General features: G+C 64.1%; 51 protein-coding genes, 2 tRNA genes and 3 pseudogenes (2 of these 56 cut by a window edge). 32 read left to right on the forward strand and 24 right to left on the reverse strand.

Annotated elements, in window-relative coordinates:
* From SPYCW_RS09460 to SPYCW_RS09470, 3 genes are all read left to right on the forward strand, one after another.
* On the forward strand, positions 1–101 hold the 3' end of the coding sequence (locus SPYCW_RS09460; protein ID WP_120216582.1) for a pilus assembly protein CpaE. Its footprint begins 1,174 nt before the window's first position; 101 of the gene's 1,275 nt are visible here — the last part of the coding sequence; its start codon lies off the left edge, out of view; it ends in the stop codon at positions 99–101.
* Between the two features lie 56 nt (positions 102–157).
* Positions 158–1,126: a type II secretion system F family protein gene (locus SPYCW_RS09465; RefSeq protein ID WP_120216583.1), complete on the forward strand. Its 969-nt coding sequence runs from the start codon at positions 158–160 to the stop codon at positions 1,124–1,126.
* Between the two features lie 70 nt (positions 1,127–1,196).
* Entirely contained in the window at positions 1,197–2,174 is a 978-nt protein-coding gene (locus tag SPYCW_RS09470) for a type II secretion system F family protein (RefSeq protein ID WP_120218220.1), read from the forward strand.
* Positions 2,175–2,233: 59 nt separating this feature from the next.
* On the opposite strand, the gene SPYCW_RS09475 is transcribed toward SPYCW_RS09470, so the two are convergent.
* Positions 2,234–3,235, reverse strand: a complete 1,002-nt coding sequence (locus tag SPYCW_RS09475; RefSeq protein WP_120216584.1) for a fumarylacetoacetate hydrolase family protein — start codon at positions 3,233–3,235, stop codon at positions 2,234–2,236.
* Between the two features lie 58 nt (positions 3,236–3,293).
* Complete coding sequence (locus tag SPYCW_RS09480; protein WP_120218221.1) at positions 3,294–3,707, reverse strand: hypothetical protein; 414 nt, start codon at positions 3,705–3,707, stop codon at positions 3,294–3,296.
* A gap of 148 nt (positions 3,708–3,855) precedes the next feature.
* Here SPYCW_RS09480 and SPYCW_RS09485 point away from each other — a divergent pair, with 148 nt between their 5' ends.
* Positions 3,856–5,088, forward strand: a complete 1,233-nt coding sequence (locus SPYCW_RS09485; protein WP_120216585.1) for an ATP-binding protein — start codon at positions 3,856–3,858, stop codon at positions 5,086–5,088.
* A 283-nt stretch (positions 5,089–5,371) separates the two neighbouring features.
* Here SPYCW_RS09485 and SPYCW_RS09490 read toward each other — a convergent pair whose 3' ends face one another.
* Positions 5,372–6,688, reverse strand: a complete 1,317-nt coding sequence (locus SPYCW_RS09490) for an aspartate aminotransferase family protein (RefSeq protein ID WP_120218222.1) — start codon at positions 6,686–6,688, stop codon at positions 5,372–5,374.
* Between the two features lie 246 nt (positions 6,689–6,934).
* Here SPYCW_RS09490 and SPYCW_RS09495 point away from each other — a divergent pair, with 246 nt between their 5' ends.
* The 8 genes from SPYCW_RS09495 to SPYCW_RS09535 all read left to right on the forward strand — a co-directional run bounded on the left by SPYCW_RS09495 (position 6,935) and on the right by SPYCW_RS09535 (position 16,625).
* Positions 6,935–8,281, forward strand: coding sequence for a glutamine synthetase family protein (locus tag SPYCW_RS09495; protein ID WP_120216586.1), 1,347 nt, complete (start codon positions 6,935–6,937; stop codon positions 8,279–8,281).
* A gap of 120 nt (positions 8,282–8,401) precedes the next feature.
* A complete protein-coding gene (locus SPYCW_RS09500) occupies positions 8,402–9,670 on the forward strand; it encodes an NAD(P)/FAD-dependent oxidoreductase (protein WP_120216587.1) in 1,269 nt (422 codons plus the stop codon).
* Positions 9,667–11,010, forward strand: coding sequence for an aspartate aminotransferase family protein (locus SPYCW_RS09505; protein ID WP_120216588.1), 1,344 nt, complete (start codon positions 9,667–9,669; stop codon positions 11,008–11,010). The genes SPYCW_RS09500 and SPYCW_RS09505 overlap by 4 nt, the downstream gene beginning before the upstream one ends.
* A gap of 7 nt (positions 11,011–11,017) precedes the next feature.
* Complete coding sequence (locus SPYCW_RS09510) at positions 11,018–12,409, forward strand: glutamine synthetase family protein (protein ID WP_120216589.1); 1,392 nt, start codon at positions 11,018–11,020, stop codon at positions 12,407–12,409.
* A 91-nt stretch (positions 12,410–12,500) separates the two neighbouring features.
* The gene (locus tag SPYCW_RS09515; RefSeq protein ID WP_120216590.1) at positions 12,501–13,607 is read left to right on the forward strand and encodes an ABC transporter substrate-binding protein; all 1,107 of its coding nucleotides are present in this window, start codon (positions 12,501–12,503) and stop codon (positions 13,605–13,607) included.
* An 18-nt stretch (positions 13,608–13,625) separates the two neighbouring features.
* Positions 13,626–14,531, forward strand: coding sequence for an ABC transporter permease (locus SPYCW_RS09520; protein ID WP_120216591.1), 906 nt, complete (start codon positions 13,626–13,628; stop codon positions 14,529–14,531).
* Complete coding sequence (locus SPYCW_RS09525; RefSeq protein WP_120216592.1) at positions 14,531–15,373, forward strand: ABC transporter permease; 843 nt, start codon at positions 14,531–14,533, stop codon at positions 15,371–15,373. The genes SPYCW_RS09520 and SPYCW_RS09525 overlap by 1 nt, the downstream gene beginning before the upstream one ends.
* 121 nt (positions 15,374–15,494) lie before the next feature.
* The gene (locus tag SPYCW_RS09535; protein WP_120216593.1) at positions 15,495–16,625 is read left to right on the forward strand and encodes an ABC transporter ATP-binding protein; all 1,131 of its coding nucleotides are present in this window, start codon (positions 15,495–15,497) and stop codon (positions 16,623–16,625) included.
* Between the two features lie 99 nt (positions 16,626–16,724).
* Here SPYCW_RS09535 and SPYCW_RS09540 read toward each other — a convergent pair whose 3' ends face one another.
* From SPYCW_RS09540 to SPYCW_RS09580, 9 genes are all read right to left on the reverse strand, one after another.
* Positions 16,725–17,663 carry a DUF808 domain-containing protein gene (locus tag SPYCW_RS09540; RefSeq protein ID WP_120216594.1) on the reverse strand — a complete coding sequence of 313 codons (939 nt, stop codon included), beginning with the start codon at positions 17,661–17,663 and terminating at the stop codon, positions 16,725–16,727.
* A gap of 128 nt (positions 17,664–17,791) precedes the next feature.
* Positions 17,792–19,165, reverse strand: a complete 1,374-nt coding sequence (locus tag SPYCW_RS09545) for an aspartate aminotransferase family protein (RefSeq protein WP_120216595.1) — start codon at positions 19,163–19,165, stop codon at positions 17,792–17,794.
* Between the two features lie 203 nt (positions 19,166–19,368).
* Entirely contained in the window at positions 19,369–20,109 is a 741-nt protein-coding gene (locus tag SPYCW_RS09550; RefSeq protein ID WP_120216596.1) for a gamma-glutamyl-gamma-aminobutyrate hydrolase family protein, read from the reverse strand.
* A gap of 83 nt (positions 20,110–20,192) precedes the next feature.
* A tRNA-Arg gene (locus SPYCW_RS09555) sits at positions 20,193–20,269 on the reverse strand.
* Positions 20,270–20,313: 44 nt separating this feature from the next.
* Complete coding sequence (locus SPYCW_RS09560; RefSeq protein WP_120216597.1) at positions 20,314–20,841, reverse strand: DUF1254 domain-containing protein; 528 nt, start codon at positions 20,839–20,841, stop codon at positions 20,314–20,316.
* A 1-nt stretch (position 20,842) separates the two neighbouring features.
* Positions 20,843–21,418, reverse strand: a complete 576-nt coding sequence (locus SPYCW_RS09565; protein WP_120216598.1) for a DUF1214 domain-containing protein — start codon at positions 21,416–21,418, stop codon at positions 20,843–20,845.
* A gap of 98 nt (positions 21,419–21,516) precedes the next feature.
* Positions 21,517–24,177 carry a pyruvate, phosphate dikinase gene (ppdK, locus tag SPYCW_RS09570; protein ID WP_120216599.1) on the reverse strand — a complete coding sequence of 887 codons (2,661 nt, stop codon included), beginning with the start codon at positions 24,175–24,177 and terminating at the stop codon, positions 21,517–21,519.
* 112 nt (positions 24,178–24,289) lie between these two features.
* Positions 24,290–26,371 (reverse strand): glycine--tRNA ligase subunit beta, encoded by a 2,082-nt coding sequence (gene glyS, locus SPYCW_RS09575; protein ID WP_120218224.1) that lies wholly within the window; start codon positions 26,369–26,371, stop codon positions 24,290–24,292.
* Positions 26,368–27,249 carry a glycine--tRNA ligase subunit alpha gene (locus tag SPYCW_RS09580; RefSeq protein ID WP_120216600.1) on the reverse strand — a complete coding sequence of 294 codons (882 nt, stop codon included), beginning with the start codon at positions 27,247–27,249 and terminating at the stop codon, positions 26,368–26,370. Before SPYCW_RS09580 ends, glyS begins: the two co-directional genes overlap by 4 nt.
* A gap of 252 nt (positions 27,250–27,501) precedes the next feature.
* Between SPYCW_RS09580 and SPYCW_RS09585 the strand changes: the two genes are divergently transcribed.
* From SPYCW_RS09585 to SPYCW_RS09620, 8 genes are all read left to right on the forward strand, one after another.
* On the forward strand, positions 27,502–27,717 hold the full coding sequence (locus SPYCW_RS09585) for a helix-turn-helix transcriptional regulator (protein ID WP_120216601.1): 216 nt from the start codon (positions 27,502–27,504) through the stop codon (positions 27,715–27,717).
* Positions 27,704–28,324, forward strand: coding sequence for a hypothetical protein (locus SPYCW_RS09590; RefSeq protein WP_232014657.1), 621 nt, complete (start codon positions 27,704–27,706; stop codon positions 28,322–28,324). The genes SPYCW_RS09585 and SPYCW_RS09590 overlap by 14 nt, the downstream gene beginning before the upstream one ends.
* A 67-nt stretch (positions 28,325–28,391) precedes the next feature.
* Complete coding sequence (locus tag SPYCW_RS09595) at positions 28,392–29,336, forward strand: TraB/GumN family protein (protein WP_120216602.1); 945 nt, start codon at positions 28,392–28,394, stop codon at positions 29,334–29,336.
* Positions 29,337–29,449: 113 nt separating this feature from the next.
* On the forward strand, positions 29,450–30,232 hold the full coding sequence (locus tag SPYCW_RS09600; protein ID WP_120218226.1) for a TraB/GumN family protein: 783 nt from the start codon (positions 29,450–29,452) through the stop codon (positions 30,230–30,232).
* Positions 30,233–30,516: 284 nt separating this feature from the next.
* Positions 30,517–31,149, forward strand: coding sequence for a 50S ribosomal protein L25/general stress protein Ctc (locus tag SPYCW_RS09605; RefSeq protein WP_120218227.1), 633 nt, complete (start codon positions 30,517–30,519; stop codon positions 31,147–31,149).
* A gap of 67 nt (positions 31,150–31,216) precedes the next feature.
* Complete coding sequence (gene pth, locus SPYCW_RS09610) at positions 31,217–31,786, forward strand: aminoacyl-tRNA hydrolase (RefSeq protein ID WP_120218228.1); 570 nt, start codon at positions 31,217–31,219, stop codon at positions 31,784–31,786.
* 311 nt (positions 31,787–32,097) lie between these two features.
* Positions 32,098–33,093, forward strand: a complete 996-nt coding sequence (locus SPYCW_RS09615; RefSeq protein WP_120216603.1) for an SDR family NAD(P)-dependent oxidoreductase — start codon at positions 32,098–32,100, stop codon at positions 33,091–33,093.
* 144 nt (positions 33,094–33,237) lie between these two features.
* Complete coding sequence (locus tag SPYCW_RS09620) at positions 33,238–35,115, forward strand: PhoX family protein (RefSeq protein ID WP_120216604.1); 1,878 nt, start codon at positions 33,238–33,240, stop codon at positions 35,113–35,115.
* A gap of 43 nt (positions 35,116–35,158) precedes the next feature.
* Here SPYCW_RS09620 and SPYCW_RS09625 read toward each other — a convergent pair whose 3' ends face one another.
* Positions 35,159–35,812, reverse strand: a complete 654-nt coding sequence (locus SPYCW_RS09625; protein ID WP_120216605.1) for a CAP domain-containing protein — start codon at positions 35,810–35,812, stop codon at positions 35,159–35,161.
* Between the two features lie 144 nt (positions 35,813–35,956).
* On the opposite strand from SPYCW_RS09625, the gene ychF reads away from it, so the two are divergent.
* Positions 35,957–37,054 (forward strand): redox-regulated ATPase YchF, encoded by a 1,098-nt coding sequence (gene ychF / locus SPYCW_RS09630; RefSeq protein WP_120216606.1) that lies wholly within the window; start codon positions 35,957–35,959, stop codon positions 37,052–37,054.
* A gap of 31 nt (positions 37,055–37,085) precedes the next feature.
* On the opposite strand, the gene SPYCW_RS09635 is transcribed toward ychF, so the two are convergent.
* Both SPYCW_RS09635 and SPYCW_RS09640 read right to left on the reverse strand, forming a co-directional pair.
* Positions 37,086–37,325, reverse strand: coding sequence for a hypothetical protein (locus SPYCW_RS09635; protein WP_137871116.1), 240 nt, complete (start codon positions 37,323–37,325; stop codon positions 37,086–37,088).
* 326 nt (positions 37,326–37,651) lie between these two features.
* Positions 37,652–38,053, reverse strand: a complete 402-nt coding sequence (locus SPYCW_RS09640) for a MerR family DNA-binding protein (protein ID WP_120216608.1) — start codon at positions 38,051–38,053, stop codon at positions 37,652–37,654.
* A gap of 41 nt (positions 38,054–38,094) precedes the next feature.
* Between SPYCW_RS09640 and SPYCW_RS09645 the strand changes: the two genes are divergently transcribed.
* From SPYCW_RS09645 to SPYCW_RS09665, 5 genes are read left to right on the forward strand one after another with little or no spacing between them, the layout of a single operon-like run.
* Positions 38,095–38,832 carry a glutaredoxin family protein gene (locus tag SPYCW_RS09645; RefSeq protein WP_443029431.1) on the forward strand — a complete coding sequence of 246 codons (738 nt, stop codon included), beginning with the start codon at positions 38,095–38,097 and terminating at the stop codon, positions 38,830–38,832.
* Positions 38,829–39,143 (forward strand): hypothetical protein, encoded by a 315-nt coding sequence (locus SPYCW_RS09650; protein WP_145985970.1) that lies wholly within the window; start codon positions 38,829–38,831, stop codon positions 39,141–39,143. Before SPYCW_RS09645 ends, SPYCW_RS09650 begins: the two co-directional genes overlap by 4 nt.
* 49 nt (positions 39,144–39,192) lie before the next feature.
* A complete protein-coding gene (locus SPYCW_RS09655) occupies positions 39,193–40,515 on the forward strand; it encodes a hypothetical protein (protein ID WP_197715630.1) in 1,323 nt (440 codons plus the stop codon).
* Between the two features lie 58 nt (positions 40,516–40,573).
* Positions 40,574–42,139 (forward strand): alkaline phosphatase D family protein, encoded by a 1,566-nt coding sequence (locus tag SPYCW_RS09660; RefSeq protein WP_120216611.1) that lies wholly within the window; start codon positions 40,574–40,576, stop codon positions 42,137–42,139.
* Between the two features lie 42 nt (positions 42,140–42,181).
* The gene (locus SPYCW_RS09665) at positions 42,182–43,375 is read left to right on the forward strand and encodes an alkaline phosphatase family protein (RefSeq protein ID WP_120216612.1); all 1,194 of its coding nucleotides are present in this window, start codon (positions 42,182–42,184) and stop codon (positions 43,373–43,375) included.
* 3 nt (positions 43,376–43,378) lie between these two features.
* Here SPYCW_RS09665 and mutL read toward each other — a convergent pair whose 3' ends face one another.
* Entirely contained in the window at positions 43,379–45,202 is a 1,824-nt protein-coding gene (gene mutL / locus SPYCW_RS09670) for a DNA mismatch repair endonuclease MutL (protein ID WP_120216613.1), read from the reverse strand.
* Positions 45,203–45,399: 197 nt separating this feature from the next.
* Between mutL and SPYCW_RS09675 the strand changes: the two genes are divergently transcribed.
* From SPYCW_RS09675 to SPYCW_RS09700, 6 genes are all read left to right on the forward strand, one after another.
* The gene (locus tag SPYCW_RS09675) at positions 45,400–46,446 is read left to right on the forward strand and encodes a rod shape-determining protein (RefSeq protein WP_120216614.1); all 1,047 of its coding nucleotides are present in this window, start codon (positions 45,400–45,402) and stop codon (positions 46,444–46,446) included.
* Between the two features lie 17 nt (positions 46,447–46,463).
* On the forward strand, positions 46,464–47,369 hold the full coding sequence (mreC, locus tag SPYCW_RS09680) for a rod shape-determining protein MreC (RefSeq protein WP_120216615.1): 906 nt from the start codon (positions 46,464–46,466) through the stop codon (positions 47,367–47,369).
* Complete coding sequence (locus SPYCW_RS09685; RefSeq protein WP_120216616.1) at positions 47,366–47,890, forward strand: rod shape-determining protein MreD; 525 nt, start codon at positions 47,366–47,368, stop codon at positions 47,888–47,890. The genes mreC and SPYCW_RS09685 overlap by 4 nt, the downstream gene beginning before the upstream one ends.
* A gap of 18 nt (positions 47,891–47,908) precedes the next feature.
* A complete protein-coding gene (gene mrdA / locus SPYCW_RS09690) occupies positions 47,909–49,816 on the forward strand; it encodes a penicillin-binding protein 2 (RefSeq protein WP_120216617.1) in 1,908 nt (635 codons plus the stop codon).
* Positions 49,813–50,919, forward strand: coding sequence for a rod shape-determining protein RodA (gene rodA / locus SPYCW_RS09695; RefSeq protein ID WP_120216618.1), 1,107 nt, complete (start codon positions 49,813–49,815; stop codon positions 50,917–50,919). The genes mrdA and rodA overlap by 4 nt, the downstream gene beginning before the upstream one ends.
* A gap of 112 nt (positions 50,920–51,031) precedes the next feature.
* Positions 51,032–51,107, forward strand: a tRNA-Lys gene (locus SPYCW_RS09700).
* Positions 51,108–51,345: 238 nt separating this feature from the next.
* Here SPYCW_RS09700 and SPYCW_RS09705 read toward each other — a convergent pair.
* The 8 genes and pseudogenes from SPYCW_RS09705 to SPYCW_RS09740 form a co-directional block, all read right to left on the reverse strand.
* Positions 51,346–52,089 carry a PGN_0703 family putative restriction endonuclease gene (locus SPYCW_RS09705; protein WP_015459212.1) on the reverse strand — a complete coding sequence of 248 codons (744 nt, stop codon included), beginning with the start codon at positions 52,087–52,089 and terminating at the stop codon, positions 51,346–51,348.
* A 99-nt stretch (positions 52,090–52,188) separates the two neighbouring features.
* Positions 52,189–53,268, reverse strand: coding sequence for a competence protein CoiA (locus tag SPYCW_RS09710; protein WP_232014658.1), 1,080 nt, complete (start codon positions 53,266–53,268; stop codon positions 52,189–52,191).
* 24 nt (positions 53,269–53,292) lie between these two features.
* A complete protein-coding gene (locus tag SPYCW_RS09715; protein ID WP_015459210.1) occupies positions 53,293–54,054 on the reverse strand; it encodes a GIY-YIG nuclease family protein in 762 nt (253 codons plus the stop codon).
* Positions 54,051–54,716, reverse strand: a pseudogene (locus SPYCW_RS09720) (NYN domain-containing protein); the annotation flags it as partial. The pseudogene SPYCW_RS09720 and the gene SPYCW_RS09715, both read right to left, overlap by 4 nt.
* Positions 54,715–55,496, reverse strand: a pseudogene (locus SPYCW_RS09725) (IS5 family transposase). The pseudogenes SPYCW_RS09720 and SPYCW_RS09725, both read right to left, overlap by 2 nt.
* A gap of 71 nt (positions 55,497–55,567) precedes the next feature.
* Positions 55,568–55,678 (reverse strand): annotated as a pseudogene (locus tag SPYCW_RS19285) (NYN domain-containing protein); the annotation flags it as partial.
* A 24-nt stretch (positions 55,679–55,702) separates the two neighbouring features.
* Complete coding sequence (locus tag SPYCW_RS19150; RefSeq protein ID WP_197715631.1) at positions 55,703–56,392, reverse strand: hypothetical protein; 690 nt, start codon at positions 56,390–56,392, stop codon at positions 55,703–55,705.
* Positions 56,393–56,405: 13 nt separating this feature from the next.
* A protein-coding gene (locus SPYCW_RS09740) for a hypothetical protein (protein ID WP_015459207.1) crosses the window boundary here: on the reverse strand, positions 56,406–56,530 show its 3' end. It continues 523 nt past the right edge of the window; the window shows 125 of its 648 coding nt (coding positions 524–648); the start codon falls outside the window, past its right edge — the gene reads right to left on this strand; the stop codon is at positions 56,406–56,408.

A 56,530-nucleotide genomic window follows, 5' to 3' on the forward strand; every position in this document is an offset into this window, starting at 1 on the left:
CCGAAGAGGCGCAGGCCGCAACGGCCAAGGGCAAGTCGGGCGGTTCGTTGCTCGGCAAGCTCGGGTTGATGACGAAAAAGGGCGCGAAGCAGGCGGCATGACGGTCCGCCAGAGGGACCTTCACCACCAAAAGCGATAGAAGCGGACATCTGCTGACATGAATCTGCCAGTCATCCTTATCATCGCCGGGGCCGTGCTGGCCTTTGCCCTACTCGTCGTCCTGCTCGGCGGGCCTTCGGCCGGCAAAGCCAAGACGCGCCGACTGGCGATGGTCAAGGACCGTCATGCCGCCTCGACCGAGGCGGTCGTGGCGGCTCAGATGCGCAAGACGATCCAGTCGGGTGTCCAGGGCAACGCAACGCTGGCCAGCCTGATGCCGCGCCGCGAAGAGATGGAAAAGCGCCTTCGCCGCACCGGCAAGGGATGGACGCTCACCCAATATATGTTCGCCTCGATGGGCCTTTTTGTCGTCGTTACCGGCGGCATGCTGGCCATGCGCGCGCCGATCACCATGGCCGGTCTCATCGGCTTGCTGTTGAGCCTTGGCCTCCCGTATCTGATCGTCGGGCGCGCGATCAAGAAGCGTGTCGCCCAGTTCAACGCCCGCTTTCCCGATGCGATCGACTTGCTCGTCCGCGGCCTGCGGTCCGGCTTGCCGGTCACCGAAACCTTTCAGGTGGTGAGTCAGGAGCTCCCCGGTCCGGTGGGTGAGGAATTCAAGGGCATTGTCGAACGCATCCGTATCGGCAACACGATGGAAGCCGCATTGCAGGAATCGGCTGTGATGCTGGGGACACCCGAGTTTCAGTTCTTCTGCATCACCATCCAGATTCAGCGCGAGACGGGCGGCAACCTCGCCGAAACGCTGTCCAACCTGTCGGATGTGCTGCGCAAGCGCGCCCAGATGAAGCTCAAGATCCGGGCCATGTCATCGGAAGCCAAGGCATCGGCCTACATCGTCGGCGCTTTGCCCTTCTTCGTCTTTGGCGTCGTGTGGTCGATGAATCCCACCTATCTCGCAGGCTTTTTCTATGAGCAGCGGCTGATCATCACCGGCATCGGTGGTCTGATCTGGATGAGCATCGGTGCCGGGATCATGGCCAAAATGATCAGTTTCGAAATCTGAAGGGGCGGAACCAGTGAACAGCAGCCTCCTTCTCACCACCTTCACTGGCGCCCAGACCGGGCCGACGCTGATGGGCGTCGACGTGATCTGGGCCGGTACCATGCTTGCCGCGGTCGGCGTCTTTGCCGTCCTGTTCGCCATTTATGGCGCGCTGACGGTGCGCAATCCGATGACCAAGCGCGTCAAGGCACTCAACGACCGCCGCGAACAGCTGAAGGCGGGGATCACGGCATCGACCGCGAAACGACGTGCCAAGCTGGTTCGCAAGAACCAGCATGCAGACAAAATGCGAACCTTCCTGGGCAAGCTTCAGGTGCTGCAGGAAGGCCAGGTCAAAGAGGTTCAGCAAAAGCTGGCGCAAGCCGGGATCCGGTCAAAGGATTTGGCGGTGGCGGTGATTTTCGGCCGCCTGGTGCTGCCGATCGTGTTTGGCGGCCTTGCCGCGTTTCTGATCTACGGCCTCGACATGTGGCCCGATCTGACGCCGATCAAACGCTCGGGCGCGACGATGGCGGCGCTGATCCTCGGCTACAAGGCACCCGACCTGTTCGTCCAGAACAAGCGGACCAAGCGAACCGACGCCATCCGCAAGGGGCTTCCCGACGCGCTCGACCTCCTGGTGATCTGCGCCGAAGCCGGTTTGACCGTCGACTCTGCCTTCTCGCGGGTATCAAAGGAATTGGGCCGGGCCTATCCCGAACTCGGCGAGGAGTTTGCGCTGACCTCGATCGAGTTGGGCTTTCTGACCGAGCGCCGCCAAGCGTTCGAAAATCTGGCCTATCGCGTCAATCTGGAGTCGGTGAAGGGCGTGGTCACGACCATGATCCAGACCGAAAAATATGGTACGCCGCTCGCCAGTGCGCTGCGCGTGCTGTCGGCAGAGTTTCGTAATGAACGCATGATGCGCGCCGAGGAAAAGGCCGCACGCCTGCCGGCGATCATGACGGTGCCGCTGATCCTGTTCATTCTGCCGGTTTTGTTCATCGTCATTCTGGGCCCGGCGGCCTGTTCGCTCAGCGATGCCATGTCGGGCGGCAGCTTCGGCTGATCCAGCGGCGGTTCACCCATAGGAAACAAGGGGCGGGATCAATCCCGCCCCTTTTTCATTCAGGCAACCTGCTGTTCGATTGCGCCAAAGATGCTGTGGTGGCGTTCGTCGTCCATCCAGATCCGGACCGTGTCGCCCTTTTGCATGAACGGCGTCTTGGGTTCGCCTTGCTGGATCGTCTCCACCGTCCGCACCTCGGCCAGACAGCTATAACCCAGACCGCCCTCGGCGATCGGCTTGCCGGGGCCGCCATCGGCGTCGCGATTGGATACCGTCCCCGACCCGATGATCGTCCCCGCGCCCAGATCGCGCGTCTTGGCCGCATGGGCGATCAACGCCCCGAAATCAAAGGTCATGTCGACGCCGGCGTCGGCGCGGCCCAGCGGTTGTCCGTTGAGGTCAACGCACAGCGTGCCATGCAACTTGCCGTCCTGCCAGCGCGCGCCCAGCGCCTCGGGCGTCACGAACACCGGCGACATCGCGCTCGACGGCTTCGACTGGAAAAAGCCGAACCCCTTGGCGAGTTCGCCCGGGATCAACCCGCGCAGCGACACGTCGTTGGTCAGCCCGACCAGCAAAATCTTGTCGCGCGCCGCAACCGCGTCGATGCCCGCCGGGACGTCGCCCGTCACAACGACGACTTCGGCCTCCATATCGCAGCCCCAGGCCGGGTCGGCGAGCGGGATCGGATCGCGCGGCGCCAGAAACGCATCGCTGCCCCCCTGATACATCAGCGGATCGTGCCAGAAGCTGTCGGGCATTTCGGCGCCGCGCGCCTGCCGGACCAGCGCGACATGGTTCACATAGGCGCTACCGTCGGCCCATTGATAAGCGCGCGGCAATGGCGATGCCGCATCGCGCTCGTGAAATCGCTCCTTGGGAATCGCGTCGTGATTCAGGTCTTCTGCCAGCGCCGCCAGCCGCGGCGCCGCATAGGCCCAATTATCGAGCGCCGCCTGCATTGTCGCCGCGATCTGACCAGCGTCGGCATACCAGGCCAGATCGTCCGAAACGACAACGAGACGGCCGTCACGGCCGTGCTTGAGCGAAGCTAATTTCACGAAAACTCCTTTGGCTGGCGACGCGGCTGAACCGACGTCGCCCGCGAAAGAGCGAAAATCAGCGCGACGTCGTGATCGACGCGAAACAGGTAAAGCCGCTCTGCCCCGCCTGCAAGCGCCGGATGTACTGCAGATACGCTTGCGACTGATTATAGGTCGTACCGGGGAGCGTCTGGCCCCGGAATGCGCGTTTCACTTCTTCGCCCGTGAAGGGCCGCAGGGCGCCCGGAAACGCTCCCTTGGTGCCCGGCGGCACCAGCTTGCCCTGCGCATCGATCAATTGACCCGCGCCGCCCGGACCCGGCACAGGTATCTGGCAATTCATCACCGATACCGCTGTCTGTGCAAAGGCGGGACGGATCGTCAGCGCCGCCGACACGCCCACTGCGCCAAGCGCCAACATACGCCGCCGTGAGGGAATGGCGTCGTCGGGGCTGGCGGCGTTCTCGGTTGGAATTTCGCGATTATCCATGCGCCGCGCATAACCCAATGACGACGCAAGGAAAAGCAAAACACCGCGCACGACCGCCTGCATCCCGGTTTGGGACATCCGCCGCCGAAGCGTTAACACCCGCAAACGGCCTTGCGCCTGCCCCTTGCTTCGTGCGAGGCGGCAGACGATGTTCGATCGCCTGTCCAGCCTCGTCATTGCGCTCACCATGATCGTCATCGCGGCGATCTTTGCCGCATTGACCGGTGGCGACCTGTTGGCGATCGCAATCATGGCGATCGTCGGCTGCATCGCCGCTTGGACCGTTTACAGCGCGCTTCCCGCCAGCATCGCCGAACCTTCGACCGTTTCCCCTTCTCCTACCACCATTGCCCCGGCGTCACTCCTCCGCCATCCCGATTTCGCGCATTGGGTCGATCAGGAAAAGGAGCCCCTGCTCGGTACTGCCGACAATATCGTGACCATCGCCAACGACGCGGCCGTCCGACTGCTTGGGCGGCATATCGTCGGCGCCGACGTGCGGACCGCGATCCGGCATCCGGCAGCGACCGATTGGCTGTCGCATATTCAGGGCGGCACGCCGCTGGAGCCGGTCAACCTGGTCGATTTTCCGCGGCCGGGCCAGCGCTGGACCATGCGGATTGCCGCCTTGTCGGGCAGCGAGAATATCATCTTCCTGTCCGATCGCTCGGCGATCGACGCCGCCGACCGGATGCGGTCGGACTTTGTCGCCAACGCCAGCCACGAGCTGCGCACACCGCTCGCCGCGATCCTTGGATATGTCGAGACGCTACAGGAAATGAACGGCGACACCGACGCGTCAACCCGCGACCGTTTCCTGTCGATCATCGAGCGCGAGGCGCGGCGGATGCAGCAACTTGTCATCGACCTGCTGTCGATCTCGCGCGTCGAGGCCGACCGCTTTCGGCGCCCGACGACGACAGTCGATCTGGGCGCAATCCTGCGCACCACCGTCGCGCAGCTTGGCGACAGCGAACCCGCGCGCGCCAAGGACGTCGTGACCCGGTTCGGCGATGAACCCGCGCTGATTCTGGGCGACGAAGCGCAACTGAAACAGCTTGCCCACAACATCGTGTCGAACGCGATGAAATATGGCCATGCCGATACCCCCGTCACCGTCGAACTCGCCCGCGAAGGGCGCCGCATACGCCTGTCGGTGGGCGACGAAGGCGACGGCATCGCACCCGACCACCTGCCGCGCCTGACCGAGCGCTTTTATCGGGTCGACGAGGCGCGCAGCCGATCGGTTGGTGGCACCGGCCTTGGCCTTGCTATCGTCAAGCACATCAGCGAGCGCCACCAGGGGCAACTCGACATCGAAAGCGAGGTCGGCAAGGGAACGCGGGTTTCGGTCACCTTCCCGCTGGTGAGCGACGACTGACAGCGGGCGCGTCCTGACACCGGCATCCTGAAATTTGTCGGCCCCGTCACCATTTCCCGATCGGCGGGTTGCCCCGCGAGGCGTATCGCCGACCTGTCTTCAATCAGAAAACATAAGAAAACCAAAGGATAATATGTACTTCAAACTAAATGCGTTTCCTTGCCTTCTCCGCCCCTATAGCGCCATCGAAGCGCGGGCCGAAAAACCAGCGCGGCGGTCGCCGACGCTTTCGCGACGCGAACTGCGGCGCGTGATTGCAGCTATGCTGGACTGACCGAATTCGTCAGTCGATACGATCGACAAGATCGCCGATCTTTCCGAACATTTCCTCGATCTGATTTTTCTCGACAATCAGCGGCGGCGACAGCGCAATGATGTCGCCGGTCGCGCGCACCAACAGGCCATTGTCGAAACAGGCGTGGAACAGCTCCATCGCGCGCGCGGTCGGCGCGCCGGGGCGCGGCTCCAGTTCGATCCCGGCCACCAGACCGATGGTCCGGATGTCGATGACATGGCGTCGCCCTTTCAAGCTGTGCGCCGCTTCCTCCCAATAGCTCGCGAGTTCATTCGCCCGGTCGAACAAACCGTCGCGCGCGTAAAGATCGAGCGTCGCGATCCCGGCGGCGCTCGCCAACGGGTGGCCTGAATAGGTGTAGCCGTGAAACAGCTCGATGCCCGCATCGACGCTGTCGAGCACCGCATCGTGCAGTTCGCGCTTCACCGCGACGGCGCCCATCGGCACCGCGGCGTTGGTCAATCCCTTGGCCATGGTGATGATGTCGGGCGTCACGCCCCATTGCCCGGCCGCCGTTGCGCCGCCGACGCGTCCGAAAGCGGTGATGACCTCGTCGAAGATCAGGATGATGCCGTGGCGGTCGCAAATCTCGCGCAGCCGCTGCAAATAGCCGACCGGGGGGATCAACACCCCGGTCGAGCCCGCCATCGGTTCGACGATCACCGCGGCGATCGTTTCGGCGCCGTGCAGGTCGACCAGGCGCTGGAGATCGTCGGCCAGCTCGGCGCCATGCTGCGGAAAGCCGCGCGTGAAGGCATTTCGCGCGATGTCGTGCGTGTGACGCAGATGATCGACGCCGGGCAGCCCGCCGCCGAAGGCGCGGCGGTTGTTGACGAGCCCGCCGACGCTGATCCCGCCAAAGCCGGTGCCATGATAGCCGCGCTCGCGCCCGATCAGGCGGGTGCGCGTCCCCTGCCCCTTCGCGCGCTGGATCGCCAGCGCGATTTTCAGCGCCGTATCAACCGATTCGGACCCGCTGTTGGTGAAGAATATCCGGTCGAGTCCATCGGGCATCAGCGCCGCAAGCCGCTGCGCCAGTTCGAACGGCAGCGGATGGCCAAGTTGAAAGGTCGGCGCAAAATCGAGCGTTGCGGCGGCTTTCGCGATCGCTTCGGTGATCTCGGGGCGGCAATGCCCGGCATTGCTGCACCAGAGGCCCGATGTGCCGTCGAGAATGTCGCGCCCATCGCCCGACTGGTAGTACATGCCGCTCGCCGAAACGAGCTGGCGCGGGTGCGCCTTGTAGGCCTTATTCGCGGTAAACGGCATCCAGAAGGCTGCCAGTGGATCATTTTCGCCCTTCATCGCGTACCGCCTTCCGCTGCCATTGACCGTCATTGCGAGGAGCGAAGCGATGCCGCAATCCAGAGCAGGCGTAAGCCGCCCTGGATTGCTTCGCTTTGCTCGCGATGACGATCTGCAATGTGGCTAGCAAACGCGGGGCTGGCAACGCCGAAAATGGCCGATAACGGCCCCTCTGGCGCTTCGTCCAAGCTTGCGATACGCTGGCCTTCCACAAACGGGCCAGCTCCTTGGCCCAATCGGGGGCGCATGTCAGTCAATCTGGAACAATGGATCAGCGACCATAAAATCGACGAAGTCGAATGTATCGTCCCCGACATCAACGGGGTCCAGCGCGGCAAGGTGCTGCCAGCCAAGAAGTTCCTTTCCTCGGTCAAGGACAAGTCGCTGCGCATCCCGGGCAGCGTGTTCATCTGCACGATCGACGGCCATTATCCCGAGGACATCGACGACATCTGGGACAAGGATCCCGACAAGATCCTGATCGCCGATCCCAGCACGATCTGTGTCGCGCCGGGCTTTACCTCGCCCACCGCCTTCGTCATCGCCGACGCATTTAACGGCGACGGGACCGAGGTCGACATTGCACCGCGCACCATCCTCAAGAAAGTGCTCGCGCTTTATGCTGAAAAGGGGTGGAAGCCGATCATCGCGCCCGAGGTCGAATTCTACCTCGTCTCACCGAACGCCGACCCTGATTTCCCGTTGACCCCGCCGGTCGGCCAGTCGGGCCGCAGCGAGAGCGCCAGCCAGCCCTACGGGCTGGAGGCGATGAACGAATATGAGGATATCATCGATCATATCTATGACGATTGCGAGCTGATGGGGCTCGATATCGACACGATGATCCACGAAATGGGGGCCGCGCAGCTCGAGGTGAATTTCGAGCATGGCGACCCGCTGCGGCTTGCCGACGAGGTCTTTCTTTTCAAGCGCGTCGTGCGCGGCGTCGCCAAGCAGCATAATGTCTACGCGACCTTCATGGCGAACCCGATGGCGGGCCAACCGGGCAGCGCGATGCACATCCACCAGTCGGTGGTCGATGCGGCCACCGGCAAGAACCTGTTTTCGACCGCCAACGGACGCGACAGCGCGGCGTTCCGGTCCTATGTCGCCGGACTGATCCGCTTCATGCCGCAGATCGCGCCGCTGTGGGCGCCGAACGTCAACAGCTTCCGCCGCATGCGCCCCGACAGCGCCGCGCCGATCAACGTCCAGTGGGGCGTCGACAATCGCTCGTGCGGATTCCGCGTTCCCGTGTCGGACAAACACAATCGCCGCGTCGAAAACCGCCTGCCCGGCGCCGACAGCAATCCTTATCTGGCGATCGCCGCGTCGCTGGTGTGCGGTTATATCGGCATGGTCGACCGCATGGTGCCGCCCAAGCCGATCGCGGGCAGCGCGTACAACCGCGCCCGCACCCTGCCCCGCACGCTGGAGGCGGCGCTCGACCGGTTCAGCTCGTGCAAGAAGGTCCGCAACCTGCTCGGCGACGATTTCTTCGAGATTTTCTTTGCGGTGAAGGATTATGAGCTGTTCAACTATCAGTCGGTGGTGTCGAGCTGGGAGCGCGAACATCTGCTGATGCGGGTCTGACCCGCCGATGACATTCAGCCCGCCCTTTCCGTTCGTGTCGAGCGAAGTCGAGACGCCGCGCAGGCATGAGCGGTGTCTCGACTTCGCGCGACATGAACGGGCTTAGAGGGTGGTGTCTGAATGACCGATCCGCTGAACCACAGCTATTATGCCGCAACCGCGCGCGCGTGGCGGCCGCGCCCCTTCGACGGGGACAATTGCAGCTGCGACGTCGCGGTGATCGGCGGTGGGTTTACGGGATTGTCCGCCGCGCTGGCTTGCGCCGAGCGCGGCTTTTCGGTCATCCTGATCGAACGCGAGCATATCGGCTTTGGCGCATCGGGTCGCAACGGCGGCCAGCTGATCCCGGGACTTCGCTGGACGGCGTCAGAACTGGAATCCGAATTCGGCCGCGATCGCGCCGATGCGCTGTTTGACCTGTGCTGGCGCAACAACCGCGTTAAGGCCCGGATCGAAAAGCACGGCGTCGACTGTGACCTGAAAACCGGACATCTGGAAGCCGCTTGGACGCCCAAGGATTTCGGCGCGATGCGGCGCGAGGCCGATTATCTTGCAAACCGTTTCGGCTACCGGACCGATGTCGTCGCCAAAGCGGACATGGCGCAGCATATCGCCAGCCCGCTGTACCATGGCGGCATCCATGACCCGCAGGGCGGTCATTTCCACCCGCTAAACTATGCGATCGGCCTCGCGCAGGCCGCCGAAGCCGCTGGCGTCCGCATTTGGGAGCGTGAGCGCGTCCATCGCATCACCGATTATCCTGAAGGACCCGGGGTGATGTCCGATCGCGCGCATATCGCTGCGCGCTTCGTGATCGATGCGACCGACAGTTGGATTGGCCATATCGAGCCTGACCTTGGCCGCTACACCGTGCCGATCATGAACTATAATATCGCGACCGCGCCGCTCGTGAACGCCGATGACCTGTTGCCAAGCGACGCCGCGGTCGCCGACAGCCGCTTCGTGCTCAACTATTTCCGCCTGTCCGCCGACAAGCGGCTGATTTTCGGCGGTGGTGAGCGTTATTCGCAGACGCCACCGCGCGACATCGCGGCGTTCGTGCGGCCGTTCATGACGGAAGTCTTTCCGCAGATCGCCAAAGCGCCGATCGACTATGGCTGGGGCGGCGCGGTGGCGGTGACGATGAACCGGCTGCCACATATCGGGCGGCGCGGGAGTGTCTTTTTCGCGCACGGCTTTTCGGGGCATGGCGCGCTGGTGACGACGCTGGCGGGTGAACTGATTGCCGAGGCGATGGCGGGGACCGCCGAGCGGTTCGATGTGCTCGCCAGCCTGCCCAGCCGCCCCTTCCCCGGCGGCAAATGGCTGCGCCAGCCGCTCGCGACGCTGGGGCTGCTCTATTATGCGATGAAGGACAGGCTCGGATGATCGCCAATGCCGCCATCGCGCGCGTTGCCGACCGCGAAGCCGAACGCTTCCGCGCCGCCAACCCGCGCGCCTTCGCGCATCAGGCCGCGGCAAGTGGATGGTTTCAGTCGGTGCCGTTCCACTGGATGAAGGATTGGCCGAGCCCGGTGCCCATCGTCGCCGCCTCGGCGCGAAACGCGACGCTCAGCAGCATCGACGGCCAGACGTACGACGATTTCTGCCTCGGCGACACGGCGAGCCTGTTCGGTCACTCGCCGCCGGCTCTCGTCAGCGCGCTGGCGCAGCAGGCGAGCGAGGGGCTGAGCTATATGCTGCCCACCGAACGCGGCGCAGCGCTGTCGGCCAAGCTCGCCGCGATGTTCGGACTACCGCAGTGGCAGGTCACGACCACGGCGAGCGAGGCCAATCGCGCGGTCATCCGCTGGTGCCGCAGCGTCACCGGGCGGCGCAAGGTGCTGATCTTCAACGGCGCCTATCATGGCGCGGTCGACGACGCCTTCGTCGATCTGAAAGGCGGCGCGCCCGTTATGCGTGCCAGTCTGGTGGGGCAGGTTCACGACCTGCGCGATACGACGACAGTGATCGAGTTCAACGACGAGGATGCGCTCGCTGCCGCCCTCCGCACCGGCGACATCGCCTGCATCCTCGCCGAGCCGGTGATGACCAATGTCGGAATGGTCCGCGACGCGCCCGGTTTTTTGGAAACGCTGCGCAAGCTCTGCAACGCAACCGGCACGCTGCTGGTGTTCGACGAAACACACACTATCTCGTCGGGTTATGGCGGCCATGGGGTCGCGCATGGTCCAACGCCCGACCTGATGGTCGTCGGCAAGTCGATTGGCGGCGGCGTCCCCTGCGCGGTCTATGGCTTCAGCGCCGAGGTCGCCGAGCACATGGCCGCCCTCAACCGGTCGCGCCCGCCCGGCCACAGCGGCATCGGAACAACGCTCTCCGCCAACGCGCTCGCGATCACCGCGATGGACGCGATGCTGGCCGACGTCATCACCCCCGCCGCCTACGATCATATGCTGCGCGGCGCCGCGCGGCTGGTCGCGGGACTGGAGCATGAAATCGCCGCCGCCGGACTCGACTGGCACGTTACGCAGGTCGGTGCGCGCGTTGAATTCCTGACCTGCCCCACTCCACCGCGGAACGGCGGCGAGGCCAAGGCAGCGATGCACCCCGAACTCGAGGCCGCGATCCACCTGTTCCTCGCCAATCGCGGGATTTTGCTGGCGCCGTTCCACAATATGATGTTGGTGAGCCCGGTTACCGGCGACGACCAGATCGACCGGCTCGTCGGCGCCTTTGCCGACTGCGTGCGGGCATTGAAGGAGTAGAGGGGCGATGTCGAAATCATCGGGCGTAGTGGCGCCGCGGTCGGAGGCCGAGGAATTTTTCCGCGCCAATCCCGACGTCGATTCGATCGAGATGATCTACACCGACATGGGCGGCGTGCCGCGCGGCAAGCGGCTGCGCCAGCATGAGGTGCTGGCGGTGTACGAAAGCGGGCGGATGTTCCCCGGATCGATCACCGTCGTCGATATCACCGGGCAGGACACGGTCGAAACCGGGCTGGTGTGGGAAGATGGCGACGCCGATCGATCGATGAAGCCGATCCCCGGTACCCTCGTCCGCACCCCGTGGGGTGGCGACCATGCCGCGCAGTTCCTCGTCGATTTTTACGAGCTCGACGGGACGCCGCACGATCTTGATCCGCGCCATGTCCTCGGCCGCGTGATCGACCGCTTTACCGCCGACGGGCTGACTCCGGTGCTTGCGGTCGAGCTGGAATTCTACCTCGTCGATCCGCGCCGCGCCCGCGACGGCACGGTGCGCCCTGCCCGCCCCGGGTACAGCCGCGACACGCCGCGCAATGTCGAGGTGTACGGTCTGCGCGAGCTCGACGATTTCCGTCCCTTCTTCGACGCGCTCTATGCTGCGACCGACGCGCAGGACATCCCGCTCGAAAGCGCGATATCCGAATTCGCCCCCGGTCAGTTCGAGCTGACCTTGCGGCATAAGCCCGACGCGCTGCGCGCCTGCGACGATGCGATCATGTACAAGCGGCTGGTCAAGGCCGTGGCACAGCAACACGGCCTGGAAGCCACCTTCATGGCCAAGCCCTTCGCCGATCAGGCGGGCAGCGGCATGCACATCCATGTCTCGGTCAACGACGGCGCTGGCACCAACATTTTCGCCAGCGACGACCCCGAAGGCACCCCGGCGCTTCGCCACGCGATCGGCGGGATGATCGGCAGCGTCGGCGATGGCTTCGCGCTCTTCGCCCCGCACGCCAACAGCTATCGCCGTTTCAAGGCGAACAGCTATGCCCCGGTTGCTCCGACCTGGGGCGTCAACAACCGCACCGTATCGTTCCGCATCCCCGCCGGGCCGCCGCCCAGTCGCCATGTCGAGCATCGCGCGTGCGGCGCCGACGCCAATCCCTATCTCGCCGTGGCCGCGGTCCTCGCTGGCATGCACCACGGCATGACGACACAGGCCGATCCGGGCGCCGCGGTCGTCGGCAACGGCTACGACCGCGACAATAGTGGCGACGACAAGCCGCCGTCGAACTGGTTTGCCGCGGTCGACCGATTCCACGCCTCGAAACTGATGCGCGATTATCTCGGCAACCGCTTCGTCGACATGTTCAGCATCGTCAAACGCGTCGAGCAGGATAATTATTTCAGCGTTGTCCCGACGCTCGATTACGATTGGTACCTGCGCAACGCATGAAAGTTTCAAAGATTCTTGGTGCAGCGCAAAAAACCACTTCCCAAGCGCGCTCGATTGAGTCAGCTTGACGTCACAGACAGGGAGGCTCGCGATGGATTTCAACGAACTGATCAAACAGACCCGCGGGCGCCGCTCGCTGCTTCAGGCGATGGGCGTCGCTGCCATCGGGATCAGCTTCGGCGGCCTCGCCGCGTGCAGCAAGGGCGAAGGCAAGAAGCTCGCGAATGGCGAGGAAGCCAAGCTCAACTTTTACAACTGGGACACCTACATCGGCGAGACGACGCTCGACGATTTCAAGGAAGCGTCGGGCGTTGAGGTCAAGATGGACCTGTTCGACAGCAACGACGTGCTGTTCGCGAAATTCAAGGCCGGCAACCCCGGCTACGACGTCATCGTCCCCTCGAACGACTTTGTCGAACGCATGGCGCAGGCGGGCATGTTGCAGGCGCTAGACCATGCCGCGATCCCCAATATGAAGAATATCGACCCGACCTTCATCGACGTCGATTATGATCAGGGCCGCAAATTCTCGATGCCCTACACTTGGCTCGCACTCGGGATCGGCTATCGCAAGTCAAAGGTGAAGGCGAAGCCCGACAGCTGGAAAGTCCTGTTCGACAGCCCCGAATATGCCGGCCGCATCGCCTGGTTGTCCGAAGCTGGCGACATGTTCCGCCTCTATGGCAAATATCTCGGCAAATCGGTCAATGCGCTGACCCCCGCCGACATCGCGACGATCGAAGAGATGATGATCAAGCAAAAGCCCAATGTTAAGAATTTCCACGTCGACGACGGTCAGGATCTGCTGCTGAAGGGCGATATCGACCTGGTGCTTGAATATAATGGCGACATCGCGCAGGCGATGACGGAGGATGACGACATCGATTTCGTCGTGCCCAAGGAAGGCAGCCAGCTCAATTCGGATAATCTGTGCATCCCGAAGGGCGCGCCGCATCCCAAGAACGCGCACGCCTTCATCAACTATATCCTCGACGGCGAAGTCGACAAGAAGATCACCAAAACGATCCTCTACCCGACCCCCAACGCCGCAGCGAAGGCGCTGATGCCCGACAGCTACAAGAACAACCCGGTCATCTATCCGCCCGCCGACGTGCTGGCGAAATGCGAATATGCCAAGTTCAACCCGACGTTGCAGCCGTTGTTCGAGGAAGCCTTTACGCGAGTGCGCGCGGCTTAAACACGAAAGGCTTGGGGGGTGGCCGAACAGGACTGGAAGACGAGCAAACGGACCTTCGCGGCGGTATCGCTGCCGACCCTGTTCTGGGTGGTCGTCTTCTTCCTGGTCCCGATGGCCATCGTCTGGCTGTACAGCTTCGGCGAGAACCGCGGCCTCACCGAAATCGAATTTTCAGGCACGCTCGACAATTACAAGCGCGCCACCGAATGGCTGTATTTGACCATTTTCGGCAAAAGCTTCGCGGTCGCGGCGCTGGTCACCCTAATCTGCTTGATCGTCGGTTTCCCGGTCGCGATGGCGATCACCTTTGCCAGCGAAAAATGGCGGCCGTGGCTGCTGCTCGGCATCATGCTACCCTTCTGGACCAACCTCCTCATCCGCACCTATGCGCTGATGATGCTGCTCGGCACGCAGGGGTTTGCCAACAAGGGGCTTGGTGCGCTGTGGGAGGGAACAAGCTGGCTCAAGACCCTCGTCGGGCTGCAACCGCTGCCAACGTGGGAGCCGGTGCAGCTGCTGTTCAACAATTTCGCGGTCGTGTTCGGCCTCGTCTATGTCCATCTGCCCTTCATGGTACTGCCGCTCTACGCCGCGCTTGACCGGCTCGACCGCAGCCTGATCGAGGCGAGCCTCGACCTCGGCGCCGGGCATTTCCGTACGATCATGCGGATCGTTGTCCCGCTGGCCGCGCCCGGAATCATCGCCGGGGTGATGATCACGCTGATCCCCGCGCTCGGCGCGTATCTGACGCCTGACCTGATGGGCGGCACCGACAGCCAGATGATCGCCAATGTGATCGAACGCCAGTTCAAAAAAGCGAACGACTGGCCCTTCGGCGCCGCGCTGTCCTTCCTGCTCATCTACGCGATGTTCATCCTGATCGCGATCCAGTCGATGCGCAAAAAAGTGCCGGAGGTTCGCTGATGGCCCTGCTCGCGCGCGCACCGATTGCCCCGCTCGAATATAGCCGCACGCTGTGGATGCGGCTTTGGGTCGGCGCGGTGATGGTCTTTCTCTACGCGCCGCTGGTCGTGCTGATGATCTTCAGCTTCAACGACAGCAAGCGCAACGTCGTGTGGCGCGGCTTTACCACCAAATATTATGAAAAGGCGCTGGGTAATGACCAGCTGGTCGAAGCGCTGATCAACTCGCTGACCATCGCGGCGCTGGCGACGCTGGCCAGCCTCGTGCTCGGCACGCTCGCCGCGGTGATGCTCTGGCGCTTTCGTTTCCCGTGGAAGGGCGCGATCGACGGCACGATTTCGTTGCCGATCATCGTTCCCGAGATCTGCCTCGGTGTCGCGTTCCTGATGTTCTTTGCCGCGGTCGGCTGGCCAACCGACCTTGTCTGGCCGTTCAACCTCGGCGCGATCACGATCGCGCACATCACTTTCTGCTTTCCCTTCGTGACAATGGTCGTCCGCTCGCGGCTCGCAACCTTCAATCGCGAGCAGGAGGAGGCGGCCAAGGACCTCGGCGCCAGCGAGGCGCAGGTTTTCCGCGACGTGCTGATCCCGCATATCAAGCCCGCGCTTGTCGCGGGCGCGCTTCTCGCCTTCACATTAAGCCTCGACGATTTCGTCATCACCTATTTCACCAGCGGCCCCGACACGATCACCTTCCCGGTGAAGGTCTATTCGATGGTCCGCTTCTCGGTGACGCCCGAGGTCAATGCGGCGTCGACCCTGCTGATCATCCTGACCGTCGTCCTGACCTTTATCGCATTGAAGGCCCAGGGCGTGAAAGCCATTGCGGAGACGCATTGATGGACCACCCCCTGTTTCCGTTCGTGTCGAGCGAAGTCGAGACACCCCAAAGGCGCGCACTGCCGATTGGCATCTCGACTTCGCTCGATGCGAACGGTGTTGTTAGGCTGAACCCTTGACCATGACCGAACCCGCCAAACCGATCATCCAGATCCAGAATGTCTCGAAACGCTTTGGCAAGGTCACCGCGGTCGACAATGTCAGCCTCGACATCAACGCCGGGGAGTTTTTCGTCCTGCTTGGCCCGTCGGGCTGCGGCAAGACGACGCTGCTGCGGATGATCGCCGGTTTCGAGCTGCCGACGGAAGGGCGCATCCTGATCGACGGACAGGACATGGCGGGCATCCCGCCGAACAAGCGCCCGGTGAACATGGTGTTCCAAAGCTATGCGGTGTTCCCGCACATGAGCGTCGCCGACAATGTCGCTTACGGGCTGAAGATCGCCGGGGTAAAAGGCGGCGAGATCAAGGACCGCGTCGCCGAGGCGCTCGAACTGGTCAAGCTTGGCGGATTTGGCGAGCGGATGCCCGACCAGATGTCGGGCGGCCAGCGCCAGCGCGTCGCGCTCGCGCGCAGCCTGGTGATGCGCCCCAAGGTGCTGCTGCTCGACGAACCCCTCTCGGCACTCGATGCCAAACTACGCGCGCAGATGCAGTTCGAGCTCAGCGAATTGCAGGAAAAGGTCGGCATTACTTTCGTCACCGTCACCCACGATCAGGACGAGGCGCTGTCGATGGCGTGCCGCATCGGGGTGATCAACAAGGGTGAGGTGGCACAACTCGCAACCCCGTCCGATCTCTACGAATATCCATCGAACCGTTTCGTCGCCGATTTCGTCGGATCAGTGAATATCTTTGAGGGCAAACTGACCCTTGACGAGCCCGACAAGGCCGCGGTCGACTGTCCAGGGGTCGGCAAGATTTACCTCAACCATGGCGTCACCGGCCCGCACGGCGCCGATGTATGGATCGCCCTGCGCCCCGAGAAAATCTATCTGCACGTCCCCGGCGAGGGTAAAGCCGTCAAAGCCGCGGCGCAGGACGCCCCGGACGGGTACAATTTCGCGCGCGGCAAGATCAAAGGGATGAGCTACCTCGGCGACATCACCTTGTTCGAAATCGAGCTCGACGACGGCGCGCGCATCCGCGTCTCGCGGCCCAATTTGTCGCGCCACGACCAGGAAGATTTCACTTGGGACGACCGGGTGAGCATGCACTGGCGCGCCGACAGCCCGGTAGTGTTGCTGGGGTAATTTCTTTGCTCGTCACCCCGGCGAAGGCCGGGGTCTCGACATATCATTAGGACGCCACGGCGATATCCCGGCCTTCGCCGGGATGACGAAGTAAGGCTGTCAATGCGCGGCTTTCTTCCCCGGCACCAGATGCAGCACCGCGACGATCAGCCCGCCCAACAACAATCCGAATACCCCGGCCCCGCCGGCGTTTATCAGCCACTCCCAAAACCCGGCACCGGGGAGACCGCCCGCCACCGCATGCGCAAAATCATGCAGGCCATGGCCAAGATTGCCGATATGATATTGATCCAGCCCGTGCAGGAATATCTGCCCGCCGACCCACAGCATCGCGGCGGTGCCGACGATTGCCAGCGTCGCAAGCAGCTTGGGCATGAAATTCACCAGCCCACGGCCGATTGCGCGCCGGGCCGTCGAACCGGCTTTGGCCATATGCAGGCCGATGTCGTCCATTTTCACGATCAGCCCGACGACGCCATACACCGCGATCGTGATCGCGATCGCCACGACGATCAGCGTTGCAGCGCGCATCGCGAACGGCTCGGTCAGCACTTCATTGAGCGCGATTACCATGATTTCGGCTGACAGGATGAAGTCGGTCCGGATCGCGCCCTTGACCATGGTTTCTTCATGGTTCGGATCGACAACCTCGGCAGCCTCTTCGGCAAGGCTGTGCTTCTTTGCGGCAAAGCTGTGCCACACCTTCTCGGCGCCCTCGAAACACAGATAGGCGCCGCCGACCATCAGCAGCGGTGTGATCGCCCATTGTGCCACCGCGGATAGCAGCAGCAGCGCCGGCAGGATCAGCACCAGCTTGTTGAACATCGAGCCCTTGGCGATCCGCCAGATGATCGGCAGTTCGCGGTTGGGCTGAAACCCCGTGACGTAGCGCGGGGTGACCGCGGCATCGTCGACCACCACGCCCGCGGCCTTGACGCCCGCCTTCGACGCCGCGGCGCCAATATCATCGATGCTCGCCGCCGCCACTTTCGCGATTGTGGCGACATCGTCGAGCAGGGCAAAAAGGCCTGAAGGCATAGGGTGTCGGTCTTTCGTCTATTCGGTGAAGGCGTTCATCATCCCTCTAGCCGTTCGTGTCGAGCGAAGTCGAGACACGTTAAGTTTGCGCTCGACTTCCCTCGACACGAACGGAACTCGAGAACGCGCTAGAGCGCCCGCAGCTTGGGCAGCACCTCATCCAGCGATTCGCGGATGATGGCAACCATATCGTCGATCTGCTCGGTCGAAATCACCAGCGGCGGGCACATCACCAAACTGTCGCGGATGCCGCGGACCATCAGCCCGTTCGCAATGCACGCATCGCGCGCCATCGGCCCCGCGGTCCCCTCGGCACCGCCGAAACGCGCGCGCGCAGCCTTGTCGGCAACAATCTCGACCGCGCCGAGCAGCCCGATCGAGCGCGTTTCACCGACCAGCGGATGGTCATTCAGCGTCGCAAGCGCCTTGGCCAAATGCGGGCCGGTCACGCTGCCGGTCCGCTCGACCAGCCCCTCGCGCTCGATAATCTCGATATTCTTGAGCGCAACAGCCGCCGCCACGGGATGCCCCGAATAGGTGAAGCCGTGGACGAAATCGCCGCCGGTCTTCAGCACCTCAACGACGTGCGCCGCGACCGCGGTCGCCGAAATCGGCAGGTAACCCGACGACAGCCCCTTCGCCATCGGCATCAGGTCGGGGGTGAAGCCCATCGTCTCATGCCCCCACATCTTCCCCGTACGCCCGAAGCCGCAGATGACCTCGTCGGCGACGATCAGCAGGCCATATTTGCGCGCCACCGCCTCGACCTTCGGCCAATAGCCCTTGGGCGGGATGATCACCCCGCCCGCACCCTGCACCGGCTCGCCGATGAAGGCGGCGCAATTTTCGGGGCCGACCTCCAGGATCTTGTCCTCGATCGCCTGTACGCAGGCGTCGCAGAACTCCTCCTCAGTCATCCCCTGCCCTTCGTTAAAGGCATAGGGCTGGCGGACATGTTCGACCCCGGCGATCGGCAGGTCGCCTTGCGCGTGCATAGCCTTCATGCCGCCCAGCGAGACGCCCGCGACGGTCGAGCCGTGGTAGGCGTTCCAGCGGCTGATGAAGACGGTGCGCTTGGGGTCGCCCTTCAGCTTCCAATAATGGCGCACCATGCGGAAGACGGTATCATTGGCCTCGCTGCCAGACGCGTTGAAAAACACATGCGGCAGGCGATTGCCGGTGAGCGAGGCGATCTTCGCTGCGAGCGTCACCGTCGGCGGCGTCGCGGTCTTGAAGAAGGTGTTGTAGAAGGGCAGTTCGCGCATCTGCGCCGCTGCCGCCTCGACCAGTTCCTCACGGCCATAGCCGACATTGACACACCACAGCCCCGCCATCCCGTCTAGGATGCGGTGGCCGTCGCCGTCGTGGATATAACAACCCTCGGCATGGGTGATGATGCGGCTGCCGCCGAGTTTTTCGATCTCGGCCCAATCGGCTTGGGCGGGAAGATGGTGCGCGACGTCGAGGCGCTTGAGTTCGGCGATGTCATGATTGCGGGGCATGTTTTTGTTCCTGAAATACCCCTCCCTTCCAGGGAGGGGCTAGGGGTGGGTACGCGCGAAGCGCGTCCTGAGGGCGAGAGGGCAGAAGTTCGCCTGCGGCTCACCCCACCCCCAACCCCTCCCGCAGGCGGGAGGGGAATCCCCCGATCAGGGCGAAAAGCTGATGCGCGCGAGGTAGCGATCGTAGCGGGTGACGCGGCGGTTCATAATTCGCCTCTTAGCGCGCGGCCGAGCAGGCGGAAATAGGTCTGACTGTCAGCATTGTCGTCGGTCGCCCATTCTGGATGCCACTGCACCGCGAGCAGCGGCGCGCCGTTCGGGCGGGCGCTATAGGCCTCGACCAGCCCGTCGGGCGCGCGCGCTTCGACCCGCAAACCGTCCGCGAGTTCACCGACGCCTTGATAATGGACCGAATTGACGTCGATCGCCGCCTTGCCGTAGGCGGTGGCAAGCAGGCCGTCGTCTGCCAGCTCGACCGCGTGCCGATGCTCGAACATGCCGTCAAAATTGACGCCGTCGGGCGCATGATGCGCCAGCAGTTCCTCGCTCGTCGACGTATCACGGCGCAGCGTCCCGCCCAGCGCGACATTGATTTCCTGAAAACCGCGGCAAATACCGAACAGCGGCCGCTGCGCCGCGATCACCGCGTCGACCAGCTCGATCATCATCCGGTCACGGTCGGGATCGAACGGCCCCTCGCCCGCCCCCGCATCGCCATAGCGCGCCGGTTCGACATTCGACGGGGTTCCGGTCAGTAGCACCCCGTCGAGCCGCCCGACAACCTCGTCGGCGCGCATGAAGTCGGGAAGCGAGGGAATAATCAATGCCGCACAATCGGCATATTGCATCGCCGCGGTCGCATAGCGGTTCATCACCGCCTGCGCCGTCTCGACGCCGACGGTGCGGTTGCAGGCGATAATGCCAAGGACGGGACGCGCGGCCATACCGTCTTGCTGCCGATTTTCATCGCGCGAGGCCAGCGGAATCTTCCGCGCTCTGCTGCAAGATGAAGGGCGATGGTGGGAAATGGCGCACCCGGAACGATTCGAACGTCCGACCCCCAGATTCGTAGTCTGGTGCTCTATCCAGCTGAGCTACGGGTGCGTGGAGAGGCGCCTTTAAGGGGCGCGGCGCAGGGGCGCAACCCCCTATTTCAGCTTTGTGACCGTCGCACAGGTCGATTGACGCCGGACCGCGTTCAGGCCGCCGATTTCCTTGGGATCTTTCAAAAGCAGACGAACGAGCGCGATACCGCGATCATGGGTCGTGCGGACCACTTCGGCGCCCGCCGGCACCGCCTGCCCATCGCGCGCCACGACGATTCGGAACGGCTTGCCCTGTGCTTCGACATCGTTGCGCACAAAGATGACATCGGTCGCGGCATCAAAGATGCTCAGCGAGCTGTAGCGACCGGGAACGGGGGTGACGTCGATCGCCAGCGGACCCGCCGACAGATCATAGGGACAACTGGAATAAGCAAGATCGGGGCTGGGCCGAACGACCGGCTGGCGCGCGGGGGTTGCCAGATTGCCGTGCGACATCGTGTTGATCCCGCCCTGCCCCAGCCGCTCCATCGCGACGTTCATCAGGCCATAGGGGATCGCGCCGATTGCCGCCCATGTGGTGACCGCGGCAAGGATAAGGCCAAAGGCGAGCGGACCGAGCCAGTTGCGCATCTCAGCAGCCCGCCTTCACGATTTTCGGCAGCGCGGCCTTCTTCGGGTCTGCACGAAAAGCCGCTCCGGGATTGTACATGCGCAGGGTTAACTGGAACGGTTCGCCCTTGATCCCGGGCAACCAGGCCGCATCGGCGGGTTTGTCAGGCGAAATGACGACGCGCCACGCGCCCTTCGCATCGAGTGCGACATTGGCGCCGTTGACCGACCAGACCCCCGCCGGATTATCAACCAGATAGCCCGTATCGTTATAGACCGTCACGCTCCACCACCGCGCATCGAGCGGGGTACCCGACAGGCTGTAACGGCAATTGCCGTCAAGCGGCGCGCCGCTCGCGTCGGTTTTCGCCATCCAGTAGATCGTTTCCCTGGCGGGCAGCGCGAGCAGCCCCGAGCGCGCGACCATCGCGCGCGTCAGCGGATCGGTCGCCTTGGTCCCATAGCCGAGCGAAGTCGTCCACGGGCCGTTCCTGATCGCACCGTCGCCAAGGCCGCCGTTGGTCAGCGCCCAGGCCGCGCCGAGCCCCACCGCCAATCCGCCTAAAATGGCGATCGTATAGCGGTGCCAGCTTTTCATGCGCGCGTTCCCCCTGCCCCCGACCGTAGCCCTGAGCCTGTCGAAGGGCGCTTCACCGAGATGCGCCCTTCGACAGGCTCAGGGCTCCGGTGATGATATCAGTCCCTCTTTAACGCCGCCTGGGCTGCCGCCAGGCGTGCGATCGGCACACGATAGGGCGAGGCGCTGACATAGTCGAGGCCGGTTTTCTCGCAGAAATGGATGCTCGGCGCGTCGCCGCCATGCTCGCCGCAAATGCCGAGCTTGACGTCGGGGCGTGTCGCCCGGCCGCGATCCGCCGCGATCTCGATCAGCTGGCCGACACCTTCGACATCCAGGCTGACGAACGGGTCGGTCAGGAAGATGCCCTTGTCAACATATTGCGTCAGGAAGCGGCCAGCGTCGTCGCGGCTGATGCCGATCGTCGTCTGGGTAAGATCGTTGGTACCGAAGCTGAAGAACTCGGCGCTTTCGGCGATTTCTCCGGCCATCAGCGCGGCGCGCGGCAGTTCGATCATCGTGCCGACAAGATAGGCGATCTCACGCCCCTTCTCGGCGAACACCGCCTTCGCCTGCGCGTCGACGACCGCCTTCATGAGGTCGAATTCGCGGCGCGTCGCGACGAGCGGGATCATCACCTCGGGGATCGGCGCGGCGCCGGTGGTCGCGGCGACGTCGCACGCGGCCTCGAAAATTGCGCGCGCCTGCATCTCGTAGATTTCGGGGTAGGTGACACCCAGGCGGCAACCGCGATGCCCGAGCATCGGGTTGAATTCGTGCAGCTCGTTCGCGCGCGCTTTCAGCGCCTCAATCCCCACGCCCGCGGCGGCGGCGACGTCGGCGAAATCCTCCTCGCGCGTCGGCAGGAATTCGTGGAGCGGCGGATCGAGCAGGCGGATTGTCACCGGCAGCCCCGCCATCACCCCGAAGATCGCGGCAAAATCGCCGCGCTGTTCGGGGAGCAGCTTGGCGAGCGCGGCGCGGCGGCCCTCCTCGCTGTCGGCGAGGATCATCTCGCGCACCGCGGTGATGCGCGCGGCGTCGAAGAACATATGTTCGGTGCGGCAAAGCCCGATGCCTTCAGCACCGAAATCGCGCGCGACCTGCGCGTCCGTCGGGGTTTCGGCGTTGGCGCGCACCTTCATGCGGCGCACCTTGTCGGCCCAGCCCATCAGCGTGCCGAAATCGCCGACGAGTTCGGGGAGCAGAGTCGGCACCTCGCCCGCCATCACTTCGCCGGTCGAACCGTCGAGCGTCAATATGTCGCCTTCGCGCAGCTCGCGCCCGCCGACGCGCAGCACGCGCGCATTGCCGTCGATCGAAAGCCCGCCGGCGCCCGAGACGCAGGGGCGCCCCATGCCGCGCGCGACCACCGCCGCATGGCTCGTCATCCCGCCGCGCGCGGTCAAAATGCCCTTGGCTGCGTGCATGCCATGGATGTCCTCGGGCGAAGTTTCGACGCGGACGAGGATCACCGCCTCGCCCATTTCAGCCGCCTTTTCCGCATCATCGGCGGTGAACATGATCTTGCCCGACGCCGCGCCGGGGCTGGCGGGCAGCCCCTTGGTCAGCACATCGCGCGGCGCCTTCGGGTCGAGCGTCGGGTGGAGCAGCTGGTCGAGCGCGCCGGGATCGACGCGGCCAACGGCTTCCTCTTCCGAAATGAGCCCCTCGGCCGCCATTTCGACCGCGATGCGCAGCGCCGCCTTGGCGGTGCGCTTGCCCGAGCGCGTTTGCAACATCCACAGCGTCCCGCGTTCGACGGTGAACTCAATATCCTGCATGTCGCGGTAGTGCGTTTCAAGTGTGTCAAAGACGCGGCCGAGCTCCTCGAACGTCTCCGGCATCGCCTCTTCCATCGACAGCGGCTTGGCACCGGCCTTTTCGCGCGCTTGTCGGGTCAGATATTGCGGGGTGCGGATGCCCGCGACGACGTCCTCGCCCTGCGCATTGATCAGCCATTCGCCGTACCAGGCGCGCTCGCCCGTCGCCGGGTCGCGCGTGAACGCGACGCCCGTGGCCGAGGTGTCGCCCATATTTCCGAACACCATCGCCTGCACATTGACCGCGGTCCCCCATTCGCCGGGGATCGAATTGAGGCGGCGATAGACTTTCGCGCGGTCGCTTTCCCAGCTTGCGAACACGGCGCCGACCGCGCCCCACAGCTGGTCGTTCGGCTCTTGCGGGAAAGGCGCGCCGGTCTCGCGCTCGACGATCGCCTGATATTGCTTGACCAGCGCCTGCCAGTCTTCAGCCGACATTTCGGTATCGAGATAGAAGCCCTTGTCTTCCTTTGCGATTTCCAGCGCCTCCTCGAACTCGGCATGGTCGAGCCCCATGACGACGTCGGCGTACATCTGAACGAAGCGGCGATAGCTGTCCCATGCGAAACGCGGGTCGCCCGACGCTTCGGACAGGCCGACAACGGTCCGGTCGTTCAGGCCGAGATTGAGAACGGTGTCCATCATCCCCGGCATCGACACGCGCGCGCCCGAACGGACCGAGACGAGCAGCGGGTCGGCGGGGTCGCCGAACTTCTTGCCGGTGATTCCTTCGATATGCGCGATACCTGCGGCGACATCCTGGACCAACCCGGCCGGATATTGTTCGCCATTGGCGTAATATGCGGTGCAGACGTCGGTGGTGATCGTGAAGCCCGGGGGCACCGGCAGGCCGATCGAGGCCATTTCGGCGAGGTTCGAGCCCTTGCCGCCCAGCAATTCCTTCGAACGCTCGGCCGTCGTGGCCGCGCCGCCGAACAAATGCACCATCTTCGTCATCATATGCTCCTGCTGCCCCGGGGAGGAGGTTGCGGCTGGATAGGGTTGAGAAGTCCTGTCGTCGATTCAGATTTACTTCGCGCGATATAAGAAGCGGCGCATAGCCGCAGCGTCAGCCCTCGATCTTCGAAAAGTCAGCGACGCCATGCACCGCGCCGGTAAATCGGGCGAGCAGCCCGAGCCGATAGGCGCGGACCGCTTCGTCGGGGTCGTTGACCATCACGCCATCGAAAAACGCATCGATCGGCGCGCGCAGCGACGCGAGCGCGGCCATGGCGTCGGTGAAGCGCTCCTCTGCGACCGCGGCGGAGGCGGCGGGTTCGGCGGTGTCGAGCGCGGCAAGCAAGGCGGCGTCCGCGTCGGTCGGCGGCGTCGCAGCGCCGTTGCCGCTCACCTCGCCCGCCTGTTTCAGGATGTTCGCCGCGCGCTTGTAGCCCGCCAGCAGATTGGTGCCGTCTTCGGTCGCCAAGAATGCTTGCAAATCGCGAGCGCGAGTTTCCGTGCGATCAAGCCGAGTGTCATCTCGACTGTTCCATTCGCGCGAAGCTTGCACCACATCTGCCGACACGCCAGTTTCACGCAATTGAACTGCCAAACGCTCCGTCAAGAAGTCCGGAATCGTTGTCAGAATTTTGCGATCGGCGATCTCCTTTTCGCTCAATCGGGCAGTCGGATCGCTTTGGCCAAGCCATTGCGTCGCAGCAGCGTCAGTCGACAGCTTCAGCCCGTTTTGCAAAATTAGACGCAGGGAAGAAATGCCTGCACGCCTGAGAGCGAACGGGTCCTTCGATCCTGTCGGGAACATATCTTCACGGAAGAAACCAAAAAGCGTATCCAGCTTATCCGCCAACGCCACAGCCACCGTCACCGGCGCGGTAGGAACATCATCGCCCTGCCCGACCGGCTTGTAATGATCGCGGATCGCGTCAGCGACCGCGTCGGGCAGGCCTTCGGCGCGGGCGTAGTAGCCGCCCATCAGGCCTTGGAGTTCGGGGAATTCGCCGACCATTTCGGTAACGAGATCGGCCTTCGCCAGTTCCGCGGCCTGCCGCGCCAGCGCGGGGTCGCAGTTCGGGACGATGCCTTCGCTCGCAAGCCATTCGGCGAGCTTCGCAACGCGCTCGACCTTGTCGGCGACGGTGCCCAGCTTTTCGTGAAATGTGATGTTCGCCAGTTTCTCGGCATGCTGCGCGAGCGCTTTCTTCTGATCCTGTTCCCAGAAGAAGCGGGCATCCGACAGGCGCGCCGCGAGCACCTTTCGGTTGCCCGCGACGATCTCTGCGCCGCCATCCTTCGCGTCGATGTTCGCGGTGCAGACGAAGCCGTTGGCGAGTTTGCCGTCGGCGCCGTTCACGACGAAATATTTCTGGTTTACGCGCGCGGTGAGCTGGATGACCTCGGGCGGCACCTCCAGAAACGCTTCGTCGAAGCGGCCGAGCAGCGGCACCGGCCATTCGGTGAGCCCGGCGTTCTCGATCACCAGTCCCTCATCCTCGACGAGGCTCAGCCCGGCGTCGGCCGCGGCCTTGGCGGCGCCTTCGCGGATGATCGCCTGGCGCTCCTCATGGTCGACGATGACGTGGCAGGCGCGCAGCTTTTCGGCATAGTCCGATGCCGAGCCGATGGTGATCTCGCCGGGACAGTGAAAGCGGTGGCCGCGCGTCGCGAAACCCGCGGAAATCCCGCTAACTTCGCACGGCACCAGCTCTTCGCCGAAGATCGCGACGATCCCCGACAGCGGGCGCACCCAGCGCAGGCTTTCGCTGCTCGCGCTGTCCTTGCCCCAGCGCATCGACTTGGGCCACGAAAAGCCGCGGATGATCGCGGGGATCGCCTCGGCGAGCACTTCGGCGGTCGCGCGGCCGGGCTTGTCGATCACGGCGAACCAGACGCCGTCGCGATCCTCGAGCTGGTCCTGAGTCAGCCCGGTCTTGCGCAGGAAACCTTCAAGCGCCTGCGGCGGCGCGCTGCTGCGCGGGCCTTTGAGTTCCTCGCTGACCGCCGCGGTCGCTTCGGGCAGGTCGCGCGCGATCAGCGCGAGGCGGCGCGGGGTCGACCATATGGTGAGGTCGCCTGCTTCGAGACCCGCGACGCTCAGTTGCGCACGGAACAGCTTTTCGAGTTCGGCGCGCGCGCCCGCCTGCATCCGCGCCGGGATTTCCTCGCTGCGCAGTTCGAGAAGAAAGTCGGTCACAGCGTCCACCCCGGATATTTCGCGGTCCAGTTGTCGGACTGGCTGTCGATCCAGGCCTTGCAGCTGCCCTTGGCGAGGTCGCGGACGCAGGCCATATAATTGGCGCGCTCCTGCACGCTGATCACGCCGCGCGCCTGCAAGAGGTTGAACAAATGGCTCGCCTCGATCGCCTGATCATAGGCTGCGAGCGGGACCCCTGCTTCGATGGCGCGATTGCATTCAGCCTCGGCTGCTTTGAAACCCGCGAACAGGGTGTCGGTGTCGGCGACCTCGAAGTTCCATTTCGAGAACTGGCGTTCGTTTTCAAGGAACACGTCGCCATAGCTCACCGCCGCGACATCGCCGACCGCGTCCGAAAAACGCAGGTCGTACACATTGTCGACATTCTGGATATACATGGCGAGGCGTTCGAGGCCGTAGGTGAGCTCGCCCGCGACGGGCTTGCAGTCGAAGCCCCCCATCTGCTGAAAATAAGTGAACTGGGTGACTTCCATCCCGTCGCACCAGACCTCCCAGCCCAGCCCCCACGCGCCGAGCGTCGGGCTTTCCCAGTCATCCTCGACAAAGCGGATATCGTGGAGCAGCGGGTCGATGCCGATCGCAGCCAGCGAGCCCAGATATTGTTCCTGCAAGTCGGCGGGCGACGGCTTCAGGATGACCTGATACTGGTAATAATGCTGGAGCCGGTTCGGGTTCTCGCCATAGCGGCCATCGGTCGGGCGGCGGCTCGGCTGGACATAGGCGACGTTCCACGGCACGGGGCCGAGCGAACGCAAGGTGGTCGCGGGGTGGAACGTCCCTGCCCCGACCCGCATGTCATAGGGCTGCAAGATCGCGCAGCCGCGCGCGCTCCAATAATTGTGGAGCGTCAGGATCATGTCCTGAAAGCTTAAGGGTTTCGTCTCCGCCGCGTCGGCCACTGTCCGCTCTTTCGCAGGTGCAACAACTGCTGCCGCCCTTGGCGCAGCGGGGTCGCAGGGTCAAGGGCGACGGGCGCGCGGATGTCGGCGAAAGTGCCGCGCAATGCGACATCCGACGGCGAGTGTAAGGTGTTGTTGACACAGTCAGCGAATCATGTCATTTAGTCAACAACACCTGACATACGGTCAGGGACGCATGACGGATTGCCGATGAACAACCAGCTGAAGGTGCTGCGCGCGATGCGGAACTGGAGCCAGGCCGAACTGGCCGACCGGCTCGACGTATCGCGGCAGGCGGTCAACGCGATCGAAACGGGTAAATACGACCCGTCGCTGCCGCTCGCATTCAAGCTGGCGCGGCTGTTCGCGATGCCGATCGAGGAAATTTTCGACGATGGCCATGAGGGACAAGATGATGGACATTGAACCGCAAAAGCGCCGCGCGCCCAGCATGGTCTGGCCGATCGCGATCGGCCTCGGCACCGCGATGCTGGCGGGCGGCTTTGTCGGTTACAATCAGGCGGCGGCCGAAAATGGCGATGCCGTGCTGGCACCCTGGATCGGTCCCGTCGTCGCGATCCTGATCGGCGGTCTTGCATTCGCCTATTACGTCCGCCGCTACGCCGACTGGTTCCGCAGCTGGTCGCCGCGCAAGCGCCTGTACTGGGTCAGCCTGACCCTGTCGGGAGCGCTGGGCTTCGTCGCGGCCATGGTGATGCAATCGGGGACGAACGGACCCGAGGGATTGTTCAGCAATGCCGCGTTGACCCCGACGGTTGCGATCGGCCTGTCGGTGATGTGGGTGGTCGGTCTGACGATCGCGCTGGTCCTCTATCACCGCACGGTCGATGACCATGAGCGGCGGGCCTATCATTTGGGCGGGCTTGCCGGCTTTTACGCCTTTGTTTTCCCCTGCCCCGTCTGGTGGGTGCTGTGGCGCGCCGATCTGGCGCCCCCGGTCGAGGCGATGCCGCTGTTCGCCCTGTCGCTGACCGCCAATGCACTATTCTATTTCTGGTTCAAGTTTCGCTGACCCTTTTCGCTCTCCCCTTCCCCATCACATCCGGTCATAAGGGCCAATAATGAAAGGATATTCCCCCGTGAAAAAATGGTTCAAGACGCTCGCCGCCACCTGCGCCGTCATCCCCTTCGCGCAATGCGCCGTGCTGCCCGGCGGCAATGTCGCCATCGCCGCCGAACCCGCACCGGTTGCCGCCGCCGCGACCGCGCTGACCGATGCCGACCCCGCGCTGTGGGTGGTCAAGGATGAGGACACGACGATCTATCTGTTCGGCACCGTCCATGTGTTGAAGGCCGGCCTCAGCTGGTTCGACGAAGCGGTAAAGGACGCGTTCGACAAATCGGACGAGATGATGCTGGAAATCGTCATGCCCGAGGACCAGAATGCGGTCGCCAGGACGATGATGCCGCTGGCGATGGACCAGAGCGGCAAGACCATCCCGTCGCGCCTGACCGCCGACCAGCTCAAGGCTTATCAGGCGGCGATCGTCAGTGTCGGCCTGCCCGCCAATGCGTTCGACAATTTCGAACCCTGGTTCCCGGCGATGACGCTGTCGGTGTTGCCGCTGACCAAGCTTGGCTACGACCCCGAACAGGGGGCCGAAAAGCTGCTCACCAAATTTGCCAAGGCCGATGCGAAGCCGGTATCGGGCCTCGAAACGCTCGAAGAGCAGCTCGGCTTCTTCGACCAGCTGCCCGACACCCAGCAGGTCGCATTCCTGAATACCGTGGTCCGAGATATGGATAAGCTGGGGCCGATGCTCGACAAGATGGTCGCGCTGTGGGCCAAGGGCGATCCCGACGGGCTGGCCGTCGCGATGAACGAAAGCATGGCGGCGACCCCCGAACTCGCCAAGACGCTGCTCTATGATCGCAACGCGCGCTGGGCCGACCAGATCAAGACGCGGCTCGACAAGCCGGGCACGGTGTTCATCGCGGTCGGCGCGGGACATCTGGCGGGCGAAAAGAGCGTGCAGGATTATCTGAAGGCACAGGGGCTGACCGCGACGCGGGTCGAATATTGAGCCCTGCCGCGCCTCTGTCCCGACATTGGGGTCGCCGCGTTGCGGCGGCCCTTTTGCCGTTGCTGCTGGCGGGATGCGCCCCTGCCGACCCGGCGCCGAAGGCAAAGCCGGCAATGTGGCTGGTCGCGGATGCCGATACCCGAATTTACATGCTCGGCACGATGCACGCACTGCCGCGCGGGACCGACTGGGATGATGGCGCGGTCGGGCAAGCGATTGCGTCGGCCGACGAGCTGATCATGGAATTGTCGCCGCGCGAACTGGCGGCGGCAGGCACCATGTTCCAGACGCTGGCACCGCGCGCCGCGCCCCTGCCGATCGAAGCGCGACTTTCCGGCGTGGCGCTCTCCCGCTACCGCGCGCTCGAAGCGAGCGGCGGCTCGTTCGGCGGCGAAAAGCTCGACGATTGGGCGATCATGATCCTGATCGGACAGCGCGCCGCGCGCGCCGCCGACCTGTCACCCGCCGCGGGGGTCGAAAAAGGACTGACCGAAATTTTCGCAGCCGCGGACAAGCCGATCCGCGGGCTGGAATCGGCGCAGAGCCAGCTGATGCTGTTCGAAAATCTCGACGCATCGACCCAGCGCGCGTTGCTGACCCGCGCCGCCACCGGAGCGGACGAGGCGGTTGGCAAGATCAACGCGCTGACCGCCGCGTGGAGTAGCGGCGACGTCGATGGGCTTGAACAGATGATCAACGCCGACGTCGATACCGTCCCCGCGGCACGCAAGGCGATCATCACCGACCGCAACCGGCGCTGGGCGGCCTGGACGAAACGTCGGATGGCGCAGCCGGGCACAGTGCTGATGGCGGTCGGCACGGGGCATCTGGTGGGAGCGGACGGCGTCCCGGCGATGCTGGCGGCGCAGGGGATGACGGTGACGCGGGTGCAGTGAGTCGACGGGCCCGGCAGCGTCCGCTTTTGGGGTGGAAAGCGGACGTTCCGACTGATCGTCGCCCCCGCGCAGTCGGGGGCCGCTAGCTGCCTATCCCTGCGTCGCTGCGTAAACCGACAGCGGCCCCCGCCTGCGCGGGGGCGACGGCCAGTTTCGGTCGTTAACCGCCGCCCGATCCCTCCCGCGCTTGCATTTCCCGCGCTTCCCCGCTAAGCGCCGCCGCTTCCGTCCATGGTCATCCCTGGAGGCGTGGCGGACTGTGTAATCTGTTTCGGAGAAAAATGATGAGCGACCAGCTGGTGCTGTCGGCCGAGACGCGTGATCGGGGAGGCAAGGGAGCCTCGCGTGAACTGCGTCGTGAAGGCCGTGTCCCCGCCGTTGTCTATGGCGGCAAAGAAGAACCCCTGATGATCCACGTCGAAGAAAAGCTGCTGATGAAGCAGCTGATGACGGGTCACTTCATGAACTCGGTCGTCATGATCGACGTCGGCGGCAAGCAGATCCGCACGCTGCCCAAGGACGTCGCATTTCATCCGGTCAAGGATCGCCCGATCCACGCCGACTTCCTGCGCATCAGCAAGGATGCCAAGGTCCAGGTCGCCGTTCCGGTCGCGTTCCAGAACGAAGAAGCCTCGCCGGGCCTGAAGCGCGGCGGCGTGCTGAACATCGTTCGCCACGAACTCGAACTGGTGTGCGATGCGGACAAGATTCCCGACAACATCGAAATCGACGTCACCGGTTTCGACGTCGGCGACTCGATCCACATCAGCAACGTCACCCTGCCCAAGGGCGTGGAAAGCGCGATCACCGACCGCGACTTCACCATCGCCACCATCGTCGCCCCGTCGGCGCTGAAATCCAGCGACGGTGACACGACGAAGGATGAAGGCGAAGCTGCCGAAGGCGACGAAGCCTAAGCATTTCGGATGCGCCCCTCCCCCAAGCGGGAGGGGCGTTTCCACCAGACCCGGGAAAGGCAGTATGATGCAGCTCTGGGTCGGCCTCGGCAATCCCGGGCCCCAATATGCGATGCACCGCCACAATGTCGGCTTCATGGCCGCCGATGTCATCGCCGATGTTCATGGCTTTGCCGCCCCGGTGAAGAAATTCCAGGGCTGGATCCAGGACGGGCGCATCGGATCGACGCGCATCCATCTGCTTAAACCCGGTACCTTCATGAACGAAAGCGGACGCAGCGTGCGCGCCGCGATGGATTTCTATAAACTCGACTCGCCCGACGTGACCGTTTTTTACGACGAGCTCGACCTGATCCCGATGCAGGTGAAGGTCAAACGCGGCGGCGGCGCGGCGGGCCACAACGGCATCCGCAGCATGATCCAGCATATCGGCGAGGATTTCCGCCGCGTCCGCATCGGCATCGGTCATCCCGGCCACAAGGACCGTGTCACCGGCCATGTGCTGGGCAATTATCACAAGAGCGAGATGGAACCGCTGATCGACCTGCTCGGCGCGATCGCCGCGGAGGCAAAGTGGCTGGCCGAGGGCGACGATGTGCGCTTCGCCAGCGATCTGGCCTTGCGGTTGCACGGGTGAAGCCGGGGTCTGGAAGCGACCGATTGCGGACGTAGCCGATCCTCCCCCAACGGGGGAGGGGGACCACCCGAAGGGTGGTGGAGGGGCACAGGAGGTTACCGCAGCGCCGGGCTGGAAGAGCCAAGCGTTCCGGGAATGTAGCAATGGAGCACGACTTCGGCGGCAAGGCAAACCGAAGGCGCCCCTCCACCAGCTTCGCTGGTCCCCCTCCCCGTTCCGGAGAGGATCGCTACGACCGTTCCCCACCCCAAAAGCAGAAATTTGGCGCGGCGCACCAACTGAGGCATGATGGCGCTCCAAAGGAGAGTCCGATGCCCGATCCAATTCTTCCCAACCGCCGCCAACTCATCGCGGGAGCAGCCGCGCTCACCGCCGCCGCCCCCGCGCTGCTGCACGCCGCGACGCCCGCCGCGGCGCCTTCGCTGAAAGGTCGCACGATCCTGATCACCGGCGCTTCGAGCGGGTTCGGCCGCGTGGGTGCGCTTTATTATGCCAAGCTGGGCGCCAAGGTGATCGCGACGATGCGCGGACTGCCGCGGCCCGAGGCCGCAACGCTCGCCGCCGAGGCCGCGCAGGACAAGCTCGACCTGCATATCGTCGAGATCGACGTGACCAGCGATGCGTCGGTCGCCGCGGGGACCGCCGAGGCGCTGAAAATTTCGGGCGGGCGGATCGACACGCTGATCAACAATGCCGGGATCGGGATCACCGGGCCGGTAGAAGTTCAGGACATGGAAGCGACGAAGCTGATCTTCGACACCAATGTCCTCGGCATCCAGCGGATGCAGCTCGCGTTGCTGCCACAGATGCGCGCCGCGAAAAACGGTCAAATCTTCAACATCTCGTCGCAGCTCGGTCGCGTCATCGTCCCCGGCGGCGGCCATTATTCGGCGACGAAATTCGCGGTCGAGGCGATGTCCGAACAGCTGGCCTATGAACTGGTCCCACACGGCATCGAGGTGACGGTGATCCAGCCCGGCGGCTACCCGACCAAGGTGTGGGTCAATCGCAACGCCTACACCGGCGCGCTGAAGGCGCGCAGCGACGCGGCGCTGCTCGAGGCCTATGCGCCCTTCACCCGGGGGATGGGGACCGAGGATGGCAGCGGGCGCAGCGCTGATCCGCTCGACGTGCCGCGCGCGATTGCCGAGATCATGGCGATGCCCGCGGGCAAGCGCCCGCTGCGCCGCGCGGTCCATCCGGGCAACAAGCCGCAGGAGGCGATCAATCGCGTGTCGGCCGAAGTTCAGCTGGCATGGCTGGGCGGCGGGGCGCTGGGGCCGCTGGTCAAGGCGGTGCACGACTGAGCCCTGCCATGTCACCAGAGTGTCATGCAAATCCTGCCTTTCTGACTTGGTGAAGCCATTTAGCTGACACCTCCCGCTGCCATCGGTGCGCCACCCAAAGCCGGACCAACCAGTCCGGGGCTCAACCGAAAACAGGGGGACTGCATGTCACATCTTACCGACGACGCCCGCGCGCCTTATCGCGGCGACACGACCAGCGATCACGCACCGGGCAGCCTGGAGGCGATCGTCGCTGCCAATCCGACGCGCCGCACCCTGCTCCGCAACGGCCTGTTCGGCCTCTCGATGCTCTCCACCACCGCGTTAGCTGCGTGCGGCGGCACCAGCGGTGATCCTGTGGTCACCCTGCCCCCGACCGCCGGGCCGAGCCCGACCCCGACCCCGACCCCGCCGCCGGTCAGCTATGCCGTCACCTTTGCCGCGGTCGCCGCGAACCAGAATGACGCGGTCACCGTCCCCGCGGGTTACACCGTCGATGTGCTGCTGAAGGCGGGCGATTCGGTGGAAAGCGGCGCCCCCTACACCGGCAGCTTCCCGACCCCGGCGGTCGCCGAGAAATGGGCCGGCGGCAATCATGACGGGATGGAATATTTCGCCTTTCCGGGGGTCGATGCCAACAACCGCGGGCTGCTGGCGATCAACCACGAGTATCCCGATTTCAACATCCTGATGTCGGGCAGTTACAATGCCGCGACCGCGACCGCCGACCAGAAGGCCATCGCGCTGTCGGCGGTCGGGATCAGCGTCGTCGAGATCGCCAAGGGCAGCGACGGTCGCTGGGCCGTGCAGTCGGGATCGACCTATAACCGCCGCTATACTGGAAACAGCAGCTACCGCGTCGGCGGCCCCGCCGCGGGCGTCGTCGCGGGTCCGATCAAGGGCATGCTCAACAATTGCGCGAGCGGGCGCACGCCGTGGGGAACATACCTGACCTGCGAGGAAACGACCGACAATTACCTCGACCCCACACAGCCCGCCAACGGCTATGGCTGGGTGATCGAAATCGACCCGCGCCGCGAACTGGCACAGCCGACCAAGCGCACCGCGATGGGCCGCTTCGATCATGAAAATGTCGCGTTCCTGGAAAATAGTGAGCGCCGCACCGCCTTTTACATGGGCGACGACTCCACCCCGGGGTGCATCTATAAATTCGTTCCCGACCGCGCTTATAGCGCGACGAACCGCGCCACGAACACCGACCTGCTCGATTCGGGGACGCTCTATGTCGCACGCTTCAACGGCGATGGCACCGGCGAGTGGCGCGCGCTGGTGGTGGGGCAGAACGGGCTGACCGCGGGCGCGTCCGATCCCGGCAACACCAGCCAGAGCACGACCCCGCCTACGCCGACGATCGTCAACTTCAACAGCCAGGCCGATGTGCTGATCAACTGCAAATCGGCGGCGCGCGTCGCGGGCGGTACCGTGATGGACCGCCCCGAATGGATCACCGTCGCGCCCGACAACAGCGCGGTGTTCGTGACGCTGACCAACAACAGCGGCCGCCGCGTAACCAACCCGATGAACCCGCGCACGTCGAACCTGCACGGCCACATCATCAAGTTCAGCGAACAGGGCAATTCGCCGCTGGCGACAAGCTTTCGCTGGGAAATCTTCCTGCTCGCGGGCGATCCGTCGCTGGCGGCGGGGGGCAGCAACCTGACCGGCAATATCAACGGTGACACCTTCTCCAGCCCTGACGGCATCGCCATCGATCCGCAGGGACGGCTGTGGGTGCAGACTGACCATAGCGTGCCGGGCAATTCAGGGGTCGCGGGCCGCACGATCGATCAGGCGTTCGGGCACAATGCGATGTTCCATGTCGACCAAGTGACGAAACTGTCGAAACGCTTCCTCGTCGGCCCGCTGGGCTGCGAGATCACGGGGCTGACCTACACCCCCGACCTGCGCACCTTCTTCGTCAACATCCAGCATCCGACGGGCAACTGGCCGGTGGCGGGCCAGCAGCCGCGGTCGTCGACGATCGTCGTGCGCCGCACCGACAACCAGCCGGTCGGCGCATAGACGCACGGGCCCGTCTGTCCTTCGCGGGCAGGCGGGCCTCGCGTTATGGCGTACGCTTGGGGGGCGGCGGCGGCGATCCGTCGGGCGTCTGCGACATCAGTGTCACGCACATGGTGCGATGCACCCGATGCGTCCCGCAGGCGACCCCGGCATAACGGTGCGTCGCGCGCAGCAGGCTGTGGCGATGCCCGCGGCCTGGCACTCCGTCGTCGATCAGCAATTGCTGGACCACCCCCGCCGGGCTGTGGTGACCATAGGTGATGACTTCGTTGACATAGGGACCGCCGCCGCGCGCCTTCATCCGTTCGCCGGGACCGCGCCCGCGCGTATAGTGGCCGACGGCACCCGATCGCGACTGAACCGCGACATGATCGGCGGCGGCGGCGGCCATCATGTCGCTCTGCTGCAAACGCGGCAGCGGCTTTTCGCGGCGCAGATCGCGGATCGCTTCATCGACCGCGGCGACGCCCTCGTTGGTCATGATGTCGATTTCGCCATCATCGTCGGCAAGCAACAGCCGGCCATCGAAGCGCTCGCGATAATCGCGCAGGACATCGGTGTAGCCCGCGGGATCGCTGCGAAAACGATTGAGTTCGGCCAGCACGCCGGCTTCGAAACGGCTGGGGGCAGCACTGGCGGCAACCGCGCCAAGCCCCAGCACCAGCGCGGCAGCGCCCCATCGAGAGATTGTCGTCATGGCGCCCGCGATAAAGCCGCAAGGCTGAACCGTTCGCAACGATAATCTGGCGCGGCAAAAGCTGGCGTCGCGGGCGACTTGGCGCTAGGGGCGCTGCAACCTCGGCCCCTCCTGTATTAGGCGCGCCGGTCACACGGAGTTTTTATGGGTTTCAAATGCGGGATCGTCGGCCTGCCCAACGTCGGCAAGTCCACCCTGTTCAACGCGCTGACCGAAACGGCAGCGGCGCAGGCGGCCAATTATCCGTTCTGCACGATCGAGCCGAACATCGGCAATGTCGCGGTTCCCGACGCGCGGCTGGAAAAGCTGGCCGCGATCGCCAGCAGCAAGAAGATCATCGCGACCCAGCTTGCCTTCGTCGACATCGCCGGACTGGTCCGTGGCGCGTCGAAGGGCGAAGGGCTGGGCAACCAGTTCCTCGGCAATATCCGCGAAGTCGACGCGATCGTCCACGTCCTGCGCTGTTTCGAGGATGACGACATCCAGCATGTCGAGAACAAGGTCGATCCGGTCGCCGACGCCGAGACGGTCGAGACCGAGCTACTGCTCGCCGACCTCGAGAGCCTGGAAAAGCGTGTCCCGGCCTTTGCCAAGAAAGCGGCGCAGGGCGACAAGGAAGCCAAGATCGCTGCGTCGGTGCTGGGTCAGGCGCTTGACCTGCTGCGCGAGGGCAAGCCCGCACGGCTGACCGAACCCAAGGATGACGAGGAAGCGCGGGTGCTGCGCACCGCGCAGCTGCTGACCTCGAAACCCGTGCTCTATGTCTGCAACGTCGACGAGGGCAGCGCGGCGAACGGCAATGCCGTCTCCGAAAAAGTGTTCGCCAAGGCGGCCGCGGAAGGCGCGCAGGCGGTCGTCGTGTCAGCGGCGATCGAAAGCGAGCTGGTGACGATGGACATGGCCGACCGGATGGAATTTCTCTCGGAGATGGGGCTGACGGAAACCGGCCTCGCACGCGTCATCCGCGCCGGATACGAGCTGCTGCACCTGATCACCTTCTTCACCGTCGGCCCGCAGGAAGCGCGCGCGTGGACCGTACATCAGGGCGCGACCGCCCCCGAAGCCGCCGGCGAGATCCACAGCGATTTCCAGAAAGGCTTCATCCGCGCTGAAACGATCGCCTATGACGATTATGTCACGCTGGGCGGCGAAGCGAAGGCGCGCGAAGCCGGCAAGCTGCGCGCCGAGGGCAAGGCCTATGTCGTCCACGACGGCGACGTGATGCATTTCCTGCATAGCTGATCCGAAGACGGCGTCGCGCCATGCGTCGCCGTCAGCCGAAGTGACGACGAAACCAGCCCCGCTTTTGCGGAATGACCGGCGGCTGCCCCGACAGCCGCACCAGATAATTGCCGAGGATCGCCGCTTGCTGCTTGGTCATGGCGAACCGAAACAGATCGGGGTCGTGCTTCCTGGCGGCTTCGGAGGATTGCACGCTTTCCAGCCGGAGCATGATGCGATCGCCCGCATCATGATGGGTCCAGCCGACCAATGCTCCAAAACTCTCGATCATCTTGCCCTGCTCCCTCACGATTTTTCCGCGACCGGCGCCAACAGCACGCGACATCTGTAACAGAAGTTCGCGGGAATGTCGTCTGCGGGGTGGTTAGCTGCCCTAACCTCCTCTCCCCTTGAGGGAGAGGATAGCGCAGCTTGCTCCGTCAGGAGCTAGCGAAGCTTGGTGAGGGGACGGACGCCAGCACGCGCAAACCCCCTCTCAACTGCGGCTAGGCAGCAAGCTGCAAAGCAGCCGTATCTCTCCCTCAAGGGGAGAGAGGAAATGACGTACGTCCGCAATCGGTCGAAAGCCGTCATCTGTCCGACTGTTTTCGGCAAACCCTAAGCCTCGAACGCCGCCAATATCGGGCACGGCCCCTTGTCGCTCGCCGCGCATTGGTCGGCGAGGCGCGCGAGCGCGGCGCGGGTCGCGGTCATTTGCGCGATCTTCTCGTCGAGATGCTCGATTCGCTGCCGCGCGAGGGTGCGGACCCGGACGCGGTCGTCGCTTGCCTCGAGCGCGAGCAGTTCGCCGATTTCGTCGAGCGTGAAGCCCGCCCCCTGCGCCGCACGGATAAATTTGAGGCGCCGGAGGTCGCCTTCATCATAGCGGCGCACGCCGCCACCCCAGCCGTCGCCGCCGCTGCGCGCCGGTGTCGCGAGCAAACCGCGGCGCTGGTAATAGCGGATCGTTTCGACCCCGACGCCGCCCGCCTGTGCCAGTTTTCCGATGGTTAGCTGCATCGCTTGACTCCGTACTATGGTACGGACGCTATATGGGGTGCATGGCGAAACAGGCAATCCTCTACCGCATGGTCATGCCCGGCCACATCTGTCCTTACGGACTGAAGGCGAAGCACCTGCTAAAACGCCGAGGTTTTGCAGTCGACGACCGGTGGCTGACGACGCGTGCAGAGGTCGATGCGTTCAAGGCCGAGTATGGCGTCCAGACGACGCCGCAGACCCTTATTGATGGCGTCCGGATCGGTGGCCATGATGAGTTGCGCCTTAATTTCGGTCTGTCGGTCGCCGACCCCGACGCGACGAGCTACACCCCCGTGATCGCATTGTTTGCGATGACCGCACTGATGGCGCTGGCGACCAGTTTTTCGGTCCATGGCAACCCCTTCACCCTCCGCGCCGCCGAATGGTTCATCTCGTTCAGCATGATCGTCCTCGCGCTGCTCAAACTGCAAGATATCGACCGCTTTGCGACGATGTTCCTCAATTACGACCTGCTCGCGAAGCGCTGGGTACCCTATGCGACCATCTATCCCCTTGCCGAGGGGCTGGCGGGGGTGTTGATGACCGCCCACGCGCTGCCGTGGCTGTCGATCCCTGTCGCACTGTTCATCGGCGGGATCGGGGCAGCGTCGGTGTTCAAGGCGGTCTATATCGACAAGCGCGCACTGAAATGCGCCTGCGTCGGGGGCAGCAGCCGGGTGCCGCTGGGCTTTGTGTCGCTGACCGAAAATCTGGCGATGGTCGGCATGGCATTTTGGATGCTATGGATGCTGGCGTGACGATCATCCGCCATCTCTTGCTTGCGCTGTTCCTGATCGGCCTGTCGCTGCCGTCGGTGACCGCGCCCGTGCAGGCCGAGTCACAGGCCAGTGATTGCCACGGCGCAATGCCTGCCGAGATTCCGCACCACCCGCCCGATGCCGACGACGGCCAAGGCGCGAGTCACATGTGCATCGGTTGCGTCGCCAGCACCCCGCCCGCGCCGATAGCCGCCCCCCTGCCGCTGCCCGCACTCTTGCCGCCGGTCCTGCCGATGGTGACGTTGGCGGGCGCCAGCGCGCGCCCGAGCATCCCCCCTCCCCGACCCTGACGGCAACAAATCCAAACCCCGAATTTCCGATCCTGTCAGGACGATAATGATGTTGAAAACGCCTTTGCTGGCGGGCGCTGCCGCGCTCGCCCTCTTCCCGCTGTCCGCCGCCGCGCAGGACCATAGCGCGCATGAACCCCATGCCGGGCATATGATGCCCGCCGCCGAACCCACAGCCGCCGATCCTGTCGATCATGGCGCGATGGATCATGGCACGACGAGCCACGGCCCGTCGGCCACCCCCGCCGAAGGATCCGGCACCGCACGCCTGCCCGCCAACGAGGGCGGCCACAGCGGCCTGCACATCGATGCCGACGACGAGTGGATGGTCATGGCGCACGGCTTTGCCTGGGGCGTCTATACCGACCAGTCGGGGCCGCGCGGCGACGACAAGGCCTATGTCCAGTCGATGGCGATGCTATCGGGCGAGAAGACGACCGAATGGGGCCGCATCCAGCTGAAATCGATGCTGAGCCTCGAGCCGCTGATGTCGAACCGCGGCTATCCCAACCTGTTTGCGACCGGCGAGACCGCCGGCGGCGAGCCGCTGGTCGACCGCCAGCATCCGCACGACCTTTTCATGGAGCTGGCGGCGCGGATCGACGTCAACGTCGGCGATAACGCCCGCCTGTTCGTCTATGGCGGTCCGGTCGGCGAACCGGCGATCGGCCCCAGCGCCTTCATGCACCGCAGCAGCGCGCGCTATAATCCCGAGGCGCCGATCACGCATCACTGGTTCGATTCGACGCACATCACCTATGGCGTCGCGACGCTGGGTTACGCGACCCCGCAGTTCCAGGTCGAAGGATCGGTCTTTACCGGCCGCGAGCCCAATGAAGAACGGTGGGGGATCGAAACCCCGCGGTTCGACAGCTGGTCGTTGCGCGGGACCTGGAACCCTTCAAGATCGCTGGCAATGCAGGTCAGCCACGGTTTCCTGAAAGAGCCCGAGGCGTTCCATCCCGGCGAGAACGAGCATCGCACGACCGCGAGCATCCATTGGAACAACGGGCGCGGCCTGTCGGCGACCGGCGCGTTCAGCGCCAAGAACCGCGACCCCGGCGCCACGCTGACCGCCTGGCTAGCCGAAGTGAACTGGAACATCGACGATCATCACACGCTGTTCGGGCGGATCGAAAATGTGAAGAATGACGAGCTGTTCCCCGACCATGACGATCCGCTGCACGACGTGCCGTTCCGCGTGTCGAAATTTCAGGCGGGCTATGCCTATCGGCTACCGATCAGCGGGCCGCTCAATCTGGCGCTCGGCGGCAGCATCGCCGCGTTCGACAAGCCGCGCGCGCTTGACGCCGCCTATGGCAGGAACCCGATCGGCGCGACACTCTTTGCGCGATTGAGCATCGGCCATTGATGAAAGCCATGGCTGGGCTATCGAAGGCTAGCGATTCGCGCGCCAACGGAGCCCAGCCATGTACAACCGCCGCCACTTCCTTGCCGGGGCGACCCTCGCCGGCCTTGCCGCGCCCGCGATCGTCCGCGCGCAGGGCATCTTGCGCGACTTTCCGTTCAAGCTGGGCGTCGCGGCGGGCGATCCGGCGAGCGACGGTTTCGTCATCTGGACCCGCCTTGCCCCCGAACCGATGGAGCGCCACGGCGGCATGCCGCTCACCAATGTGCCGGTCGAATGGGAGGTCGCGAGCGACACGGCGTTCCGCGATGTCGTCGCCAAGGGCACCGAGCTGGCGCGCCCCGAACTCGCGCACAGCATCCATGTCGAGGTCGCAGGACTGTTGCCCGACCGCCCTTATTATTACCGCTTTACCGCTGCGGGCGAGCGCAGCCTGCGCGGGCGCGCGCGCACCCTGCCCGCCCCCGGCGCCAAGGTCGATGCGCTGAAATTCGGGGTCGCCGGGTGCCAGCATTTCGAATCCGGATTTTACGGCGCTTATCGCCACATGGCGCGCGAAGACCTGGCCTTCGTCTATCATTATGGCGACTTCATTTACGAGTATCAGCAGAATTATCTGTACGACAGCGGCCTGCCGATACGCCCCGTGCGGCGGTACGAGCAGCGCGCGCTGTTCGACGTCACCGATTTCCGCGCCGCCTATGCGCAAACCTTGCTCGACATCGACCAGCAGGCGGTACGCTCGGTCCACGCGCATCTGTCGAGTTTCGACGATCACGAGATCATCAACGACTGGGTATCCGACATCGACAATTGGGCGCTCGACCTGCCCGGCAACGATCCCGACGCACCGTCGCCCGAGGTGTTCATGCTGAAAAAGCAGGCGGCGATGCAGGCCTGGTACGAACATATGCCGGTGCGCAAGGCGCTGTTGCCGCGCGGCGGGATGGCCGCGATGAACCGCGAGTTTCGCTACGGCGATCTGATGGCGATGCAGCTGCTCGACACGCGGCAGTACCGCGACGACCAGCCGTGCGGCGACGGGTTCAAACCCGCCTGCCCCGAAGTGTTCGCCAAGGACGCGCAAGTGCTGGGCCGCGCGCAGGAGGACTGGCTGAACCGCAATCTGGCGAAGGGCGGCGCGACGTGGAACGCGCTGGCGCAGCAGGTGACGATGATGTCGCTCGACCGGCGGCGCAAGCCCGACGAGCCGAAGAAAATCGTCAATCTCGACAGCTGGGCGGGCTATGAAGCGCCGCGCGAGCGCATATTGTCACGGCTGGGCGGGCTCAAGAATTGTGTCGTGCTGACCGGCGACGAACATCAGAATTTCTGCGGCGACCTGGTTTTGAAGGACAAGGTCGTCGGCGCCGAATTTGTCGCGACCTCAATCTCCAGCGGCGGCGACGGCAGCGACAGGCGCAACGGCACCGATGTTTTTCTCGGTCAAAACCCCGAACTGAAATTCGCCAACGACCAGCGCGGCTATCTGGTGTGCGAGGTCGGGCGCGAAGCATGGCAGACGCATTTCATGGTCGTCGACAAGGTGACGACGCCGGTGAACACGCTGTCGAAGCGCGCGACGGGCATCGTCGAACGCGACGTTGCCGGGATCAAGATGGCGTGACTTGTCGCCGGGCGGTCACATCGCTGTCATAGCGGACCGCGCATGACGCGCCTGTATCTCTTGCTGCTCGCCCTCTGCCTGCCCATTACCGCGCGGGCGCAGGATGGCGAGCGTTCGCCGGTCACGATCCTGATCTCGATCGACGGGTTCCGCGCCGATTATCTCGATCGCGGGATCACCCCCAACTTGTCGCGGCTCGCCGCCGAGGGGGCGCGCGGCAAGCTGCGCCCGTCGTTCCCGACCAAGACCTTTCCCAATCATTATGCGATGGTCACCGGCAAGCGCCCCGATAACCATGGCATCGTCGGCAACAATATGATCGACCCGCGGCGACCCAGCGAAAAGTTCAGTCTGGGCGACCCAAAACAGTCGCTCGATCCCTTTTGGTGGGATCAGGCCGAACCCGCGTGGGTGACCGCGGAAAAAGCGGGGGTGCGCAGCGCGACGATGTTCTGGCCGGGCAGCGAGGTTGCGATCGGCGGCACACGGCCCGCCGATTGGCTCCGCTACGATCGGCACGTCGGTTATGAGCAGCGCATCGCAACGGTGCTCGACTGGATGCGCCGCCCCGCCGCAATCCGCCCGGCGTTTGTCACCCTCTATTTCGAGGCAGTCGATGATGCCGGCCACCGCTTTGGCCCCGACAGCGCCGAGGTCAACGCCGCCATCGCCGATGTCGATGGCCGCATCGGCGCCCTGGTCGCGGGGCTGGCGGACCTCGGGCAGCCCGCCCGGCTGCTGATCGTCGCCGATCATGGCATGCGCGCGACCGACGAAAGCCGGGTGATCCAGCTCGCCGACCTGATCGACCTCGCCAGCATCATCGCGGTCGAGGTTGGCCCCTACGCCGCGATCGAGCCCGCCGCCGGGACCGACGACCGCGTTGCGCAGGCATTGCTGAAACCGCACGCGCATATGACGTGCCATCGCCGCGACGAGCTGCCGAAGCAGCTCCACTATGGCCGCAACCCGCGCGTCGCGGCGATCATCTGCATCGCCGAGCCCGGCTGGTCGATCCTCGCCGGTCCGCCGCCCTGGCCGGTGAAGGGCGGCGCGCACGGTTATGACAATCGCGATCCCGAGATGCTGGCGCTATTCATCGCGCATGGCAGCGGACTGTCGGGCGATGTCGGCACGGTCGACAATATCGAGGTCTATCCGCTGCTGATGGCGTTACTGGGCGTGCCGCCGCTTGCCAGCGACGCGGTGGGGGTTCTGGCGGAACGTCGCCGCTGACGGCTATTTGCGCCCGAACAGCTTCTCCACATCGTCCATTGCCAGTTTGACCCAGGTCGGGCGGCCGTGGTTGCACTGGCCCGAATGCGGCGTGACCTCCATCGTGCGGAGCAGCGCGTTCATTTCGGCGACGCTGAGGGTGCGGCCGGCGCGGACCGAGCCGTGACAGGCCATGGTGGCGGCCACCAGTTCGAGCCGCTCGTTGAGCCCCAGCGCGGCGTCATAGCCCGCCAGATCATCGGCGATGTCGGTGACGAGTTTGCGGCAGTCGATCGCGCCGAGCATCGCCGGGGTCGCGCGGACCATCACCGCAGCGGGGCCGAAGCGTTCAAGTTCGACCCCGAGCGCCATGAGTTGTGCCGCCGCGGCCTCGAGCCGGTCGCAGGCGGGTTCGTCGAGTTCGACGACCTCGGGGAGCAGCAGGCCTTGGCTTGGCACCGCCTGCCCGCTCATCCCGCGGCGGAGTTGTTCGAGCACGAGCCGTTCGTGCGCGGCGTGCTGGTCGACGATCACCAGCCCGTCCTCGGCCTCGGCCACGATATAGGTTTTCGCGATCTGCCCGCGCGCGATGCCGAGCGGGTGCGCGTCGGCGTGCGGCACCGGGGCGGTCGCGGCCTCGGCGCGGCCCATCGGCAGCGTGTCTCGCGGCGGCGCGAAATCGACGGTGCGGTCGCGCACCAGCGCATGGGTGGCGGGATCGGTGTCGGCACCGAACAGGTGCGTCGCTGGGGCGTGCGGATGGGGGTAGTGCGCGGCGAATAGCGTCGGCGCGGGCGGCGCCGGTGCAACCGGTTCCTGCTGCCACGCCGCCAGCGCCGCCTCGGCCGGGCGCTGGACGCTGCGAAAGCCATGCTCGTCGAGCGCGCGGCGGAGGCCGCCGACGATCATCCCGCGGATCAGCTGCGGGTCGCGAAAGCGGACCTCGGTCTTCGCCGGGTGGACGTTCACGTCGACCTCGTCGCCGGGTACCTCGAGGAACAGCGCGACGACCGGATGACGATCGCGCGCGAGCAGGTCGGCATAGGCACCGCGCAGTGCCCCGACGAGCAGCCGATCCTTCACCGGGCGACCGTTGACGAACAGATATTGATGGTCCGCAATGCCGCGATTGTAGGTCGGCAGGCTGATCACGCCGCCGATATGCACATCACCGCGATCAAGATCGACGCCGATGCTGTTCGCCGCCAGATCGCGCTGCGTCAGCGCCGCGACGCGGCTCAATTGATCCTGCCCGCCCTGCACGTCGAGCACGCGCCGCCCGTCATGCTCGATCACGAACCCAGCGTCGGGACGCGCCATCGCCAGCCGCTTCACGACGTCGAGGCAGGCGGCATATTCGCTGCGCGCGCTGCGCAGGAATTTGCGCCGCGCCGGGACGCGCGCGAACAGATCCTCGACCGTGACGCGGGTGCCGTTGGCGAGTGCCGCCGGTCCTTCGGCGACCAGTGCGCCATTGTCGACCACGCGCCGCCAGCCGTCGCCGCCCGCGACGCGGCTTTCCAGCGTCAGCCGCGCAACGCTGGCGATCGACGGTAGCGCCTCGCCGCGAAAACCCAGCGTGGTGACATCCTCGATCGCGTCGTCGGGCAGCTTCGAGGTCGCATGGCGTTCGAGCGCGAGCGCCATGTCGGCAGCGGTCATGCCGCAGCCGTCATCCTCAACCTCCAGCCGCGATATTCCGCCCTCGGCGATTCGCACCGAAATGCGACTCGCACCGGCGTCGATGGCGTTTTCGACCAGTTCTTTCAGCGCCGCGGCGGGTCTTTCGACCACTTCACCGGCTGCGATCCGATTTACCAGCGTTTCGGGCAGGCGACGTATTGACATGACGCCTGTCCTAGCGCAGTCGGACGCAAATCGCGACCCACCCGCACAGCCTTATCATATTGTCCAGCCAGCCCCCGTCGGCCGAGCCGGAATCTCTCCCTGATTGGTCCTGTCCCCGGTCGGGCGCGCGGGTTCAATGACGACGGCGGCGCGCCCTTCCCTGAGGGTCGGCGTCGATGACAGGGAAACTTAATCTGATGTCCTTCTTTTCTCGCTGGTTGAAATTCAATTCCCAAGACATGGCCATCGACCTCGGCACCGCGAACACGGTCGTCTATGTACGCGGCAAGGGCATCGTGCTCAACGAGCCTTCGGTCGTTGCGGTCGAAACGGTCAACGGGATCAAGCGGGTGAAGGCGGTCGGCGACGACGCCAAGCTGATGATGGGCAAGACCCCCGACAGCATCGAGGCGATCCGCCCCTTACGCGACGGCGTGATCGCCGACATCGACGTCGCCGAACAGATGATCAAGCACTTCATCACCAAGGTGCATGGCGGCAAGCCCAATGCGTTCCGCAGCCCCGAAATCGTGATCTGTGTCCCCTCGGGATCGACCAGCGTCGAACGCCGCGCGATCCGCGACGCCGCATCGAATGCGGGTGCCAGCGAAGTATGGCTGATCGAGGAACCGATGGCGGCCGCGATCGGCGCCGACATGCCGGTCACCGAACCGATCGGGTCGATGGTCGTCGACATCGGCGGCGGCACGACCGAAGTTGCAGTGCTTTCGCTCCGCGGCCTCGCCTACACCACCTCGGTCCGCGCCGGGGGCGACAAGATGGACGAAGCGATCGTCAGCTATGTCCGCCGCCACCACAATCTGCTGATCGGCGAAGCGACCGCCGAGCGGATCAAGAAGGATTTCGGGATCGCGCGCATCCCCGCCGACGGGACCGGCATGACGATCCACATCAAGGGCCGCGACCTCGTCAACGGCGTGCCCAAGGAAATCTCGATCAATCAGGCGCAGATCGCCGAAGCGCTGTCCGAACCGATCGGCACGATCGTCGAAGGCGTGCGGATCGCGCTGGAAAATACCGCCCCCGAACTGGCCGCCGATATTGTCGATCAGGGCATCGTGCTGACCGGCGGCGGCGCGCTGATCGCCGAACTCGACGAACTGCTGAAGGAAGCAACCGGCCTGCCAGTGACGGTTGCGGAAGACCCGCTGACCTGCGTCGCGATCGGCACGGGCCGCGCGATGGAAGACCCTGCCTTCCGCGGCGTGTTGCAGCAAGCCTGATCGGGTAAAGACGCTTCATGGTCCGCCCGGTACATCGACGTCCGGGGCAATCCCGAAAGGCCCAGTATAGCCTGTTCGCGGCCTATGTCATCGCGGTGACGGGGGCCGTCGCCGGGCTGCTTCTGGCGATCCTGTCGGTCGTTGACCCCGTTGGCTTTGCCCAGCTTCGCCTGGCAAGCCAGGAAATCACCGCGCCGGTGGCGCGCGTGTCGCGGTCGGTGATCGGGTCGATCTCAGGCATCGACGATAGCGTCGGCGCCTATGTCAGCGCCGGATCGCAGAACCGGCGGCTGCGCAGCGAACTGGCCGAAACACGCCGTGAACTGGTCGCCACCAGCACCTTGCAGGAAGAGAACCGCCAGTTGAAGGCGCTGCTCAAATTGCAGGAAACCGACAAGACCGCGCTCGCCAACGGCTATCTCCTCACCTCGACCTCGACGAGCAGCAAGCGCATCGCGCTGCTCAGCATCGGGCGCAATCTCGGGGTCGTCGCAGGCCAGCCGGTGCGCGGCGCTGACGGGCTGATCGGGCGCGTGTTGAGTAGCGGCCCTTCGGTGTCGCAGGTGCTGCTGCTGACCGACGTCGACAATATCGTCCCCGTCCGCCGCGCGCGCGACGGCCTGCCCGCGCTGGCCTATGGCCGCGGCAATGGCGATCTCGACGTGCGCACCCTCAACATCGCCAACAATCCGTTCAAGCCCGGCGACATATTGGTCACGTCGGGGACCGGCGGCCTGTATCCGCCGAATATCCCGGTCGCGATCGTCGTGCGGCGACAGGATGACGGGGCGTTGGCGCGCCCGCTCGCCGACCCCGGCAAGGTCGATGCGGTGTCGGTGCTGCGCCCCTACACCCCCGACAATATCGAGGCTCAGCCCGCCCCTGCCCCGCCGCCCCCAACTGCCGCAGGCCCCACCCCATGAACAACCGCGCCGCGCCGCGTTTGGGCGAACCGGCTTCGCTGTGGCGCATGCGGATCGTGCCGGTGGCGACCGTGATGATCGCTTCGGCGCTGCCGCTGATGCTGCCGCTCGTCGCCAACTCGCCGGTGCTGCCACCGCTTGGGCTGCTGTTTTTCCTCTGCTGGCAATTACTTCGCACCGAAATGTGGCCGGTGTGGATCGGCCTGCCGCTGGGGCTGTGGGACGATCTGTTCAGCGGCCAGCCGATCGGCACCGCAGTCGGGCTGTGGACGCTCGCCAGCATCGCGATCCATTATTCGTCGCAGCGCATCTATTGGCGCGGTTTTCTGCACGATTGGGCGATTGCAGCCTTGCTGATCGCGGTTATCCAGTCGCTGGCGGCGCTGATCGTTCATCCGAGCGCGGCGACGGGACGCGTGCTGGGGCTGGTCGTGCCGCAGATCATCATCTCGGCGCTGCTGGTGCCGCTGTTCATGCGGCTGACCGGCAAGTTTGACAATTTCCGCCTGAAACGCCGATAATCGCCTTAGTCAGAAGCAATGCCGCGCAAGAACCCACCCATTACCGAAGCCTGGAGGGGTATCACCTTCACCCGCCGCGCGCTGGTCGTCGGCGGCGCGCAGGCGGCGGTCGGGCTCGCGCTGGCGGCGCGCATGACCTATATCTCGGTCATCGACAATGATCGTTATGTGCTGGAATCGGAAAGCAACCGCGTCAACCTGACGCTCATCCCGCCGCGTCGCGGCTGGATCGTCGACCGCCATGGCAAGGCGCTGGCCAACAATCGCGTCTCGCTGCGCATCGACATCATCCCCGACCGCCTGCACAATCGCGACTTCGTGCTCGGGCAGCTCCGGACCTTGTTGCGCCTCGACGGCGACACGATGGAGCGGATCAACCGCGATCTGAAAGCCGCATCGGGGTTCCAGCCGGTCGCGGTCGCCGAAGACATGAGTGAGGCCGAATATGCCTCGATCCTCGTCCGCCTGCCCGAGCTGCCGGGCATCGCGCCGCAGCGCGGCTTCGCCCGCAATTATCCGACCGGCGCGGCGGTCGGCCATCTGATCGGCTATGTCGGCGCACCGAATGCCGAGGAATATCAGAAGGCGAAGGATCCGCTGTACATCACGCCGGGGTACAAGATCGGCAAGGATGGGCTGGAGAAATATTTCCAGTCGATGCTGAAGGGCAAGCCGGGCGCGCGGCGCGTCGAGGTGACCGCGCGCGGCAAGATCGTCCGCGATCTCGACACCCAGCCCGACGTCCAGGGCAAGACCGTCCATCTGACGGTCGACGCCGATCTGCAGGAATATGCGGCGCGGCGCATGGGCCGCGAATCGGGCGCGGTCGTCGTTATCGACTGCCTGACCGGCGACATCCTGTCGTTCATTTCGATGCCCAGTTTCGATCCGAACAGCTTTTCGGACGGGATCAGCAACAGCGAATATAGCTGGCTGCGCGCCGACGACCACCAGCCGCTGATCAACAAGGCGACGCGCGGGCTCTATCCCCCCGGGTCGACGCTGAAGCCGATGGCCGCGATCGCCGCGGTCCAGCACGGCGTCGACCCCGGAGAACGCCACACCTGCATCGGCGGCTATCGGCTCGGCAGCCGCTTCTTTCGCTGCCTCGGCACACACGGCAGCGTCGACATGGCGACCGCGATCGAAAAAAGCTGCAACAGCTATTTCTACTGGCTGGCGCACCGGCTGGGCTATGACGCGATGGCGCCCACCGCCAAGCTGCTTGGGCTGGGCGAGGAATTTCAGCTGGCGGGCAGCAACCAGCGGTACGGCACCATCCCCGACAGCGCGTGGAAGATGCGCCGGTACGACCAGAAATGGTCGGCGTCGGATTCGCTGAACGCGGTGATCGGCCAGGGCTATGTCAGCGTCAATCCGCTGCAACTGGCGGTGATGACGGCGCGGATCGCGTCGGGGAGGCGGCTGTATCCGCGTCTGATCAACCGCGAATTTCGCAACGAGCCACTGCCCTTTTCGGCCGAGGCGCTGGCCGTTGCGCGTTCGGGCATGGACCGGGTCGTCAACGGCGCGGGTACCGCGGTGCGCAGCCGCCTGCCGCTCGACGGCATCACCATGGGCGGCAAGACCGGCACGGCGCAGGTGCGCGGCCTCGCCTCGGGCTCGCGCGGTCAGAGCGGGGCGTGGAAATATCGCGACCACGGCCTGTTCGTCTGCTTCGCGCCGGTCGAAAACCCGCGTTATGCCGCATCGGTGGTCATCGAGCATGGCATGGGCGGATCGCGCGCCGCAGCCCCGATCGCCAAGGACATCTTCACCTTCCTCTACGACCGCGAAAAGGCGATGGAAGCGCTGGAGACGTTCGAGGCTGGCTGGGGCGGCAATATCAAGGAGCGGATGGACCGCGACTATGCCGCGTGGAAATCCGGTGCGTCGAGCGATCCCAATCCGGAGCTGCCACAATGATCGTCGTGCCGCCCGCCATCCAGCGCATTCCGTGGAAACTGATCGCGCTGCTCAGCGCCATCACGGGTTTTGGCATTCTGGTGCTCTATTCGGCCGCGGGCGGCAGTTTCACGCCGTGGGCGATGCAGCAGACCATCCGCTTTCTGGTGTTCCTGACCGTCGCGATGGTGATCGGGCGCCTGCCGATCCGCATTTTCGAGGATTTTTCGTACATTGCCTATATCGGCGTGCTCGTCCTGCTGATCGCGGTCGAATTGCTCGGCTTTGTCGGCGGGGGCAGCCAGCGCTGGCTGAACCTCGGCTTCATGAACCTCCAGCCCTCCGAGTTGATGAAGGTGACGATCGTCGTCGCCCTGGCGCGCTTCTACGCCCAGTTGCCGCCTGGGAATACGCGCAGCTGGACCGCGCTGTGGCCGGCACTGATCATGATCGGACTGCCCGCCGCGCTCGTCATGCTGCAACCCGACCTTGGCACGGCCTTGTCGATCTGCATCGGCGGCGTCGTGGTGATGTTCGTCGCGGGCCTGCCCTTCTGGTGGTTCGGCAGCACCGCGATCGCCGGGGCGGCGGCGCTGCCCGTGCTGTTCTCGTTCCTTCACGATTATCAGCAAAAGCGCGTGCTCATCTTTCTCGACCCTGAAAGCGATCCGCTCGGCGCCGGCTATCATATTAGCCAGTCGAAGATCGCGATCGGATCGGGCGGGGTCGGCGGCAAGGGCTTTCTCAACGGGTCGCAGAGCCATCTCGACTATCTGCCCGAAGGCCACACCGACTTCATCTTCGCCACGATGGCCGAAGAATGGGGGCTGATCGGCGGTCTGGGGCTGCTCTTTGCCTTTTTCCTCCTGCTGCGCTGGGGAACGCGCGTCGCGCTGAAAGCACGCACCCGCTTTGGCCAGCTGACCGCGACGGGGCTCACCATGACGATCTTTTTCTACATCGCGATCAACCTGATGATGGTGATGGGGCTGGCACCGGTGGTCGGCATTCCGTTGCCGCTCTTTTCCTATGGCGGGTCGTCGATGCTGACGATCATGACGTGCGTCGGCATCATGCTGGCGATCGAAAACGACAGCAAAACGGGCACACGCCGCCTGCATTGAGAAAAATCTTTGGCAGAGGCATTGCGTTCCCCCGAATGGCATGATAGCGGGCCGCTCGCTTCGCAGCAAAGAGCATAGCTCGCCGCCGCCAAGTGCGCCGAAATCCGGCAGTGGACGCATAGCTCAGTTGGTAGAGCAGCTGACTCTTAATCAGCGGGTCCTAGGTTCGAGCCCTAGTGCGTCCACCACTTTCCTGCATTATATCAATAACTTACACGGCCTGGAATTTGGGCCAAGACGATACGTCGTCGCGCTAGGTAGCTGCCTAGGTAGCACCGCTAGCTGTCGATTATTTTTTCGGTTGTGGCTCCGCAGGAGAATCGTGGCCTCGAAATGGCCCGCCTGTCTGGCGTCGCTGGAGGGCAGGAAGGGCTGCACCAGCTCGAAAGCAGATCTTCGCACCAATGTGCGACTTAGCTCGCCGATCTATGGTTGAAATTTGAGACGCAGAGCTTCGGCATGCGCCTTTACCGCAGGGGGCGCGGCCGACACAGCAAAGCGATCCAGCCAGTCGGCCCAACTCGTCGCAGCAAAGCGAACACGTGCGCCGCGCACTGCGGCAGAGAAGACTTCGATTTCCGCGCGATGGTCTGAACAAGCGAAGGCAGCCACACGCGATGGCTCGGCGTAGAGATACAGCAAGACCGGCGCTCGACTGACACGCCTGGCTTCGGTCGAGAGTCCAAAAGCGTGCTTCACGAGCTGCGCTGCATCAAGGTAGCGATAGGTGAGCGGATCCTTTCGCAAGGCATCGCGCATGGCCAGCCAAGGCTCCATAGCCTCGCCCCAAACATCGCGGTCATACGCTTGAGCCAGAGCGGCTTGCTTCCTGTCACGAAATGGCTCGTATCGTTTGGATTCCACCCCGATGAGATGGGTTTCGGTCACAACGGCGGCATCAAGCCAAGGGTGACGACCGCCCTGCCAAGGAAAGCGCATCTGGCGCTCAATCTCGACCGAGAGGGGTCGCCATTTGATGTCATCGAGCCCGGGGAAAGCCGGGAGCAGGCTTGGCCTCTCCATGAACCAGCCAAACCCATTCGCCGCCAAAGCGGCGCTGCTTTCGGGACTGGCGAATTTACCGGAGGCGAGTTCGTTACCACCCGCCCTATCTAATGACAGGCGGACCAGGTCAGCTGGCACTCCTGGGAGAAACAGTTCACTCATCATCGCCTCATACTTCGGGCATCCGTCAGAAGCGGTCGTAGCTCAGACCTGCAAACCGCAACTGCACGCGGTCAAAGTGGGTGGCTCCCGGTTGATGATCCTCTACCTATGGACACCCCATCCCGGTTCGTCGCCGAGGTCGATCGCCAATTGCCGCATCCGTTCATCGACAACGGTGGGGAACCTCGCCACGACATCCTGACGGTCCCAGGCCTGATATTCGTAGTGAGCGCCGATCAGAGCGCCACAGTGGGCGCATCCGTTGCTCAGGTAACGAAAACCAGCCTCTCGGCTGTTGCGGTGCATGATACGGCCAAGCGATGCTTGTGCAGGGATCGCCTGCAAGGTCCTCCGCACGAGATCAGGGCAATTGCCGAGATCTGGGATGGTCGCCGAGAGCTTATGGGGACCAATGCTGATATCGAGTCCAGTGATGATCTGCGTCTCGGCCCCGCACTTCCAGCAATCCAAATTGCCGCAACGGACCTCAACGTCCGCCGCCGCGCCGAGCGGCAGGCCAAATTGATACTGCCGGTTCAAGGCAGCAGAAATGCACGACGAGAGTGGCAGAACCTGCTCGCCGGCGCCGGTCGGAACGAAGACATCATAACCATCGAATGGGTTGCCGCTGATTCGAACAGCAGGAATCTCCTCGGAAGTGTCAAAACGCGGTTGCCGAAAGAGCCAGAGACCGCGTACGCCGGACGAAGCGTAACGGGACTGTCGGCGAGCGGTCTCATCTTGGCTCTGCCTCGACCATTGCACCTCGATTGCGATGCGGACGCGCCCCTTGGTCAGCAGCACGTCGGCCCTCCATGGCTCACTGTCGCTGCTCAGCCCGTCGAATTCCGCCACTGCGTTCCAGCCACCGGCTATCGCCGTTTCGACAATCACACGCTTCACTTGACGATGGTCTTCGCTTTCCGGTGAGCTCGTGCAGGCGCCGCGAAACCTGTGAACGAAGTGCTGGGTGCCGAGTTTGGAACGCCTGAGTATTATCTCGGCCTGACAGCAAGGTGCGCGGAGATGCCGTTCGCGCGCATTTTGGGCGGCAAGAGCCTGCCAATCCTGTGGCGCAAATTCGAACGCATGAAGGCTCTTGCCTGAATGTGTGTCGATACATCGCAGCGCCACTGTAGCCCCCGGCGAGATCAGCGAGACGACGCGAGCGGCGATGTCCACGTGCTTTGGCAGGCACAGGCCATGCTATTCGAGCAATTCGTAAACATAGGCAGTCGTCGAACTGTTGCTGGGGCCAATTCGTCGGGTGAGGTTCACCCGGCACAGTTCAGCGATCTTTCTCCCGCTGAGTGCCTGGCAAACCGAGGGGAACGCGTTGCGCAGCCCGAGCGCATCGTGAATTTCCCGTGCTGAGATTTCAACAATGGACCGGCCGGCATCCCGGGCCGGATCGAAGAACCGGCTCTCGGCATAGTCGCGAATGCGGTCGGCGGTTTTCGTTCTCTGGTCGGGAGCAGCGGATCCGAAGGCGTGCGTGCTATCGGACGAATTGGCCTGCGGGAGTTCCGTCGATGCAGAGGGTATCACCGCAGGCACTGTTCCACGCTGATTCCAGGGCAATCGGAAGCTGCGAATGATCGCGGCTTCGAGACCTTCAGCGCCAGACACTGTCCACCCATTCCATTTGAGGTCGGGCGGGTTCGCCACATAGACGTCGACAATGTTGCCGTTTGCGAGCTCGTCTCGGAGAGCCGCATTCAAGCGAATATTGGTTCGCTGGCTGACGCCGGGGCGGCCGTACATATAAAGCCGCCGTGCAAGGCTTCTCGACGCAACGCCGACATACCGCGCGCTTCCGGCCTGCACGAAAATGTAGACGCCGGGATGCTTCGGCGCATTGCCCGCAAAAATCAGCATCCCTTGGGCGTTCAAGTCCCACCTACCGGCGTGGACGAAGCCGCCATCGGCGATCTGGGAAAGTAAGAGTTCGGGTAGCTCTTCGGTCATGCAGGTTTAGACTGCTTTGCCTTGGGCGTCTTCGCCTTGGAATTCGGGAGCACGCGAATCTGGAGGTGGCCGGCGTCGGTCCTGCGCGACTCAAACCCCCCGGCCTTTTCAACCAGATCGCTGAGTTTGCTCTGGCCATACGTTCTTGGGTCGAAGTCAGACGCGAGCGCAGCCAGGCGCTGGCCCACCCGGCCGAGGGGAACCCAACCTGCCTCATCGTCCAGCTGCGAGATCGCAGTCCGGATCAATGGTGCCGCAGCAGTCGGCGGCTTCTTGACATTCGCGGGGCGCGTATCAGGCCGTTCTGGCTCGTCCGGCGTTGGTGCCTCCGGCAACAGGTTTTCGGAATAGATGAACCTGTGGCAGGCTTGGCGGAAGCTTTCCGGGGTCTTCTGTTCCCCGAAGCCATAAACATCGACGCCCTGCTCGCGAATGCGCGATGCCAGTCCGGTGAAGTCGCTGTCGGAAGAAACAAGGCAAAAGCCATCGAACCTGCCGGTATGCAGCAGGTCCATCGCGTCAATGACCAAGGCTATGTCCGAGGCATTTTTGCCGCTGGTGTACGCAAAGTTCTGGTGCGCCTTGATGGCATGTGTCGCGAGGACGTCGGCCCAGGACTTCAGCCTGGTTCCGGAAAAATCGCCATAAATGCGCCGCACGCTAGGTCGTGTTGACAAAAGATTTCAGCCATAGTCGCATGGCGGCGAGGTTGAGGAAGCTCTCGAACGAGAGCAGGGTTTTGTCATAGCGTGTTGCAATGCGTCGTTGCTGTTTTAGCTTGCCGAACATGCGCTCGACGCGGTTGCGGTCCTTGTAGCGGCGATAGTCGGGATGCTCTGGCACCTTGCGGTTCGAGCGAGGCGGGATGATCGGCAGGATGCCCCGGACCAGCAGGCTTTCCCGGAAGCGATCACCATCATATCCCTTGTCCGCGAGCAGCGCCTTGGGTGTGGCGACGGGGATCGCCATCAGCGGTTCGGCAGCAGTGTAATCGGAAGCCTCGCCGCCGGTCAGGATGAAGCCGACAGGCAGTCCTTGATTGTCGCAGCGGGCGTGGATTTTGCTCGTAAAGCCGCCGCGTGATCGACCAAGAGCGTTCGCACAAGCCCCCCTTTTCCGCCCGCTGCCGAGACGTGGCCGCGAACGCTGGTGCTGTCGATCATGTGTTGCCAGTCGTCGGTTAGACCCAGATCGACCAGTGTTTGCAGCAGGGCATCCCAGACACCCTGTTCGGCCCAGCGCCGGAAGCGGACATAGACCGAGTTCCACTTGCCGTAGCGCTCGTGCATGTCGCGCCAGGGGCAGCCGACCCGCAGCACGTGAAGCATTCCATTGAGGAACCGCCGGTTATCGCCCGCCGGCCGCGCCCAACGACCGCGCTCAGGCGGCAGCAGCGGCCCAATCAGATCCCACTCCGCTTCCGACAAATCCCCGCGACCCATGACTGCTCCTCAAAAAGCAGTCTTGAATCAGAAGTCGACGCGATTGGGAATCCCTTTTGTCAACACGGCCTAGCTTCGCCGATTTTCGCAATCTCTTCAAAGAGACGGGGCGCGATTCGCGAAGAGGCATTGTCCGCATCAATCAATACGGCAAGTCTGGGGGCACGTGGTTCAGTAGCCATTTACACACCATGCCTCATTTTGCATTAATCAGCAGATAAAACTGAACCTGAGCCGACCTGTGTCCTGAAGTCGCGAAGGCGTCTGCTTACGATCTCTTTGTCGTTGCAATGCCTGAGCAGGCGCTTGGCTCTGTCATGGGCAAATTCATCCACCTCGAGAACGATTAGCCTATAGTCATGCTTCGGCAGCAAATCGGCGCGACGCTCATCATATCGTCGGCGCTGCTCGCCCCGAGGCACGCCGGAAACCGTCGGCTTGTCGTCGAAAAATCCCACGCGTTCGCGGTGCTGGCGCTCATGATATTCCACGACGAGGCTGAGAGCCGGGTAAAAGCCGTCGACAGGCAGAGGCTTCCGGTAACCACGCCGATCAGGATCTCCGGTTAGAAACGGAAAGCAATGCTGGCGGACGGCCTTCAGTCCGAGAACCGCATCGCAGAGATCGAGCACATATTGCTCGTCGCGGATTGCTGTCCGGGAAACGTCTTGCGCCGCCTTGGACGTTGACCGGATGTCGGAGTCTCCTCCACCCAGCCGAGCCATGACCCTTTCCATGTCATGGTGCTGATCACTTCCTCTCACGACCTCCCAACGCCCGTTGTGCGGATGCCAGCCGAGGCCCGCAGCTCTAAGGGCTGCGCGAAAACGCTTGGGATCGATTCCGCTCGCGATGGCCATATCGACGGCGGTGATCAGCTGACCTGGAATCATCATGCCCGGTTCCCCTTCACGCAAATCCGCGGGCCATTGCTGCCTCGATGCCAGCCCAATCCTGCTCGTGTGATCCGGAATTGTTCGGCATGCCCACCTTGGTCAAACAGCCCTTGGGATAGGTATAGCTGTCGATCCGTC

Origin of the sequence: Sphingopyxis sp. EG6 (genome assembly GCF_003609815.1) — a bacterium.
Taxonomy (GTDB): Bacteria; Pseudomonadota; Alphaproteobacteria; order Sphingomonadales; family Sphingomonadaceae; genus Sphingopyxis.

What these genes read in the sequence shown, in the direction of transcription:
- SPYCW_RS09465 (WP_120216583.1), top strand. Translation starts at nt 158, where the DNA reads ATGAATCTGCCAGTCATCCTTATCATCGCCGGGGCCGTGCTGGCCTTT.
- SPYCW_RS09470 (WP_120218220.1), top strand. Translation starts at nt 1,197, where the DNA reads ATGGGCGTCGACGTGATCTGGGCCGGTACCATGCTTGCCGCGGTCGGC.
- SPYCW_RS09480 (WP_120218221.1), bottom strand. Translation starts at nt 3,707, where the DNA reads ATGGATAATCGCGAAATTCCAACCGAGAACGCCGCCAGCCCCGACGAC.
- SPYCW_RS09485 (WP_120216585.1), top strand. Translation starts at nt 3,856, where the DNA reads ATGTTCGATCGCCTGTCCAGCCTCGTCATTGCGCTCACCATGATCGTC.
- SPYCW_RS09490 (WP_120218222.1), bottom strand. Translation starts at nt 6,688, where the DNA reads ATGAAGGGCGAAAATGATCCACTGGCAGCCTTCTGGATGCCGTTTACC.
- SPYCW_RS09495 (WP_120216586.1), top strand. Translation starts at nt 6,935, where the DNA reads ATGTCAGTCAATCTGGAACAATGGATCAGCGACCATAAAATCGACGAA.
- SPYCW_RS09500 (WP_120216587.1), top strand. Translation starts at nt 8,402, where the DNA reads ATGACCGATCCGCTGAACCACAGCTATTATGCCGCAACCGCGCGCGCG.
- SPYCW_RS09505 (WP_120216588.1), top strand. Translation starts at nt 9,667, where the DNA reads ATGATCGCCAATGCCGCCATCGCGCGCGTTGCCGACCGCGAAGCCGAA.
- SPYCW_RS09510 (WP_120216589.1), top strand. Translation starts at nt 11,018, where the DNA reads ATGTCGAAATCATCGGGCGTAGTGGCGCCGCGGTCGGAGGCCGAGGAA.
- SPYCW_RS09515 (WP_120216590.1), top strand. Translation starts at nt 12,501, where the DNA reads ATGGATTTCAACGAACTGATCAAACAGACCCGCGGGCGCCGCTCGCTG.
- SPYCW_RS09525 (WP_120216592.1), top strand. Translation starts at nt 14,531, where the DNA reads ATGGCCCTGCTCGCGCGCGCACCGATTGCCCCGCTCGAATATAGCCGC.
- SPYCW_RS09535 (WP_120216593.1), top strand. Translation starts at nt 15,495, where the DNA reads ATGACCGAACCCGCCAAACCGATCATCCAGATCCAGAATGTCTCGAAA.
- SPYCW_RS09540 (WP_120216594.1), bottom strand. Translation starts at nt 17,663, where the DNA reads ATGCCTTCAGGCCTTTTTGCCCTGCTCGACGATGTCGCCACAATCGCG.
- SPYCW_RS09545 (WP_120216595.1), bottom strand. Translation starts at nt 19,165, where the DNA reads ATGCCCCGCAATCATGACATCGCCGAACTCAAGCGCCTCGACGTCGCG.
- SPYCW_RS09550 (WP_120216596.1), bottom strand. Translation starts at nt 20,109, where the DNA reads ATGGCCGCGCGTCCCGTCCTTGGCATTATCGCCTGCAACCGCACCGTC.
- SPYCW_RS09560 (WP_120216597.1), bottom strand. Translation starts at nt 20,841, where the DNA reads ATGCGCAACTGGCTCGGTCCGCTCGCCTTTGGCCTTATCCTTGCCGCG.
- SPYCW_RS09565 (WP_120216598.1), bottom strand. Translation starts at nt 21,418, where the DNA reads ATGAAAAGCTGGCACCGCTATACGATCGCCATTTTAGGCGGATTGGCG.
- ppdK (WP_120216599.1), bottom strand. Translation starts at nt 24,177, where the DNA reads ATGACGAAGATGGTGCATTTGTTCGGCGGCGCGGCCACGACGGCCGAG.
- SPYCW_RS09580 (WP_120216600.1), bottom strand. Translation starts at nt 27,249, where the DNA reads ATGATCCTGACGCTCCACAATTATTGGAGCGCGCGCGGCTGCGCGATC.
- SPYCW_RS09585 (WP_120216601.1), top strand. Translation starts at nt 27,502, where the DNA reads ATGAACAACCAGCTGAAGGTGCTGCGCGCGATGCGGAACTGGAGCCAG.
- SPYCW_RS09590 (WP_232014657.1), top strand. Translation starts at nt 27,704, where the DNA reads ATGATGGACATTGAACCGCAAAAGCGCCGCGCGCCCAGCATGGTCTGG.
- SPYCW_RS09600 (WP_120218226.1), top strand. Translation starts at nt 29,450, where the DNA reads ATGTGGCTGGTCGCGGATGCCGATACCCGAATTTACATGCTCGGCACG.
- SPYCW_RS09605 (WP_120218227.1), top strand. Translation starts at nt 30,517, where the DNA reads ATGAGCGACCAGCTGGTGCTGTCGGCCGAGACGCGTGATCGGGGAGGC.
- pth (WP_120218228.1), top strand. Translation starts at nt 31,217, where the DNA reads ATGCAGCTCTGGGTCGGCCTCGGCAATCCCGGGCCCCAATATGCGATG.
- SPYCW_RS09615 (WP_120216603.1), top strand. Translation starts at nt 32,098, where the DNA reads ATGCCCGATCCAATTCTTCCCAACCGCCGCCAACTCATCGCGGGAGCA.
- SPYCW_RS09620 (WP_120216604.1), top strand. Translation starts at nt 33,238, where the DNA reads ATGTCACATCTTACCGACGACGCCCGCGCGCCTTATCGCGGCGACACG.
- SPYCW_RS09625 (WP_120216605.1), bottom strand. Translation starts at nt 35,812, where the DNA reads ATGACGACAATCTCTCGATGGGGCGCTGCCGCGCTGGTGCTGGGGCTT.
- ychF (WP_120216606.1), top strand. Translation starts at nt 35,957, where the DNA reads ATGGGTTTCAAATGCGGGATCGTCGGCCTGCCCAACGTCGGCAAGTCC.
- SPYCW_RS09635 (WP_137871116.1), bottom strand. Translation starts at nt 37,325, where the DNA reads ATGATCGAGAGTTTTGGAGCATTGGTCGGCTGGACCCATCATGATGCG.
- SPYCW_RS09640 (WP_120216608.1), bottom strand. Translation starts at nt 38,053, where the DNA reads ATGCAGCTAACCATCGGAAAACTGGCACAGGCGGGCGGCGTCGGGGTC.
- SPYCW_RS09645 (WP_443029431.1), top strand. Translation starts at nt 38,095, where the DNA reads ATGGCGAAACAGGCAATCCTCTACCGCATGGTCATGCCCGGCCACATC.
- SPYCW_RS09655 (WP_197715630.1), top strand. Translation starts at nt 39,193, where the DNA reads ATGTTGAAAACGCCTTTGCTGGCGGGCGCTGCCGCGCTCGCCCTCTTC.
- SPYCW_RS09660 (WP_120216611.1), top strand. Translation starts at nt 40,574, where the DNA reads ATGTACAACCGCCGCCACTTCCTTGCCGGGGCGACCCTCGCCGGCCTT.
- SPYCW_RS09665 (WP_120216612.1), top strand. Translation starts at nt 42,182, where the DNA reads ATGACGCGCCTGTATCTCTTGCTGCTCGCCCTCTGCCTGCCCATTACC.
- mutL (WP_120216613.1), bottom strand. Translation starts at nt 45,202, where the DNA reads ATGTCAATACGTCGCCTGCCCGAAACGCTGGTAAATCGGATCGCAGCC.
- SPYCW_RS09675 (WP_120216614.1), top strand. Translation starts at nt 45,400, where the DNA reads ATGTCCTTCTTTTCTCGCTGGTTGAAATTCAATTCCCAAGACATGGCC.
- mreC (WP_120216615.1), top strand. Translation starts at nt 46,464, where the DNA reads ATGGTCCGCCCGGTACATCGACGTCCGGGGCAATCCCGAAAGGCCCAG.
- SPYCW_RS09685 (WP_120216616.1), top strand. Translation starts at nt 47,366, where the DNA reads ATGAACAACCGCGCCGCGCCGCGTTTGGGCGAACCGGCTTCGCTGTGG.
- mrdA (WP_120216617.1), top strand. Translation starts at nt 47,909, where the DNA reads ATGCCGCGCAAGAACCCACCCATTACCGAAGCCTGGAGGGGTATCACC.
- rodA (WP_120216618.1), top strand. Translation starts at nt 49,813, where the DNA reads ATGATCGTCGTGCCGCCCGCCATCCAGCGCATTCCGTGGAAACTGATC.
- SPYCW_RS09705 (WP_015459212.1), bottom strand. Translation starts at nt 52,089, where the DNA reads ATGATGAGTGAACTGTTTCTCCCAGGAGTGCCAGCTGACCTGGTCCGC.
- SPYCW_RS09715 (WP_015459210.1), bottom strand. Translation starts at nt 54,054, where the DNA reads ATGACCGAAGAGCTACCCGAACTCTTACTTTCCCAGATCGCCGATGGC.
- SPYCW_RS19150 (WP_197715631.1), bottom strand. Translation starts at nt 56,392, where the DNA reads ATGATGATTCCAGGTCAGCTGATCACCGCCGTCGATATGGCCATCGCG.